This is a genomic window from Mesorhizobium delmotii, from assembly GCF_900149755.1.
Classification (GTDB): Bacteria; Pseudomonadota; Alphaproteobacteria; order Rhizobiales; family Rhizobiaceae; genus Mesorhizobium; species Mesorhizobium delmotii.
Genome location: NZ_FUIG01000029.1, coordinates 166609 through 211787, shown reverse-complemented (window position 1 = coordinate 211787; position 45179 = coordinate 166609). Strand labels below are relative to the sequence as shown.

Here is a 45179-nt window from a genome sequence, read left to right as displayed (position 1 = left end):
CTCTCCAGGACGCGGCCTCGGTCGCCGGCCTGCTGGTCACCACCGAAGCCATGATCGCAGAGGCTCCGAAGAAGGAGTCGGCTGGCGGCGGCATGCCTGCCGGCATGCCCGGCGGCGGCATGGGTGGCATGGGCGGTATGGGCGGTATGGATTTCTAAGGTCCACGCACCTCAACAATCTCGATGGGCGGCAGCGATGCCGCCCTTTTCTCTGACGCGGAGCCAAGCCGGATGCCACATCCACAAGGCTACATACGGCGGCACTTTCACGGCGGACACCAATGACTGACTTCATTCTGTTCGCCGTTGTCGGCTTCCTCGCCCAGGCGGTTGACGGCGCGTTAGGCATGGCCTATGGCGCGATCTCCTCCACCGTGCTGCTCTCCTTCGGTGTTCCGCCGGCGCAGGCTTCCGCCGCGGTACATGCGGCGGAAGTGTTCACCACGGCCGCTTCCGGCACGGCGCACCACTACCACCGCAATATCGACTGGAAGCTGTTCTGGCGGCTTGCTCCTTTCGGCATTCTCGGCGGCTGCCTCGGGGCCTTCGTGCTGACCTCGTTCGACGGCGACATGGTGAAGCCCTACGTCACGACCTATCTCGCTGTGATCGGGCTCTGGCTGTTCCTCCGGTCGTTCCGCAAGATCCCCAGCAATCCGGTTCCTACCCGTCTTGTGGCGCCGCTGGGCACTGTCGGCGGCTTCCTCGACGCTGCAGGTGGCGGCGGATGGGGTCCGATGGTCGTGACCGGACTGCTCGGCGCCGGCGCGCCGCCCCGCTACGTGATCGGCACTGTCAATGCGGCCGAGTTCCTGATCACGCTAGCGGTGTCCGTCACCTTCATCGTCGCGCTCGTCACTGGGCACTGGCAGGAAGCGGGGGCGCTGTCGACACATGCAAGCTCGGTGCTGGGGCTGATCGTGGGCGGCATAGTCGCCGCTCCGCTTGCCGGATGGGTGCTCAAGGCGATTGCCGAGCGGACGCTTTTGCGGCTCGTCGGCTGCCTGATCATGCTGCTCGCTTTGTTCCAGACCGCCCAACAACTGGGATTCGTCTGACCTGAGCAAGCGGACTACCCTTCTAAGCCTTCGCTTTGCTTCCGGACATCATGATCGGCGTAACCGAAGTGAATCGCGGACTGGAGGCGACTTGCCACCCTGGAAAACCTAACCTGCGCCACGAACAGCGTATGGCACGCCAGTGATCAACGCGTTTCCCATTCCCGCCTCGCCCCAGCCCATCGGTCATTTGACGCTCTGCTCGATGCAGTGACTGCTCTGCTCGATGTAGTGACTGATGACGGCGGCGATCAACATTGCTTCGCGTGCTCTTTTAGTGCCAATTCAAGCGCTTGGCTCAAAGGCACCGCCTTGGAGAATAGGAAGCCCTGAGCGGTTCTGCAGCCAAGCTTGTGCAGAATTTGCCGATCCGCCTCTGTTTCGACGCCCTCGGCCATGACATCGATCCCGAGCGCCCGACCAAGATCGATCACCGTTTTGACAAGCAGCCGGTCCTCCCGAGACTTGGCTAAGCCGCGAATGAAGCCTTGGTCTATTTTCACCTTGCGTATCCGACTGTCTTTGAGCGATGCCAACGTGGAAAAGCCGGTGCCGAAGTCATCGAGCGCGATGGAAATGCCGGCATGTGAAAGCCGTCCGACCTTTTCATCTACTCTGTCCGGGTCCACTGGAGATTCTTCGGTAATCTCGATTTCGAACATCGTTGTCGGGAGGTCTCTTGCCGCCAGACCATTCAGAACCATGTCGTCGATATCGCCGGCTTCCAATTCGCGCGGTGAAACATTCATTGCCACACGAACATCTCGACGGTCAGCTTTCACCAAGCCGTCGATAAGAGCACAACAGTCGGAGAATACCGTTTGAGTTAGCAGTTGAAGCATTCCGGTTTCGCGTGCGGCTGTCATGATTTCGGGTGGAGAGATGGAACCATGGATCGGATGGGACCACCTTAGCAAGGCCTCAAAACCGATCACGGCCTCGGTGTCGAGCCTTACGATGGACTGGAACCAAGGTGCCAGCCTTCTCGCCTCTATCGCCGAATGAAGGTCGCGTTCGATGGACTGGCGACGTTGCAATTCCGTGTCGAGTTCGGCATCGAACAGGCGAAATTCGTTCCTGCCACGACGCTTGGCCGTGTAGAGGGCGACATCCGCCCGCAGCAACATTTCCGTCAGCCCCGGCCTTTCAGCCAAGTATATTCCGATCGATGCACCGATCCGGACGGACGCGACCTCACGATAGGGGCTGGCGACTTTGGCTATGATATTGGATGCGAGGGTACTGGGAGAAAGCGAACTCCTGAGCGAGGGAAAAAACAGCACGAACTCATCGCCGCCGATACGGGCGAGCGTTGAGCCTGCCGGCGCTGCCTGCTCTATGCGGCGGGCGATCATGATGAGCAGTTCATCACCGGTCCTGTGACCGTAGGTATCGTTGACAGATTTGAAGCCGTCCAGATCAATCAGCATTGCAACGAACGGGCCGTCCGTATTTTCGAACTGATTGATCGCGTGTTCGAGGCCCCGTCTGTTGAGAAGGGCCGTCAGGTGGTCCTCCCTGGAATTGCGCTCCATTTCCGCCGCAAGCCGCTCCGCCTCATGTCTCAGGCGGCTTGCTTCGCGGAAGCGGGCTTGCCCGACAAACGAGCCTCGAACCAAGCCGGCCATGAAGAGCAGAACGGCAAAAGACAGAATGTAATCTTCAAAGTTGCCTTTCGCCAACAAGCAACCCACCGCGATCAGAAGCGGCGGTGTGATGAAGTTGGTCGCTGCCGCGGCATATGAACTGCCGTATGTAGCCGCACCAGCTGAAATGCCCGCCAGAATAATCAGATGCAGCGGCGCTTGGGGCGTTGTGTAGCCAACAGTAAGGACGGCAAGAAAGGACCAGGCAAACCCTGACAGAAGAGCAAGGATGCCAAACCAGCGAAGCCGCTGCGAAATCCCTGTTAAATCGTCCTGATGCCCCATCTCCTTTAGCTGATAACGGACGAGTCCGAGGCGGGCGGCATTTATCGCATTGACAACCAGGAACCAGATTGCGGCGGCAAAGCCCCCGCCTGAAAAGGCCTGCACGGTCAAAATCAGGCCCGATAGGATAATGCTTATCGGCATTGATACGAAGAGACCTGCCCTTAGGTCAGCAAGCTGATCCTGAAGGATTCTGGCCTCCAGCTCGTCTTCTTTCTTCATGTTCGGACGGGTCAGGTTGCATCTCCTGCTTGTACGCAGCACATGTCTATGCAAGCCTACTAAAGGAGGGGTTAACTATTCAGCGCGACATCAGCCTCTGGGCTGATCAGCCAAATAAAGCGCTGAGACAATACCTCTTCGGGGCGACATTTATGGCCTGCCGCGGGAAGCTGCCGCCTCTGCGTGCAGGGGCAGCGATTACTCCGGCGAATGAGGCCCTCTTTCATCGCGCAAGGTCCAAAGCTGCTGGTACGGTTTCATCGCCTAAGCATGGCCGAAATGCCATGCCGCATAAAGGGAACATGTTGGGCGAACCGAAGCCCCACATGTCTTGCAAGCCGTGCCGCCGGGTGCTCGCTTGAGTAGAGTCCGACGACAATGTTCGTGCCATGGAAGAGCGGCGCCGCTGACAGGCGAAGCCACCTTTCGTATCCGTGCAGCATGTCGGGATCGGCAATCTCGCGACCGTCGCGACATGCTGTTAGGATTCCATAGGCGAGTTGCTTCTGGCTGCTGATACCGATGTTGAAACCATGCGCAGTTACCGGGTGCATGCCGATGGCAGCGTCGCCGATGAGTGCGGCGCTGGGAGCTTGGAATTTGTGCGCCCAAGTCGTGACCAGCGGATAGGCATGGCGCTTGCTTGCCAAGGTCATTTTTCCAAGGCGCCCTCGACACCGGTTCGTCAATTCCATCAGAAACAAATGGTCGCTGAAGGCAAGCAGTCTATCGGCCTCGTTTGAGCACAGGGTGAGCAGCAGCGACGACACGCCCTCCGCCAGGGGCAACATCGCTATCGTCTGATGGTGATCGAACCATTCGATTGCCACCTGGTGGTGGGCGCGCTCATGCCGTACCCGGCATATTAGCATGGAGTAGCCAAGCCGATTGATATCGGCGCCTATGCCGAGCAGATCACGAGTGGCCGACAGACGTGAATCGGCGGCAACCACAAGGCTAGCGTTCAACTGCACGCCATCAGACAGCGTTACGACTGCTCCTGTCTGGCTGGTTGTTGCATCTACGACCGAGTGGCCGCACAGCAGCCGCGCGTGATTCTGCAAGTGGATGGTCTTGAACAGCGCGTCGCGAATTCGGCAATTTGGGACCAAAACTCCGAGGGGTTCTCCAGACCCGCTGGGAGGATCGAAACGCAGAGCGAAAGGGCTCGAACCGTTGAGCACGCGGGCGCCGTGAAGCGGTGATTTGTCCGAAGCGGGGATGGCATCCCAGGCGCCGATCTCGCGAAGGATTCTGATCGAGGCGTGGGTCAGCGCGATTTCCCGACCGTCAAAAGGCGGATTGGCGAGAGTATCGATTGAGTTCTGTTCGACAACTGCGACCTTGAGTTGGCTTTGAGCGAGTGATGCGGCGAAGGAAAGGCCGACCGGCCCGGCTCCGACAACAACGATATCGAATCTGTCCTCAGCGCCGCCCATCAGCGTGCCGCCATCGCGGCGGCTATCCTCGTGAGACGCTGGTTGAGTTCAGCCTCCTGTCGTGCGCTGCGTTCCAATGCCCGCCGTATCGCCTCAAGGCGCAGGGCGGGAAAATCCGCATGTATCAGCAACGAAGCAGGAAATCGCCTCAAACTCGTACGCGGGTGATCGGACCAGCGCTCGCGTCCGCGCAGCCAAGCACATACCCAGCCAGCAAGCGAGATTGTCACGTCGGCAGTTTTTGACCGACGCGGCGCCCTTATCCCCCTGTATGCAGGGTCGGTTCCAATCAGGTCGTGGAACTCGTCAACCAGAGCACGGACCGGTGGACCGCCCGCCGGACGAATGAGAATATTATCTGAGGCTTCTGATGACTGCATCTTGTCGGCATTCATTGGTTGAGAAGTGGCCTCCCATACGGCGACAGCGCTGAATTCAGCTTTCCAGCAGCCACACTTGCATCGAGCCTTTCGCCCGATTGTTCCAGAGATAATATGGCAGAGCGGTTAGCCGGCAGCCCGAAACGATCGGGGGCGCATTCCTGTATAGGCTGTCTCCCCACTCTTGGTCTTCGATACGCTCTGCGGAGGCGGTCAGCGTGACCACGCCATCGAAGAGATCGCCCCGTTCCACCGTTTCGATCCTGGCGTCTCGCGGTAGTTTGAGCTGCTGCACCGCCCCCCCGGGATTGTCGACCTCTTCAACGCAATAAACCAACGGCCCGCGCTTGAGCGCCACCCGGCCGATGTCCTGCTTGACCGAGGGATGAGCATAGATGCGCTCGGGAGAAATCGGTAGCTCGAGGGCGATGGTGTCTCCGGCATTCCATAGCCGCGAGATCGCAAGATAGCCATTTCTGGTGCATGCCGTCACGTCGACTGCACATCCCCCGACCGAAGCTTCGGCTTCATGAGCCCAACCGGGAATGCGGAGATTGATAGTGAACTCGGCCGGCGCGTCAGGGCTGACCTCGATCCTGATCGAGCCGAAAAATGGATAGGCGCTGGTTTCCCGCAGGAACACATTGCCCGTAGCGAGTTGGATGTTCGTCGAAACGCCGCCGTAGAGATGGAAGGCGATTGCGTTTTCACTGGCCGAGACGAAATAGCCTCCGATCGAAGCAATCAGACGAGACGAATTCATCGTGCAGCATGGGCATGAGTGCCAGGCCCATCTGCTGCGTCGCCCATCGCTCTCGAGCGGATTGGAGTAGAAATAGCGCTCGCCATCGCGCGAAAGGCCGGTCAGCGCGCCGTTGAACAACGCCTGTTCCAGAACGTCGGCGTATCGGCCGTCGAGTTCGAGATGCAGCATGCGATGTGCCCAGAAGATCAGGCCTACCGAGGCGCAGGTCTCCGCATACGCCGTATCGTTCGGCAGGTCGTGATCCTCAGTAAAGCCTTCATTCGCGGCAGCCGGACCCAAGCCGGACGTGATGTAGATTTTCGAGGAGATGACGTCGGCCCAGAGCACCTCGCATGCTTTCTTGAGGCTGTCGTCATTCAGTTCCGCCGCGAGGTCGGCCATGGCAGAAAGCATGTACATCGCTCGGACCGCATGTCCGACCACCTTAGTTTGCTCGCGCACCGGCCTGTGCGACTGGTTGTACTCATATCTTTTCGCCCTGAAATCCCTGGGGTGCTCCCCGCGCGCGACCGCTTCCTGATCGAAGTAGTGCGGCTGACGCCCGCGCTCATTCATGAAATAGGCCGCGAGGTCGAGATGCATTCTGTCTCCAGTCAAGCGATAGAGCTTAACGAGGGCCAGCTCGATTTCCTGATGGCCGCAATAGCCGCGCTTCTGGCCGGGGTTCGGGCCGAATGTCTTGCACACATGGTCAACATACCGCTCAAGGATGTCCAGGAGCCGGCGCCGGCCCGTCGCGAGGAAGTAGGCGATACCGCCCTCGAGCAGATGTCCAAGATTGTAGAGTTCGTGATTGTCGCGCAGGTTGGTCCAGCGCTTGTCGGGCTCGCGCTGCAGGTACCAGCAGTTCAGATAACCGTCGGGAGCCTGCGCCTTTTCGAGATCGTCGACAATGTTTTCGATCCATGCCTCGATGTCGGGATCACGCCTGTGTGACAGCGCGTAGGATGCTGCTTCTATCCACTTGCCGGCGTCGGAATCCCAGAGCACCTGCCCGGAATCGTGCTCGTTGCCTGGGACGCTCAGTGGCAGCGACTGGTTCGGCAGTGTGAGGGACAGCAATACACCTTGCTTGCCAAGCTGGACGTGCTGGCTGGGGATGGTCCGTGTCAGCACCGTCTCCAGCCGCTCGCGCCAGAATTGCCCCTCCAGCGCGACATCAACGAACCGAACTGGCTTGAACTCGCTCATTCGAACGCATCGGCTCCTGCAATGACGTGCGCCGGCCTGCTCACGGCTTCGACAATGCCGGCGCCCCCGGCGAACACGGCCAGCACCTGATGCCGCTCAGCTTCCGTCCGGCTAGACATGCGTTCTCCCCTTGAAAAGACTCGTCCATTGAAATCAGGGCGATGAGGAGACAGCACTGATCTGGGTCAGCCAGACATGACAAACCCGCGCCGCCGGTCTATCCGCTCCGTTGCACTTGGAACACGTACATCGCCAGCGCTCGTCCGGCCGAGGGAGGTACTTCGTGGCATCAGCCGCTTGCATGGCGGAATGGGCGACGCAGGCCCTCGAGTGACGGAATCAGCGTTCCGGCCTCTCGTCCCGGTCAATGAGGATACGCTCGGCGGCTCCGTCGAGATCCTCGTATTGACCACTCCTCAAGGCCCACAGGAAGCCAGACAGTCCAAGCCCGCCCAACAACAGAGCCACCGGTATGAGATAGACCAGGATTGTCATGAGGGTTGCGTCAATGTGCCGGTGTGGGAGCGGCTATCAGGCGGAGCAGTTCTCCTTGGCACGTCTGGCACAAAACCTTGCAGCCTCGACGCATTGCCAATGACAAGCAGTGATGAGGCCGACATCGCGATTGCCGCAATCAATGGTGTTACCTGCCCCAAAATGGCGATCGGGACGGCAATGGCGTTGTAGACAATCGCGATGGCGATGTTTTGCCGGATCAGTTGTCCGGCCTTTCGCGAAACGTCGAGGGCAAGGGAGACGGCCGAAAGGCTTTCGTGCAGGAAAACGAAATCCGCAGCTTTGCGGCCGACATCGGCCGCCGTGGCTGGAGCGATCGAGACATGTGCCGCGCCCAGCGCAGGGATGTCGTTGAGGCCGTCGCCAACCATGAGCACCTTGTGGCCGTCCTTCGCCAGGCTTTCAATATACTTGACCTTGCCCGAAGGAAGCAGCGCCGGAACAAAGTGATGTATCCCCAACGTCGTCGCGACCTCGCCGCAGGCAGCCCCGGTATCGCCCGACAGCATTTCCACGGAAACTCGGGCGTTGTTCAATTGCTCGATGGCCGCCCTGGCGTCTGGACGCAGCGCGTCCTTGAAGACAAAGGACGCCACGATGATCCCGTCTTTGGTCAGAACCGTTCCGCCGTATCTGCTTTCGCCACCGGTTCGGGCCTTCCATCCAGCCCAACCGCGCCGCCCCAGTCGCCAGGTGCTTCCCCTCGCGGTGGCTTCGATGCCGAATCCGGGGTGTTCGCTGACAGCTTCGACCTTTGGCTGACCGGCGAAACCGGCAAAGGTCGCAATGGCGTTTGAATGCGGGTGACGGGAGTGCGCGGCCATCTCGGCAGCGATTGCCAGCATGGCCGGATCGACTGACGACGCATTGACGAGCCGGGGCTGTCCGAGCGTAAGCGTTCCTGTCTTGTCGAACACGGCCGTGTCGATCGCCGCCAGGCGCTCCATGGCCGAACCATCCTTGACCATGACACCGCTTTCGAACAGACGCCTCGCAGCGACCACCTGCACGATCGGCACGGCGAGACCGAGCGCACATGGGCAGGTGATGATGAGAACGGCGATTGCGTTTGTTACTGCTCGGTGCCAATCGCCGGTCGCCGCCATCCAGCCAAGGAACGTCAGGAAGGCGGTCAGATGAACCACTGGAGCATAGAGCGCTGAAACGCGTTCGGCGATCCTGCGATAATGCGCGCGACCGCCCTCGGCGGCTTCCATCAGCCGGACCATTTCGGCCAGGAAGGAGTCTTTTGCGGCGGCTGTCGCCTCGACCGTCAGTGGGCCGGTGAGATTGTGCGTGCCGGCCTGCACGGTTTCCCCTGTCGCCACGGTTCTGGGTGTGCTCTCACCGGAAACCAGTGAACAGTCGAGATCCGAAGAGCCTCGAATGACCTTGCCGTCGACGGGAATCCGTTCGCCGGCAGCGATCAGCAACTGCATGCCTGGTTCGATCTCGCCAACCGGCCGGTAGTCGCGCGTGCCATCGTCGCGCAATACTATGGCGCCGCGCGCCGCCAGCCGTGACAGACCGTTCACCGCGGTCCGGGCACGCTCGCGCATCACGTGATCAAGCGTGCGGCCGATCAGCAGGAAGAACAGCAGCGATACCGATGCATCGAAGTAAGCGTGGTCGCCATGGTTGATGGTTTCGTAAAGGCTCATCGCGTAGGCGAGCGAGACACCAACCGCAATCGGCACATCCATGTTCATGCGGCCGTGACGCAATGCGTTCCATGCCGAGCGGAAGTAGATGCCACCAGCGAAGGCGAGCGCGGGGATGGCGATCAGTGCCGAGACCCAGTGGAACAGGTCGCGGGTCGCACCTTCAGCGCCGGACCAGACCGACATTGAAAGCAGCATGATGTTGCCCGCTGCAAAGCCGGCAACCCCCACGGCCCGGATCAGCTCCGATAGCGTCTTGTCCTTCTCCCCTGTCTCGGGCTCGAACAAATGCGCGTCGTATCCCAGCCGTCCAAGCGCGGCGACAAACGGTGGAACCTCATTTCCGCGCCACCGGATCGCAACCCGTTTCGTCGACAGGTTGACACGTACACCCTCGACGCGATCGAGTTTTCCAAGCGCCCTCTCGATACTCTGGATGCAGGCTGCGCAATGCACCGTCGGGACCGAGAGATCGGTTTGGTGCAGATCGCCGCCAAGCGAGCGGCTCGCCAGCCTGACCTCCTGGCTTGATGGCAGGACGGATATGCTGCTTTCCAGATTCAGCGCCGTTTCGGCGCCCGGTGCACAACAGCTCATTGTAACGCTCCATGGGAAATTATAATTCGACGGACGTCGCGATAGGGTTCTGCGAGACCAACATCGGCGTCGACTTGGACGATCCAGACGCCGTCCCTTGGCGTATGCTGGGCGGCAAATTCCTGGCTCGCGGCAGGCGCAAGCATGACGGCTTTGTCCTCGGCCTCGTAGGCGGGATGACGGAACAGGAGCCTGACGCCGTGCAACTGGACCGCTTTGCCGGCGGCCTCGCTGAGGCCGTAGCGGACCTCGCCCCGTGCGATGGTCAGTTTGCCGGTCCAGCCGAGTGCGGCCTGCGCGCGCCCTTCCTCGGCCATCCGGTTGAACTGCTGGCTCGCGACATAAGTATTTTCGACGACAAGACCCGTCCAGCTTGTGCTGGCGAGTGTTGCCATGGTCAGGTTCACACCAACGATCACGCCGAAAAAGCTAAGGATGATACGCAACATATGCCTGCCGGTGAATTCGGGGGGCCTTCGTGCATTGACGCTCATCTAACGATCTCCGGTGCGTTGAACGTGGCCGTGTATTCGTCCGACTCGAAGCTCGCCTTGTCCTCGACCCGGAACTTGAACGTCTGCGCTTGGGCATTGATCTGTTCCGCCGGCTGGCTGACGAAAATCTTCAGCATTTTCAGCCGGTCCGGTTCGACCGGAACGGAGAGGGAGCGATCCGCAGGCATGTCGATCCCGACGACGCTCATCTCGGCATCCGCCAGGCCCTGCATGGTGACGACAATCGTTCTTGGCTCTGGGATCATGTTGAGCAGCTTGACGGTGTAACCATTGCGGATCGAACCATCGGACAGCGTGACGAACTGCGGATTGCGGTCGTGCAGAACGTTGACCTCGAGCCGATCGCGCGTCAGCAGCGAGTAGAGTAAGGCGAGACCGACCGCCGACCACGCACTCATGTAGACGAAGGTGCGCGGTCGAAAGATCTTGCGGACATGGAAATGGGCTAACCTGTTGGAGAAAGCGCTGCCGTCTGTCCGCACCAGCGACGGATTCACCGAGCAAGCGCCGCCTGCGGTCGCCGCCGCCATGTTGGCGTTGTAATCGGACAGCGTCGCATACGAGATCAGCCCGCGCTCCTTGCCGAGTTTGTTCATTACGCCGTCACAGGCGTCGATGCAGAGCGCGCAGGTGATGCATTCGAGCTGCTGGCCGTCGCGGATGTCGATCCCCATCGGACAGACCGCGACACAGGCATTGCAATCAACGCAGTCTCCAACCGGCTGCCCTGCGGCAAGAGCCTTCTTGGCATGGCGCGAACGGGGTTCCCCGCGCCAGTCATTGTAGGTCACAGTGAGCGAATTCTCGTCGAGCATGGCCGCCTGGATGCGCGGCCACGGGCACATGTAGGTGCAGACCTGCTCGCGCATCAGTCCACCGAATGTGTAGGTGGTTGCCGTCAGCACGCCGATGGTGATGTAGGCGACCGGCGCAGCGGTGCCAGCGAAGACCTCGTCAATCAGAGATGGCGCATCGGCGAAATAGAAGATCCAGGCGCCGCCGGTCGCTGCCGCTATGGCCAGCCAGATGGCGTGTCTCGATACACGCAGCACAAGCTTGCGCGCAGTCCAGGATCCCGCGTCGAGCTTTATGCGAGCATTGCGATCTCCCTCGATCGCACGCTCTACAACTAGAAACAGATCGACCCATACCGTCTGCGGGCAGGTATAGCCGCACCAGGCTCTGCCAACGGTGGATGTGATCAGGAAAAGGCCGATGCCGGCCATAACGAGAAGGCCGGCCACATAGTAGAATTCCTGCGGCCAAATCTCGATGAAGAAGAAATAGAAGCGGCGGTTGGCAAGATCGATCAGCACGGCCTGGTCCGGTGCAAACGGACCTCGGTCCCAGCGCAGCCAGGGCGTCAGATAGTAGATCGCCAGCGAGATCGCCATCACCAGCCATTTGAAGCTACGGAAATTACCCGAGATTCGCTTGGGGAAAACCTTCTTGCGTGGAGCATAAAGCGGCTCACGGGTGTTGGGGGAGTCGATCGCTTCTGCTTCGGGCGGTTCTGTCTGCGTTTTATCACGCACGTAGCATCTCCAGTCCCGCTGCCGATGTCAGGGCCGCCCGTGGAACAGCCTCGCCGTAGGCGGTCCGCCCGTGTTGATTCAGGTCGCAGTCGGAATGGTGTCGAGGCCCGGCTCGCGCCGGGCCTCGTCGCTTGGCAGGGGGAGGGCCGAGAATAGGCTTCCGTTCCTATTCTCCGCCGCCAAGCGAATGGACATAGACCGCAAGTTCCTTGACCGTGACCTCGCCGAGACGCCCACCCCAGGCCGGCATGACGCCTTGCTTTGGCGCGCGAACCTGCGCGGCGATAGCCGTCTCGCCCGCCCCGTAGAGCCAGATCGCGTCGGTCAGGTCGGGTGCGCCAAGCTCCGTGTTCCCCTTTGCCTTATCACCATGACAGGCGGCACAATTCTCGGCGAAAACATTGGCGCCGGGTATGACCAATGCTTGATCGCCAACAGCGCCGGAGAGACTCGAGACATAAGCGCTGACCTGTCTAATCTGCTCGGGCGTAATGATGTCACCAAAGGCGGGCATTTCCGACAGGCGCGTGTCGGAGTCGGAGGCAAAGCGGATGCCGTGCGTGATTGTCTGCTGGATCTGCTCGGCCTTGCCGCCCCACAGCCAGTCGTCATCATTCAGGTTGGGAAAGCCCTTCGAACCCTGGGCGCCGGAGCCATGGCACTGAACGCAATTGACCTTGAAGGCGGCGCCACCGGCCGCGATAGCGAATCCGCGCAAAACATCGTCGGCGGCAATCTCGGAGACAGTCTTCGCCTGAAGGGCGGCAACGTACTTGCCCTTGGCGACCTCGGCCGCTGCCAGCTCATTCTTGACATCGTTGCGGCTGGAATAGACGAGCACGCCTCGGGTGGCGGAGCTTAGCATAGGCCATGCGGGATAAGCGATGGTGTAGCCGATCGCCCAGACTATGGTGACGTAGAAGGTGATCACCCACCAGCGCGGGAGCGGATTGTTGAGCTCCTTGATCCCGTCCCATTCATGGCCGGTGGTCGAGACGTCGGAGACTTCGTCAATGTGCTCACCGCTCATGATCAGTCGTCCTTGAGAGGGATTTGAGCAGCTTCGTCGGCTCGCGTCCTGCTGCCGGGACGGAGCGCAAAGGTGATGCATCCGACGAAGAACAGCGCCATAGCGAGCAGGCCCCAAGTGTCGGCAAACGCCCGCATGAAGTTGTAGGTCATCACCATTCTCCTCAGCGGTAACCGGCGGCTTCGTCGTAGTTTTTGAAATCGACCAGAGTGCCAAGCATCTGGAGGTAAGCGACCAGCGCGTCCATCTCGCTGACCTGTTGCGGATTGCCATCGAAGTCACCGAGCTTGGCCTTTGGATACCGCGCTTCAAGACCGGATGGGTCGATGTTGGGATCTGCCTGCGCCATGAGATCGGCATTCGCGCTCGCGATCATGTCGTCGGAGTAGGGCACGCCCACACGGCTGTTCGCGATCAGGTGCGTCGAGAAGTCCTTCACCTCAATCGGCATTTCCTTCAGGAACGCGTAGCTCGGCATTATCGATTCCGGCACCACCGAGCGCGGATCCACAAGGTGCTGAACGTGCCATTCATTCGAATAACGGTCGCCCACCCGCGCGAGATCCGGTCCTGTGCGTTTCGATCCCCACTGGAACGGGTGGTCGTACATCGACTCGGCCGCCAGACTGTAGTGCCCATAGCGCTCGACCTCATCGCGGAACGGCCTGATCATCTGGCTGTGGCAGAGGTAGCAGCCCTCGCGCACATAGATGTTGCGGCCGGCGAGTTCGAGCGGCGAATAGGGCCGCATGCCTTCGACCTTCTCGATCGTATTGTCGAGATAGAAGAGCGGCGCGATCTCGACGATGCCGCCGATCGTCACCACCAGAAGGGAGCCGACGAGAAGAAGCGTGGCGTTCTTCTCGATGACGGCGTGTTTGTCCATCAAGCCCATTTTCTGGCTCCTGATCGCGCAGGTCGGACGGCGGCGATGGGACGCGGCATCGGTTTCTCCTCGCGCTGGTAGCCGAGGATTGTCATGGTGACGTTCCATGCCATGATCAGGGCGCCGGACAGGTACATCGCGCCGCCGATGGCACGCATGATATAGTAGAGATGCATGGCGGCGACAGTTTCGGCGAAGGAGAAGACCAGAAAGCCCTGCTCGTCGTATTCGCGCCACATCAGGCCCTGCATAACGCCGGAGACCCACATCACCGCGGCGTAGACGACGATCCCGAGCGTTGCCAGCCAGAAGTGCCAGTTGACGAGCCGCAGCGAATAGAGCCGCTCGCGGTTCCACAACTTCGGCACCATGAAATAGATCGCGCCAAACGAAATCATGCCGACCCAACCGAGCGCGCCGGAATGCACGTGGCCGATGGTCCAGTCGGTGTAGTGCGACAGCGAATTGACAGCCTTGATTGACATCATCGGGCCTTCGAAAGTGGACATGCCATAGAAGGCTATGGCCATGACCATCATGCGGATGATCGGGTCCGTCCGCAGCTTGTCCCAAGCGCCGGACAGCGTCATCAGGCCGTTGATCATGCCGCCCCAGGAGGGCATCCAAAGCATGATCGAGAACGCCATGCCGAGCGTCTGCGCCCAGTCGGGCAAGGCGGTATAGTGGAGGTGGTGCGGGCCGGCCCAGATGTAGAGAAAGATCAGCGCCCAGAAGTGGATGATCGACAGCCGGTAGGAATAGACTGGCCGGTTCGCCTGCTTGGGCACGAAATAGTACATCATGCCAAGGAAGCCGGCGGTGAGAAAGAAGCCTACGGCATTGTGGCCGTACCACCACTGCGTCAAGGCGTCCTGGACGCCGGAGAAGGCTGAATAGCTTTTTGAACCCACGAACGAGACTGGCATCGACAGGTTGTTGATCACATGCAGCATCGCGATGGTCACGATGAAGGACAAGTAGAACCAGTTGGCGACGTAGATGTGCGGTTCCCTGCGCTTCAGGATGGTACCGAGGAACAGGACGAGGTAGGCGACCCAGACCATTGTCAGCCAAAGATCCACATACCATTCGGGCTCGGCGTATTCGCGGCTTTCGGTGATGCCGAGCAGGTAGCCCGTCGCAGCCATGACGATGAACAGCTGATAGCCCCAGAACACGAACCAGGCGAGATTGCCGCCGAACAGCCGGGCGCGGCAGGTGCGCTGTACGACATAAAGGGACGTGCAAAGCAGCGCATTGCCGCCGAAGGCAAAAACCACGCCGGATGTATGCAACGGCCGCAAGCGGCCAAAGTTGAACCAGGGCTCGACGCTGAGATCGGGATAGGCAAGCTGCAGCGCGATGACCACACCAACCAGCATGCCTACGACGCCCCAAAACACCGTCGCCACGGCCCCGTAACGGGTTGGACCGTCCATAAAAGCGGCGGGGTCTATCGGAACTGCAGGCTTGAACTCCGTATTGCGCAACAGGATCGCGGTGCAACCAGCTACGGCGAAGAACAACACCCACATATGCTGGCGGAAAGGTTCATCTACGCCGAAACCGGCAGCCACCAGGGCCGCAAAAGCGAACAGGCTTAGAAGCACGATCTCTGTGCCGAATTTCATCGCAAATCCCGATCTCGAATCCGGCGGACGCCAAATCCGCTGTGCATCAATTGCGCAGCCGCCGCCTGCTCGCCCTGATCCATGTCAGGGGCCGCACGATTTTTCGGCAGCTAGGTTGACCTTCGCGGCGGCCGCTGCGCTACGCCAACCAGCTGCCCGACCAGATCGAGCTGACGATCGTCGCAACCAAGAAGGACAAGCCGCACTGGGCGCCAGGAAGATTAGGGAGCTCCTGATCAGGAGGCTCGCCGGCGATGTCCGCATACCCTCGAAGAGCCCGGTGCATGCCGTGCTCGATCGTCACGGCCTGTAAAGCGCTCCCGTCAGCGGCAGCGCTTCGGCACGCAACTATCACCAACGCGTTGTGGTGCACGGACTTCTAAGGGGAGTTCCGGCGGGCGATGGTCGTTATTGTGACGGTCACCGACCCGGCCTCGCGCTACCTGCTCCCCTGCGAAGCGCTCGAATCGAAGAAGGAAGGACCGATCATCGAGGCCGCCATCCGCCTGTTCAGGGAACGCGGCCTGCCTTCCGCCATCAGGAGCGACAACGGCCTGCCCCTTCTCTTCGCCGAACGGCCTCTACAACCTGTCCAGGCTGTCGGTCTTCTGGCTCAGGCTCGGCATCGCCATCGAGCGCAGCCGGCTCATGCTGTCCACCATCACATGGCGTGTGTTCTCGATCCGGATCACGCCGTCAGCCCGCAATTGCGTCAGCTGCCGGCTCACAGTCTCGTTCGTGATTCCAAGAAAATCAGAGATCTCGGCACGCGTCAGCGGCAGATCGAAGGACGCTGACCTGGCTACCGGGTCAACACTGGAATCGATATTCCGAGCGATCATGAGGAGAAAACTCGCCACCTTTTCCGATGCGGTCTTGCGCCCCAACGTCACCAGCCACTCGCGTGCTTCATCGAGTTCATTCAGCGTCTGCTTGAGCAGGCGATGCTCGAATTCCGGCGACCCCTTCATCATCCGTTCGACGGCTGCCCTTGGAAACGAGCACAGCGTGACAACTGTCACCGCTTCCGCATTGATCGAGCTTTCCACCTTAAAAGGACGTCCCAGAAAATGCGGTGCAAACTGGAGACCGACGATCTGCTGGCGACCATCGGAAAGGCTCTTTGTCAGCTTTACCACGCCTGAAAGCAGGTTCGAATAGCTGTCGACCGCCTGTGCGTCGCCGATCAGTTCCACTCCTGACTCGATCTGGCGCCGCGAGCAAGTCTTGGCGAGCCCAACCAAATTGTCTGGATCAAGCGCACCGCAGACGCCGCGATGCCGTGCTTCGCAATGGACGCAAAGAACGGGAATACCGGAAGTGTGAATGTGTCGCCGTACTGACATGCGCTCGCTCAACCCGATCCCAAGTGCCGGCAGGATACCAATCTAGGGTAGAAAAATCCTTGCGGCAGTTTGTCCGAGTTGCTGATTGACCGAAATCAGGGCTTTGGCTCGCCAATAAGCCCAGAGTTCCAGCGATGCAAACATGGTTGGACCACGACATGCAGTCCGAATTAGCTGCCCGGGTTGGCGAGAACGTCCCGCGCTATACCAGTTATCCGACTGCACCGCATTTCCACGCGGGCGTCAATCCTGCGGTTTATCGTGGCTGGCTGGAGGCGCTCAAAAGTGGCGGCGAGATCTCGCTCTATCTGCACATCCCCTATTGCGACAGACTCTGCTGGTTCTGTGCGTGTCATACCAAGCAGACGCGCCACTATGAGCCGGTGACGGCCTATCTGCGCTCGCTACACGCGGAGATCGCGACGGTTGCGGGTCTCGTCAGCGGCAAGGGCCATGTCCGCGCAGTCCACTTCGGCGGCGGTTCGCCCACCATGCTGAAGCCCGAGGACATGGTGGCGCTTGGCGCGTTTTTGCGGGACAGCTTCGATTTTGTCCCGGATACAAACATCAGCGTCGAGATCGATCCAAACGACATGGACGAGGCGCGCCTTGATGCGCTGGCCGAAATCGGCATGACCAGGGCGAGTCTCGGCGTCCAAGATTTCGAGCCAAATGTGCAAAAGGCAATCAACCGCGAGCAAAGCTTTTTGCAAACGAAGGCTATCGTCGACGGAGTTCGCTCCCGCCGCGTCGGTTCCATCAATCTGGACCTGCTCTACGGATTGCCGCACCAGAGCAGGGAGAGCGTCTGTTCCACCGTAGCGCAGGCGCTGACCCTGGAACCGGACAGGATGGCGCTGTTCGGCTACGCGCATGTGCCCTGGTTCAAGAAGCATCAGACGATGATCAAAGAGGCGTGGCTGCCTGGCCCCACGGAGCGGTTGGCGCAATCGCAACTCGCTGCGCGAGCGATTGTGGACAAGGGATATGAAGCAATAGGGCTCGATCATTTCGCCAAGCCAGGCGATGCCTTGGCGATAGCGGCCCGCACAGGGGCTTTGCATCGCAATTTTCAGGGCTACACGGAGGATCGCTGCGAGACACTGATCGGGCTTGGCCCTTCGTCCATCGGCCGTTTTCGCCAGGGCTACGTGCAGAACAATATTTCAACCGCCGAGTACGGAAGTATGGTTGCGCATGGCGGCCTGGCGGTTGTCCGCGGTATCGCGCTTTCCGACGACGACCGCGTTCGCGGCTGGATCATCGAGAGGCTAATGTGTGATTTCGCCTTCTCGGCAGTCGATCTGGTGGAACGCTTCGGCAAAGCCGGCCAGAAGCTCCTTCTTGAGTCGAGTACCATGGCCCTCCACGATCCCGTTCGATTGCTTGAACTGGATGGCGACCGTTTCGTCGTGCCGGCTGAAAGTCGCCCATTCGTCCGAAGCATCGCGGCCAGGTTCGACAAATATTTCCAAAGCGGAAGGGCCAGGCACTCGGTTGCAGTTTGAGCCAAAGAGTGCGGTCGCGGTGACGTGCTCCCCTGTTTGCCTCCATTTGTGAGTGAGCCTGTTCACGTGTGATCCTTGACGGATCGGGTTACATATTCAAGCGGAGTTAGCCCATCGAGGCTCGTGTGCGGGCGGTTCACTCATTGCCTCGGTTACTCGGAATCTGAGCCTGCCAGACGCCGCGACTTCTCCGGCATGCTGGACGTCGGCAAACCTTCTTTTCTGGCCTTGGCAAACGCTCGGTCGCCTTCCAGAAACCCCGCCAGCATGAAAGGGATGAGTTCCGCCACCGTTTCAGACTCGCCATAGGTCTGACGATAAAGGGCAGCATACTCCTTGAGTGCTTGGCCCAACTCCGCGCTGACGGTGATGGTAATCTTCGAAGGTGTTCGGTCTGGAAGCTTTCCAAGTTTCAAGTTGGCCATATTCACTCCCGCTCAACTCGCGTATGGCCGTAGCACCAGATCATATGCCGCCCTGTGGACTATCCCGAGTTGCGTGCGCATGTGCTTCCTTTCTGTGGTAATATTAAGAGAATCAGTCGGCATAGTTTGGTTCGTCCAGAACCCGCCGACACTGTGTTTCCGATGAACAGAGCAAGTCGAAAGAGGCGCTCTCGGCTTTTGGTCGAGGGTCCGCTGGCTCCCTATTTTGAGCCCTATGCCGAGTATCTTGCCGATCAGGGGTACTCGCAGGTTTCTTATTGGAAGAAAACGTTCCTCATCAATGAGTTCAGCCGATGGCTGGACCGGGAGGGCATCGCGGTCGAGGAGATAACGACCGCACATGAAGAAGCATTCCTGCGTGATCGGGCTCAACACCGCTGTCTCAAGGGCGGCGACCGCATCACGCTGTCCGGCGTGACGGCCTGGCTTCGTGAAAAAGGCGTCATCGACGGCAGGGCCACGGCTTCGGTCGAGATATCTCCTGTTGACTTGGTCTTGCAGGAATACAGGTCCTACCTGCACGATGAGCGCGGCCTGGCAGCGGCGACCATCGAGAATTACCCCGGATATGTCAGGCGCTTTCTGACGGACATATCCGGCGAGGGCGAACTGCATCTCGCATCCGTGCATGCCAGCCAGATTGCGGACTACATCCGGCGAAATGCGCCGCAGGACCGCACATTCGCTTCGGCAAAGCACATCGTCACCGCACTGCGGTCGTTCTTCCGCTTCGCGCGGTACCGCGACTACATCCATACCGATCTTGCCGCGGCAGTCCCATCCGTTGCCGGATGGTCGATGGCGTCGATTCCGAGAGCGATGCCAGCCGACTGTGTTCGGGTTCTTCTGAACGCGAGCAAGGAATGGCGGGCGCCAGCCGGGTTGCGCAATCGAGCCATCCTGTTGTTGCTCGCGCGGCTCGGGCTGCGCGCAGGAGAGGTTGTCCGGCTTGAACTGGGTGATGTCGATTGGGGTGAAGGCTCGCTGAGCGTGCATGGCAAGGGCCGTACGGAACGGCCGCTGCCCTTGCCTCATGACGCGGGACAGGCGATTGCAGCTTATTTGGAGCACGGGCGGCCGGAATCGGCCAGCCGCAGAGTGTTCTTGCGCTCCCGCGCCCCCTTTGACGGTTTGAGGTCGTCCAGCGACGTAGGCCAGATCGTCGCGCGTGCGATCAGGCGTGCCGGGATTAAGCCCGGTCTCACTGGGTCGCATCAGCTTCGTCATGCGCTTGCCGTCGACATGCTGCGCCAAGGGCTGTCGCTGACGGATATTGGCCAGATGCTGCGGCATCGCAGCCCGGATGCAACGCGGCGATACGCGAAGGTCGATCTGGATGCTTTGCGCAAAGTCGCCCTGCCATGGCCGGGGACTATGCCATGAACAGTTTGCGCGACGGCATTGTCGATTACCTGGAGTTGCGCCGGTCCCTCGGCTTCAAGCTGAAAAAGGACGAGCGGCTGCTCTTGGATTTTGCGCAGTTCATGGAGCGGCGGCGCGCTGCCTGGATCACGTCGAAGCTGGCTCTGGCCTGGGCGCAACAGCCTGAATCGACCGATCCGAACTACCTCGCCGGACGACTGCGCGCCGTGCGCAGTTTTGCGCGCTACCGTATCGTGACGGACCCGCGCACCGAGATTCCCCCGACGGATTTGCTGCCGCGGCAACGAAGCACCTTCCAGGCTCATATCTTCCGCCAGGAAGAGATAGCCCGCGTTCTCGCCGCCAGCCTGCAACGACGGCGGGGCGCCAAGCCGATCTCGCGCTGGTCGCGCTATACGATCTTCGGCCTGCTGAGTGTCACCGGGATGCGTCTCGGCGAAGTACTGAACCTTGATCTGGAGGACGTCGATCTCGACCACGGCGTCCTGACCATTCGCAACACGAAGTTCGGAAAATCCCGCCTGGTTCCAGTCCATGCGACGACCTGCGCTGTCCTCAAGCAGTACCTGGAACAGCGCAATGCGTTCCTGGCGGGACACAGCGCCCGGCCATTCTTCATCTCGCCGCTTGGCCGTCGCATTACGCATTCGGTTTTGGAACTGTCGTTCCGCCGACTGTCCCGGAAACTCGGATTGCGCGGCATCTCGGATGCGACGGGGCCACGTTTGCACGATCTGCGCCACACCATGGCCGTCGAGGTCTTGCGGCAATGCTATTGCGCAGGCGCGGATCCCGAGCGCCGCCTGCCGGCGCTGTCCACCTACCTCGGGCACACCCATCTCAACTATACCTACTGGTATCTGCACCAGAACCCATCTCTCATGCAGCAGGCTGTGACGCGGCTCGAGCATTATTGGGAGGCCTCCACATGACCCTCGCGCTCCCGACCTTCCCGGCGCTCTTGCAACGGTTCTTCACCCAGCGGCTGATGCAGCAGAAGCGGGTCAGCGCGCATACGATCAGATCTTATCGGGACACGTTCAGGCTTCTGCTGCGCTTCGCGCAGAAGCGGTTGCGCACGTCGCCGGATCGCCTGGCATTCGAAATGATCGACGCCCCGTTCATCTCCGCGTTCCTGAACGAGCTCGAGAAGACGCGGAGCGTTGGCGCGCGCACCCGCAATCTTCGCCTCACCGCCATTCGGTCGTTCTTCCGCTTCGCCGCCTATGAAATGCCGACCCACAGCGCTCAAATCCAGCGCGTCCTCGCCATGCCGGCCAAGCGTTTTGATCGCAAGCTGATCGACTTCATGACGCGCCCGGAGGTCGACGCGCTTCTGAACGCGCCGGACAGGAGCACCTGGAAGGGCCGACGGGATCACGCGCTGTTGCTGACGACCTTGCAGACGGGCCTGCGCCTGTCCGAAGTGACCGGCCTGAGACGCCAGGATGTTACGCTGGGCACCGGCGCTCATGTCGAAGTCCTCGGCAAGGGGCGAAAGCAGCGCGCCATCCCACTTTGCAAACCTGTCGCCAAAGTCCTCGAAGCATGGCTCGATGAAACAAGCGCCGCCGAAGACGGCATTGTCTTTCCAAGCATGCGCGGCGGGCGATTGAGTGCGGACGCCGTGGAGCGCCTGCTGACAAAGCATCTGGCCACCGCCAGCGGAGTCTGTGCCTCGCTGAGGAAGAAGCACATCACATTCCACTGCTTGCGCCACACGACGGCGATGGACCTGTTGCATGCCGGGGTGGAGCAAACCGTTATTGCGTTGTGGCTGGGGCATGAATCCATTGAAACCACCCAAATCTATCTCGATGCGGATCTGGCCCTGAAGGAAAAGATCCTCGCAAAAACCATCCCCTTTGACAGCAAGCCGGGCAAGTTCCGTCCCGATGACCGGCTGCTGACGTTCCTCAACCAGCTATAGAAGGACCAGAACTATGCCGATATTTGGCGCCCCGATCCTCTCGCTTTATTGCCCCTTCGACCACCACCCGCCCACGCAACTCGGGATAGTCCACAGGGCGGCATATGACCTTGTATTCCGCTAGCGGAATACAAGGTCCTTGTGCACGATGACGCGCAGTGGCCAACCTGGGCGGATGGTGATGGTGGGCTGAACATTGAGGTTCTTCTCGGTGATGCGCTGGCCGGCTTGACTGACGTTCTGCTGAGTGGATTCCCGGATCGCTTTGACCAGATCGCTTTCGTTTTCTCCAAAACTTAACTCGGTGCCGACGCCCAGCAATGTGGCCAGCGCGACTCCCTTGATCAGCTGCCAGGTGTGGAAATCGATCTTGTCCTCGAGCCCGGCATAGCCGGCAGTGTCTGTCGCCGGCAGATTGTCGATTTCGATCGAAGAACCGTCTGGCAGTATTATTCGCTGCCAAACCAGAAGCGCCCGTTTTTGCCCAAAAGCGACGACGCTGTCATAGGTCCCGATCAGCCGCGAGCCTTGCGGGATAAGCAGGATGCTGCCGGTGAGCGTGTCGTGCACGTTCTCGGTGACCTGCGCGACGACAAACCCGGGCAAGTCGGAATTTATGCCGGTGATGAGACTTGCGGCGATCACGCTGCCGGCCATGAGCTGATTTGGCGAAGCTGGCGTCTGCAATGCATGCGGGTTGTAGATCCCGCTGGTGTTGCGCTGGCTGACAAAATCGAGCTTGCGTTGTTGATTGTTCTGATCGCCCTCAGCCGGGGCAACGGAATCTGACGGCCGAGCGGCATCAGATTGCGGAGGCGCCCCGAACGGCTGCTGAGCACTTTTCGCATTACCGCCGATGCCCGCCTCCTTGGGTTGATTTTCAATGCGGAAGAAGACTTGTGATTCGCGCGCCTCAATCGCCTGCTGGGCAACGCGCTGCTCCTCGGCGGAGTTGTCCTGCCCTGGCGCGATGCCGAGCTGGCGCCGCCGCTCAAGGATGGGGCGACCGAGGTCGCCCGGCAGTGGTGGTCCAAGCACAGGAGGGTTCGGCTTCACTCCGGAATAGTCCTTGGGAAGTGTTTCAAGTCCTTCAGGGGTTGGCTTGCGGTCAGTGTTGTAGAGATCTTCCGCCTGTTCTTTGAAGCGAAGCGCCGGTCCCTGCAGCGCCATCATCGTGACGCCCAGGATGGCACCGGACCCCACGGCAGCGATGGCGATGATCACGCCGCGCCTGAACCGCACGGCGCGGCGGGGCGAGGCCCGTAACTGCAGCTGCTCGGGATCGAGTTTTGGCGGAGCATTGGATGGGGAAGTGTCGGTCATAAGGCCCCTCTCCTCACCTGCTGGAGCGCGCAAAGAGAGATACGCGACGCGGCGGTTGCCGGCCGTCCGTCCTTGTAATGCGCACCACTTGCTGCTGCTTGGTGCCGAGGCGTAGTTCGGCCGCGGCGAAGAGCCGATCGACAATGTAGTAGTTGCCGCGCATGCGGTAGTTGACGAGCTGGTTGCCCCCGTCAGAGCCGACGATGAAGAGTGGCGGGGCCTCTCCCTGATCTATGCGGCGCGGGAACTCGATATAGACCTTGCTGCCATCATCGAAGGCTCGCGTCGGTCTCCAGGGCGGTGTGTCGCCCCTAATCGAGTAGCGAAAGCGAATGTTTTCGAGCGCCACGTTCGACGCCACCGGCATGGTAGCCTCGGCCTGAGCGTTGCGCTGGCGGAGCGCGACGATCTGGTCCTCGCTGTACGTCCAGGAGATCGCCGCCATAGCGGTCTTATCGGTGCTTTGAAGCTGCAAGTGGTAGGTGCGTCGTTCCGTGGTGATCACCAGATTGGTGCTAAGCCCCGGCGCGAAGGGTTTTACCAGCACATGGGTGCGCTGGTCGTCACCGGTGCCGCTGACGGTATCGCCGATGACCCAGCGCACCGTGTCGCCGGCCGACACGGCTGTCAGTTTCTCGCCCGGCTGTAGGGCGATATCAGTGACGCGCTCCGGCGCGGCATAAAGCTGATAAAGCGCGCCATCGGTGAAGGGATAGACCTGCACCGCATTGACGTAGCCGTACCGGGTGGGTTGCTGCGTCGCCGCCTTGTTGGCGTCGGCGACGCGTTCTTCAGGAGAGCGCTTGTCGTCGGCGATTTTGCCCGGTTCTGGCTGCAACTGGCCGGGGAGCGGCAACGGCTTTGGCACCTCGACTATCTTGACCGGTGTCTCTGGCGCCTTCTCGATTGCCGCTGCTTTGAAGTCGGCAGCATCATACGAAATCTCAGGCGGCACCGGCTTCGATGCGCAGGCCGAGAGAACTGCTGCCGATGCGGATAGGATCAGCGCGGCACGGAACGATTGGGCTCTATTTGTCATCGGCGGGCTCCTTCGGGGAAACGGATGTCAGTGCGGCACTGTCGAGCTCGCGCGACCAGTCGATGGCGTTGATGAATACACCGAGCGGATTGTTGCGCAGCTGATCCGTATTGCTTGGCGGGCGGATCACGATGGTGAGGATCGCGGTCCAGCGCGTGGTGCTGGCAAGGCTGCCGCGCTCAAAGACCTGCTCAGTCCATTTGACCTGGAACGAGCTGTCGGAAGCCCTGACCACACTGGTCACCTGGACGGACACGCTGCGCGTTCCGATCTGACCGAAGGGATCGTTCGCCTTGGCGTACTCATTGAGGAAGAGTGCCGCACGGTCGGTGGCAAGGTCGTAAGCCGCCAGCCAGTTCTGCCGCACCAGCACCGGATCAGTGGAGACGGAACGGACATTCTGGATGAAGCGGCCGAGGTGCCAGGCTATCTCGGCGTCGGAGGGCTCGTAGTCTTGGATCGCCGGCGCGACGGCGCGTGCCTCGCCGAAGCGGTCGACCTCGACGACGTAAGGCACGACACGGCTCTGCATCGACTGCCATACGAGTCCGCCAGAGAGCCCGGTCGCCAAGGCCAGACAGCCGAGGGCCATGAGCCGCCAGTTCCTAGCCTGTACTCGAGATGAGCCGATGCGCTCGTCCCATAGCTGGGCGGCCTTTTGATACGGCGTGACCGGTTCGGGTGTCTTGCCGTAACGTTGAACGGGTCGCTTGAACAGCATCTAGTCGTCCTTGTCGTTGAGAGAGGGATTGGCGCTGCCTCCTGGGCTGTCGCCTTCACGGACAGCCTGCATGGCGGCGTGGCGGTGGGCACGGGCGGTCTGTTCGGAACGCAAGCGCCTTGCCCACGTCGGAGCGGTATTATGGTCTGCAGCGGTTGGGTTTCCAGTCATGGACGCGGTGGGCGCACCACCGGTCGCGGTCCATGCGGCTTCCCGGCCGGCATCGGCGCTGCGCCCGAACGTTCCCGCGGCAGCTCTTGCTGCTCGCATCGCGGCGCCGCCGGCGGCACTGGTCACGCCCCGCAATCCAGCAGCCACACCGGACAGGCCGGTGTGGGGCGAGGTTGCTCGCCCGATCTGCCAGGCCGTTAAAGCACCCGATCCCATCGTTGTGCCGGCCCGAATTGCGGCGAGACTGCCGACGGTTGCCATGCGCGCGCCAGCAAATGCCGTGCCTCCCGCAACGAGCGATGCACCAGCTGCCGCCGCAGTCGTGCCAAGGGCGGCGCCCGCGCCAAGCTGCGGCGCGCCGGACACTAGACCCGACGCGATGCCGGGCCCAAAGATGCCGAGCCCAAGCAGCGCCAGCGCGCCCAGCACCTGTGACATGGCGGCGGCCAGGTCCGGCTCCTTGCCTTGCAGCGCGGAAGCAAACTCGCCGAAGAGTGTGGAGCCGATGCCGACGATGACGGCAAGTACCATCACCTTGATGCCTGAAGAGATGACATTGCCGAGCACGCGCTCGGCCAGAAACGCCGATCGATTCCAGAGTGCGAAGGGAACCAGAACAAAGCCGGCGAGCGTGGTGAGCTTGAACTCAAGGATTGTGATGAACAGCTGAATGGAAAGGATGAAGAAGGCGATGATGACCAGGAACCAGGCCATGAGCAGCACGAAGATGGTGAGCGCGTTGCCGAAGATTTCTGGAAAGCCGAGCAGCTGACTTGCTTGATCAAGCAGCGGCCAAGCGCCTTCGAAACCGGTCGCGGCGATGCGGCCCGGGCGCAGGAGATTGTCTGGGGAGAGATTGCCGGAGGACGCGTTGATGCCGAGCCCGGCAAAGGAGCGATAGATGATGTCGGCGAGGTTCTTAAAATTATTCAAGATGAAGGCGAAGACGCCGACATAGAGCACCTTGCGGGTAAGCCGGCCGAGAATGTTGGGCTCGTCGCCGAGCGCCCAGGCCAGCCCGGCCAGCGTGATGTCGATGCCGATCAGGATGGTAGTGAGGAAGGCGACGTCGCCCGAAAGCAGACCGAACCCGCTGTCAATGTAGCGGATGAAGGTCTCCATGAAGCGATCGATGACGCCAAGGTCGTTCATGCCGCCGCCTTCCTCGTCAGAGTTGGTGATCAATTGCCGGGATAGGCCGAGCCGGTACCCAGGAAGCGCTTGGTCGTCTCGCGGGCGGCTTCCTCGGACTGCGCCTTGCGCGCGGCATCCTCGGCCTCAGCTCGAAACTGAGTCGCGAGCAGTGTTTGGATCTGCATCTGCTGCTTGGTCGAAAGCGCGATCAGCTGGTTGGTGGCCTGGCTTGCCTGAAGCGCACCGGCTGCCCCTTGGCTGCGGTTGACGAGATCGGCAAGCAGGTCGCCGTCGGCGCGGACGTTCTCGACGATCTGCGATTGGACCCGCATGGTCTGGCGGAACGCCTGCATGGCGCTCTGCCAGCGCTCGCGCGCTGCGGTTGCCACATCGCTGACCTTGATCGTGGCCTCGTAGCTTTCCGGATATTGGCTGCGCCACTGGTCTTGAAGCTTGCCCAGATCAAAGCTGAGGCCACTCGCCTGGTCCATCAAACCGTCAATGCGATGGAGCGAACCGGAGAGTTGGCCCACGGAAGAGAAATCCAGACGCTGAAGATTGCGCGCCATGTTCTGCAGCATGGTTGCCTGGTTCTGCAGCGACTGGATCTGGTTGTTGATCTGCTCCAGCGCGCGCGCCGCCGTCAGCACGTTCTGCGCATAATTGGATGGATCGAACACGATAAGGGCGTAGGCCGGCTGCACATAGTCGGCCATTGGCTTGGCGATCAGGGAAACGGTGATCAGGCTGGTGAAAAGACGGCGTCCAATCATGAGGATTGCTCCATGTCTGGTTGAGGGAATTGCTGGAGAAGCTCGGCAGCCCAATCGAGGCCGCGCGCGCTCAGAAAGCGGGAGGCAAAGCTGTCTTGCCCGTCTTCGGACTGGATTTTGTCGATCAGGGTCTGCGTCGCCGGATCGGAAGCGCCGCAAAGCGCAAGAGTGATGGGGCCAAGCCCGAGCTCGAAGAGACGGTTTCCGCTACGTGACTGAAGATAGTAGTGGCGCTTCGGCGTGGCGCGGGCGATCAATTCGATCTGCCGCTCGTTCAAGCCGAAGCGCTCGTAGGCTGCCCGCGCTTGCGGTTCCACAGCACGATCATTGGGAAGGAAAATGCGCTGGGGGCAGCTCTCGATGATCGCCGGCGCGATTGAAGAGCCCGCGATATCAGCCAGCGATTGCGTAGCGAAGATCACCGAGACATTCCGCTTTCGGAGCACCTTCAGCCATTCGCGGATACGGGCGGCAAAGAGCGGATTGTCGAGATAGACCCAAGCCTCGTCGAGCATCAGCAGCGTCGGCCGTCCATCGAACCGCTCTTCAAGACGATGGAACACGTAAGTGAGCACAGGCAGCACAGCGCCTTGGCTCTGCATCAGCTCTTCCGTCTCGAAACACTGCACATTCGATAAGGCCAGCCGATCATCATCGGCGTCGAGCAGGCGGCCGAAAGGACCGTCGAGTGTGTAGGGCATCAACGCGGACTTCAGCCCGTTGGACTGAAGCAGGACCGAAAGGCCGGTCAGCGTGCGTTCCTGCGCCGGCGCGGTGGCAAGGCTGGTGAGTGCCGACCAGATTGCCTCCTTCACCTCCGGCGTGACGGTGACATTCTCATGGGCAATGAGGCCGGCAATCCACTCGGCTGCCCAACTGCGGGCAGCCTGGTCGCCGATATTGCGCAGGGGCTGGAAGGCGAGCGCACCGTCAGCACCCAGTGCGTGGTGTTCTCCACCCGTGGCAAGGACTGCCGCGCGCGCCGAATTGCCTTTGTCGAAGACATAGACCTGCGCGCCGGCATAGCGCCGGAACTGCAGTGCAATCAGGGCAAGCAGCACCGATTTGCCGGCGCCGGTCGGGCCAACGATCAGCATGTGGCCGACATCGTCGACATGGGTGGATAGCCGGAATGGTGTCGACCCGTTGGTCTCTGCGAACAGAAGTGGCGAGGCCTCTCGCTGGGTGACCTTGGTGAGATGCTCGTTCGCCGTAGGACCTGCCCAGACCGACGACAACGGCATGAGATGCGCAAGGTTCAATGTGTGAACGAGCGGCTGGCGAACATTGGCATAGATATGACCAGGCAGCGAGCCGAGCCACGCCTCGACCGCATTGACGCTTTCGCGGATGGTGGTGAAGCCGAGCCCATTGATGATGCGCTCGACCACGCGAAGTTTCTCCGCGGCGGCTTGATGGTCCTCATCCCACACTGTCACCGTTGTGGTGAGATAACCGAAGCCGACATGGTCGCCGCCCAACGCCTGAAGGGCTGCGTCGGCATCGAGCGCCTTGTTGTCGGCATCGCTGTCGACCAGCGGGACAGGTTCGTTGGTCACGACCTCGCGCAGGATGGCCGCGATCGATTTGCGCTTGGCAAACCACTGGCGGCGCAACCGTGTCAGCGTCTTCGTGGCTTCCGTCTTGTCGAGCGGGATGAAGCGCGTCACCCAGCGATAGGCGAAATCCTGATGATTCAACGCGTCGAGAATTCCGGGCCGGGTGAGATTCGGGAATCCGAGGACGGTAAGGGTGCGAAGATGGTGTTCGCCGAGCATCGGCTCCAAGCCGCCGGTAAGCGGCGCGTCGACCAGGATGCCGTCGAGATACATCGGCGTTTCCGGGACAGCGAGTGGATGGCGGCGGGTCGAGATTGTGCCGTGCAGGTAAGTCAGGGTCTCGGCATCGTCGAGCACGCGCACCTCGGGCATGAAACCGGACAAAAGATCGAGGACCCGGTCGGTCTCGTCGCGAAACCGCGCCAGCTCCTGGGGCCAGTCTCTCCCGCCGCCAGATTGGTGTGCGTCAACGAGCGCGCTTTCAGCCCTCGCCCGTGCGTCGGGGGGCGGCATGAACAGCAAAGTCAGGTGATAGCGGCTCTCGTAATGCGCGACCTTGCCCTCGAAGGCTGCGCGTCGTTCTTCATCGACCAGCCAAGACGCGGCGTCGGGAAAGGTTGAGTTAGGATAGCCGAGCGCCTCTATGCGCTCGGCTTCGAAGAACAATGCCCAGCCGGAGCCGAGCCTTCTCAACGCGTTGTTTGCCCGGGCGCAGATGCCGACAAGTTCTGCTTCCGTCGCGCTTTCGAGATCGGGCCCGCGGAACCGTAAGGTCCGCTGAAAGCTGCCGTCCTTATTGAGCACGATGCTGGGCGCGACGAGCGCTGCCCAGGGCAGATGGTCGGCAAGTTTGTCGGCTTTGCTGCGGTATTCTGACAGGTTCAGCATGCCAACCATCCGTTCAGACGAAGGTGACGAACGAGCACGCTGGCGAAGTCTGGATCGCGTCTTGTGGCAAAGACCGCCAGCGTGTGGCTGGCAATCCACAGCACCAGCCCAGCGATCCACTGCTGCAAACCGAGGCCGATAGCTGCGGCCACCGTGCCGTTGAGGATCGCCACCGCTCGCGGTGCACCGCCCAGCAGGATGGCTTCGGTCAATGCCCGGTGAACGGGAACCGCGAAGCCCTCAATATGCTGCTCTCCAGCGACCATCAGACGAGTGCCCCGCCGCCAAAGGAGAAGAAGGAGAGAAAGAAGCTCGATGCCGCGAAGGCGATCGACAGCCCGAAGACGATCTGGATCAGCCGGCGGAAACCGCCTGCGGTGTCACCGAAGGCAAGGGTTAAGCCCGTGGTGATGATGATGATCACGGCGATAATCTTGGCGACCGGTCCCTGTACAGACTCCAGGATCTGCTGCAGCGGCTGTTCCCAAGGCATGCCGGAGCCTGCTGCGCGGGCTGAGACCGTGAGAACAAGCACGAGCGCGGTGGACGAAAGAAAGCGAAGCTTCTTGCACATGAATTGGCCTTTCAAAACTGCTGAAGTTGCGGGAGCGTCAGTTGGGTGACGGTGTAATCGCCGCTGCCGTCGAGACCGGTGACCTCGGCGATGGCGTCAATGCGGCGCGAGGATCCGCGCCCGGCGATGAAGACAATCAGATCGATGGCATCGGCGATCAGACGGCGTGGTACAGTGACGACGGCTTCCTGCGCGAGTTGCTCGATCCGGTAGAGGGCGGAGCGCGCCGAATTGGCGTGAACCGTGGCGATGCCGCCGGGGTGGCCAGTGTTCCATGCCTTCAGCATATCGAGGGCTTCCGCACCCCGGACTTCGCCGACGACGATGCGGTCGGGCCTGAGCCGCAGCGTCGAGCGTACGAGATCGGCAAGCGTCACCGAGCCCCGTCTTGTCCTGAGTGCAACGCAGTCCTTGGCAGCGCACTGCAGCTCGCGTGTGTCTTCGATCAAGATCACCCGCTCGTCGCATTCCGCGACTTCGACCAGAAGCGCATTGGCGAGCGTGGTTTTGCCCGACGACGTGCCGCCTGCGACCAATATGTTGCGCCGCTCGCGCACGGCCTTCCTCAGCGCATCGGCCTGCAGCGGCAGCATGATTTGGTCGGCGACATAGTTGGCCAACGTGTAGAGTTTTGCGGCCGGTTTACGGATGGCGAAGCATGGCGCCAGAACGACTGGCGGCAACAGCCCCTCGAAGCGCTCGCCCGAGGGCAGTTCGGCGCTGACGATCGGACTACCCGCATGCGCCTCGGCACGCACATGGGAAGCGACCAGGCGGACGATGCGTTCCGCCTCGGATGGGTGCATATGCACGCCGGTACCGACCCGACCTTCTCCCAGCCGGTCGAGCCGCAGCGCACCGTCGGGATTGACCATCACCTCGACAACAGATGAATCGGCAAGGGCCTCAGCGATTGCCGGGCCCATGGCGGTGCGCAACATGGTACGATGGCGATGGTCGACCTCCGGATGAGAACTCATCCTTCCCCTCCCCCGCCATTATCCGTCCCAAGCGACCGTTTGCCGGAGGCGATCTGGCGGCCCACTTGCTCGACGAATTTGTCGAAGCGCTCCTGGGCAATCGCCTGCGTCGCCCTGTCCGGGACTGGTGTGTGAGCATGAAGCGTGACGGAAAAGCGAATGAAGAGCGCCAGGCTCTCTAGGATCATCTCGACGTCGCGTCTGAGATGACCGAGGTCACGGGAAAGACGGTCGAGCCTTACGCCGTAGCGCCGGTCGAGCTCGTTCTCGCCACGCCGCTCGATAAAGGCCTCGACTGCCTTCGCCACGATCGCTGATTTGGTCGTCGATGGATCGCGGCTGAGGTCGTCCAGTTTCTTGCTCAGGTCGGGTTCGAGCAGAAACTGATGACGAATGCGGTGAGGGCTCATGTGGTTCGTTCCAACTGTCCCAGCGCTGTTGCGCGGGCGGGAACGAGCATCGGCGACTTCTTCGAAATTGCTTATGGCCGTTATCTACGCTGATTTGCGCTCTGCCTTCGGCAGCTTCTTTCAGAAGCCGGGCACGATGTCCTTGTTGTCGCCCGTTCCCTCGTTGATGCCATAGGCGCGTGCGGCAGTGGAAATTCGGTCCATCACGCGCCTGTCGGCAACTGCCTCGCTATCATCGTCCGCGGGCTTGAGCAGGTCGTCCCGGTCGGGCTCCAGAGTGACGGCTGTATGCTCTTCAGGCAGACCCGGATGTCGCTGTTGCTGGACACCTCCTTCATCTTCAATTGCCTCGCCCGCGCTTTCGCCGCCGCCAGCAAGACGGCGGTCAACGCCCCGCACCTGCCCGATCCAACAGTCCGGACGCGGTACTGGCCGATCCGCGTAAGCGCCGTCGCGCAATACCGGCGCAGAAAGCACGCGCTCGGTGAAATTTCGATCCTGGTAGTAGCGCAGCTTCTTCGCCCGGATCGGCGGCAGCCCTGAAACCAACACCAGTTCATCGGCTTGCGGCAACTGCATCACCTCGCCCGGTGTCAATAGTGGGCGGGCGGTCTCCTGGCGGCTAACCATCACGTGCGACAGCCAGGGCGCCAAGCGATGGCCGGCGTAGTTGCGCATGGACCTCAGCTCCGTCGCCGTGCCGAGCGCGTCCGAAATGCGTTTGGCCGTGCGCTCGTCATTGGAGGAAAAGGCAATCCGCACATGGCAGTTGTCGAGAATGGCATTGTTGTCCCCATACGCCTTGGAGATCTGGTTCAAGGATTGCGCGATCAGATATGCACGGATGCCATAGCCGGCCATGAAGGCGAGCGCGGTTTCGAAGAAATCAAGGCGACCGAGCGCCGGGAATTCGTCCAGCATCATGAGCAGTTGATGGTTCCTGCTCTTCTTAGGATCCCCCTCCAGCCGCTCCGTCAGACGCCTGCCGATCTGATTGAGCACAAGTCGCACCAGCGGCTTCGTGCGCGAGATGTCCGATGGCGGCACGACCAGATAGAGTGACATCGGTCGCTCAGCATCCAGGAGGTCGGCAATGCGCCAGTCGCAGGCTGATGTCGCTGCCGCCACCGTAGGATCGCGATAGAGGCCGAGAAACGACATGGCGGTCGAAAGAACGCCTGAACGCTCGTTCTCCGACTTGTTCAACACCTCGCGAGCTGCCGAGGCCACGACAGGATGGACCTGGGGCTTATCCGCCGCGCCGAGATGGTTGGTCGTCATCATCCGCCGTAGTGTCGCGGCAAACGAGCGTTGCGGGTCCGACAGGAAGGTGGCGACGCGAGCGAGCGTCTTTTCCTCTTCGGCGTAAAGCACGTGCAAAATGGCGCCGACCAAGAGTGAGTGACTGGTTTTCTCCCAGTGGTTCCGCCGGTCCAGCGCGCCTTCCGGATCTACCAGGATGTCGGCGATGTTCTGGACGTCACGGACCTCGTCTGGACCTTTTCGTACCTCCAGCAGCGGGTTATAGCGCGCCGACCTCGGATCGGTCGGATTGAACAGGAGACAGTAGGAGAACTTCGAGCGCCAGCCGGAGGTCAACTGCCAGTTCTCGCCTTTGATATCGTGAATGACGGCCGAGCCGGTCCAGGACAGAAGAGTTGGAACAACCAGTCCGATGCCCTTGCCTGATCGTGTTGGGGCAAAGGCCATGACGTGCTCGGGCCCGTCATGGCGCAGATAGCGATCCTTCAGCTTGCCTAGGAAAACGCCGGCCGGCCGAAACAGCCCTGCCGTCTCGATCTCGTGAGTCGCGGCCCACCTTGACGACCCATATGTGGTGACCGACCCGAGCTGTCGCGCGCGCCAGAGCGAGCCGGCGATCGCGGCGGCACAGCCCACGAACCCACTGGCGCCGGCAAGCGCACCGGCCTTATCGAAGACCTCGGGCGCATAAGCGTCGAAGTGGAACCACCATTCGAACAGTTTCCACGGCTTGTAGATCTGCCAGCCAGCCGCGACTAACCATGGCGCGCCGAGTGGCGGTTGATGGCCGAGCATGTGGGCGCACCACTGCGTGGCCGCCCATACGCCGAGTATCACGATTGCGAACACGACGGCGATCTGCCCAATCAGCAACTTCGTAGGCGTCATTGGCTTGCTCCGCAGTTCTGGACATGCGGGGCCAAGCATCGCGCGGCGCGATGTGAACTGAAATGCACACTACGCACGACCAGGTGCGATGAGGGAATGGGCAGGATCGCTCAGACTGGAAACTTTCGGTGGAGCAATAGAGATATGTCCACTTGGCCGCGGACCTGATCTGCGTCTCGTCGACATCCAAGTGCTGGTGATGCTTGGAAGTGTATTTTCGATGGACGCATGCCACCTATGAGCGCGTCACAATCATTCCACGGTGACCGATTTTGCGAGATTGCGCGGCTGGTCGACATCTTTGCCCATGGAGACCGCCGTATGATAGGCAAGAAGCTGTATCGGCAGCGAGAAGATCATCGGCGCGATAATCTCGTCGACGGCCGGCAGCACGATCGTATGCATCGTGTCGAGTTTCGACGCAGCGGCCCCATTTTCATCGGTGATGAGGATAATCCGCCCTCCACGGGCGGCCGCTTCCTCCATATTGGAGACGGTCTTGTTGAAAAAACGGTCATGTGGCGCGATGACGATCACTGGCATGTTCTCGTCTATCAATGCGATCGGACCATGCTTCAATTCGCCAGCCGCATAGCCCTCAGCATGGATGTAGGAAATCTCCTTGAGCTTCAGCGCACCTTCCATCGCCAGTGGGAAACTGGTGCCGCGGCCAAGATACAGGACACCATGACACTTTGACAGTTCGCGCGACAGGAGCTCGATATTTGGCTGGATGCTGTTCAGTACCCGGCCCATGACGCCCGGCATTTCGGCAAGGCTCCGGACGAGCGCCTTCACCTCATATTCAGTTAGCGTTCCACGGTCCTTGGCAGCGCCGATGGCGAGTGTGGCCAGAACCGCAAGCTGGCACGTGAAAGCCTTCGTGGAGGCGACGCCGATCTCCGGGCCGGCAAGGATCGGGAAGACCGCGTCGGCCTCCCGAGCGATGGTCGATTCGCGGGCATTGACGACAGCGCCGGTTTTCAGCCCACGCCCCTTGCAGTACCTCAGGGAGGCGAGCGTATCGGCGGTTTCGCCGGATTGCGAAATGAAAAGAGCCGCCGATTCCGGCGGCAACGGGATCTCCCGGTAGCGGAATTCGGACGCAACGTCGATTTCGACCGGCAGGCGCGCATAGCGCTCGAACCAGTATTTTGCGATCAGTCCGGCCAGATAGGCGGTGCCGCAAGCCGAGATCGCCAAGCTCGGGATGCTGGCGAAATCTATGCTAGAAACCGTATCGACGCGATTCCCTTCGAAGTTGATGTAATGATCGAGCGCACGGGCGATGACCTCGGGCTGCTCGTAAATTTCCTTCTCCATGAAGTGGCGACGGTTGCCCTTATTGGCCAGGTATGCCCCGGCCGTGGAAGTCTGGCGCGGACGCTCGACGGGATAGCCATCGAAATCGAAGATATCGGCGCCTGCCTTGCCGATAACGGCCCAGTCGCCGTCGACGAGATATGTGATTGCATTTGTGAAGGGAGCTAGCGCCATGGCGTCAGAGCCCAGGAACATCTCGCCGTCGCCGTGACCGATCGCCAGCGGTGGTCCATTGCGCGCCGCCATGATGGTCGACGGATCATCCTCGAAGAGAATGGCAAGCGCGTAGGCGCCCCTGACGCGCTTCAGCATGGCGTGCATTGCCTCACCCCGCCCCATGCCCTCCCGGCGGTGTCTTGCCAAGAGATGCACGACGACCTCGGTGTCGGTGTCGGTCTGGAACTCGGCGCCCGCCGCCGCCAGTTCGTCCTTCAACTCGGCGAAATTCTCGATAATGCCGTTGTGAACGACGGCCACACCGTCCGTAAAGTGCGGGTGCGCGTTGCGCTCAGTCGGTGCCCCATGCGTTGCCCAGCGCGTGTGTGCGATGCCGATGGTGCCACTCAGCGGCTCTTCCTTCAACCTCGTCTCGAGATTGATGAGCTTGCCCTTGGCGCGCCGGCAGTGCAACGAGCCCTCGGTGATGGTGGCAACGCCGGCTGAGTCATATCCTCGATATTCGAGACGCTTCAAAGCGTCGACCAACCGATCCGACACCGGCTGATGCCCAACGATGCCAACAATCCCGCACATGATCCTCTCCGAATTCTTCCCGGTAGCCTCAGCCGACCCGAAGGGCACCGCCCGGCGCTGAGCCTCCTAGTAGAATTCGGTAAAACAGGTAAAATCGATTGTTGGGATGGCTGCCATCCAGCCAGTGGATAGAAGAGGACGTGTTTGACCAGTGAGAAACGGTATGCGCGGTGCCGGCTTGCGTCCACCAACCGCCAGTTGGGACGAGTTTCCGTAGTCGGTTGAGGCGTAACGATCATCGCAATGTCCGCTTTTTACATGCTGTTGACTCGCCCAGTTAACGGCCCTTAGATCCATTGACTGCTACAATGCTTATGGGTTTTCAAAATGCCGTTCAAACGGGCCGGTCTATACCCTGCCGATCTCGATCTATGCCAACGGGTATTCGACCAGATATGCAGTGACGAGCATATCGCCCGCTCATCGTTGGAGGCCGACCACCTCGCCCTGGATATTTTGGTCGCGTTGGAAGAAGAGGCTGACGCGGATGAGGCTGAGCTGCTTGAACTCATCAGATCGAAGCGGCGGGCTAATCGTCATCTCAGAAACCCTGCAGAGAGGCATGGCGGACGTCTTCGTCGCCGCTGAGGGATGCAGTCACCCGGACCTTCCCTTTGCCTGTTCGACTGCCTTGCTGGCCGCCTTGGCAACTCCTGCATGTTTGCTCACGCGCACTGTCGGCCGTCTGGAACTTGCGCCAAACTCATCAGTTCTGGACAATGCCAAACAGCGCGTGGCTACGATCCTGACTTCCATCGGCATACTGACATCCCGGCCGGCGGCTCGACGCCCCTCAAGGCGTGGCCTGGAAGCGTCGCAGCCGGCGCCCCCGGCAGCGCGGCGGCCAACCTTGACTGCGTCTCGACACGAGGTCGGCGCTTCACCGGAAACGACGCAAGGGCAGCGACAAGCACATGCGCAGGAGCCTGCCGCGGCAGTGACCTGAACCAGCAAGCGGCCCCGGGTGTCCTTCCGCTTTCATCCGGGCTTCGCCGTCAACCCAAAGCGGACAACTGATGTGCTACAAAAACCGGGATGTCTGCCTGAGATCCGCCTGGACTTTCGCAGTTGCGCTAAATGCGGGCTTCTCTTCTATTGTCAGCGAGATCTGGCGAGGGTTCAACGCCGTTGCGCTGCAGATCGCAGACGATCGTTCCGTGGCGCTGTCCATTGCGCTAGGCACGGTCAGGGATGCCGATCACATGCGGCGCTTTCGGCGCTCGAACCCGCCGCAGGAACAGTCCGCAACGGTGTGTCCCCGCTCACCGGCATAGCGAGCCTGTCCGGCAGGCGCGAGCCCGGGTTGCCATCCATGGCCGAGTCTATGTGGCCCCAGCGATGACATCTGATTCGGCCCTCTGCACATCCATCCAGATGAAATCGATCTTGCTCAGGTTGGCTTCGCTGCAGCAGTCGTCAAGCCTTCGAGTTTCAACCGATATGGGGTGATCGAACCTAACCCAATCATGTTCGAAAAGATGATTCTTGGGTCGGCGTATCGAGCCAGATCGGTCCCATTCCTTCGCACTTCAGTCTCCGTTGCTTGGATGGAAATCAATACTGCCATTCCGGCTACTGATCGCGATCTCGAAAAGCCTCACCTTGTCTAGGTAGAGATCCATACTTATTAAAGCGGGCAGCCGCTCAAGGGTCGGGCTCAAAGCAGTAGAGCTGAGCCCTTGGGCAAAGCCTGAGAAAACGTCGCGTATCGGTTCCGTCATTGCAGATGTCCAGGATGACGGGATTGGGCTTTTGAAGGAGTGAAACAATCTGCCGACGTAACTTCAACGAAGACACCGGTTCGCGCACACACTCCAGAAGCTCTTGCCAGAGCCGCTGCATGGAGATTGGTAGGGTCTCCCTGGAAGGCCCAAATATTTCCATTGAACTCGTCCTCAGCGCCTTGAATGCAGCCGTGCCGCCTTATGGGAGTGTAGGTCACCCCGAACTTAGGGCTGGCACCGGGCAACTTGGATTGCTTTCGATTGGTCCTGCGGCGTCGGCCGGGTTCACAAGTCTTCCTGAAGAAGGGGAGGGCGCACTCCTTAGTAGACCCGTTTCCGCCGACCGACGTTTTCACATCCGCTATTATCCATAATTGGTAAAATCGATTGTGTTGATGGAACGCATGCGCGCGATGCATACATACCTGCCAGGCGCCTGTGACAGGCTGAGCGAGGACGATGCTTCGGCGGGTCACCGTCCCTCCGAGACTTTTCACCATCATATGGGGGTTGACGCTTCCCGCGGTTCACCAGGAAACGAAGGTCCGCAGCGCCCATCGGCTCTCGGCGGCGTGCCACAGACCTACGCGGCGACTTCGTCACGATCCGCCCGACCCAAAGCGTCACCCATCCGAGGGCTACATCTCGCGGCACGCCGAACTGCTGGGCAGCAGGGCATCCGCACTCAGCATGCCGCCGGACGACTATTTCGACGACGCGCTTGCGACCGCGTTCGCGCGGATGGCAGCGCCGCTCCAAGTTCAACAACAACAACGTGCCCGTATGCTCGACGCAAACATGTCATCTGAAGCGCTCGGCTGTTCCTCAAAGCCCGTGATCGTCTGCGCGCCGGCAGCCGATCGACCTGTCCCGATGCGCAATGGCCAATCTTGCGGGTGCGGCGATGGTTGAGGCCCGCATAGCCTGAACGCGAGCCTACGATTGCGCTGCCGCATTGGCGACCACAAAGACGGCATAGAGCGACTGTCGCGCCGTTATGAACAGGCGATTGCGCTTGGGGCCGCCGAAGGTGAGGTTGGCGACCGTCTCGGGGATGCGGATCTTGCCGATCAGCGTGCCGTCGGGATCGAAGCAATGGACGCCGTCGCCGGCCCCTGCCCAGACGCGGCCGGCCGTGTCAACCCTGAACCCGTCGAAAAGGCCGGCCGTGCATGTCGCAAAAACGCCGAGCTCGCGCAGACTGCTGCCCTCGACGGCGAACTTGCGGATGTGCCGTGGCCCATCCTTCTCATGCGTAACGCCGGTGTCGCCCACATAGAGCATCGTCTCGTCCGCCGAGAAGGCAAGCCCGTTGGGTTTCGCCATGATCGAGACGACGCACACCACCTCACCCGTTGCGGGATCAGTGCGGTAGACATGGCAGCCCTCGATCTCCTGCTCGGCACGGTCGCCCTCATAGTCCGTGGCGATGCCGTACGATGGATCGGAAAACCAGATGGTGCCGTCCGAGCGAACCACAACGTCGTTCGGTGAGTTCAACCGCTTGCCTTCGAAACGATCGGCGATCACCGTGATCGAGCCGTCGTGCTCGGTGCGCGTGACGCGCCGCGCCCGATGCTCGCAGGTAACCAGCCGCCCCTGCGTGTCGACTGTGTTCCCGTTGGCGTTGTTGGACGGCGCGCGGAAGATCGAGACCACGCCATTGGTGTCGTCATAGCGCATAATCCGATCGTTCGGGATGTCCGAGAACACCAAGTAGCGGCCGGCGGCAAACCAGGCCGGACCCTCGAGCCAGCGGCCACCCGTCCACAGCCGCTCGACCGCCGCATGGCCGACGAACCGGCGCTCGAAACGCTCGTCCAGAACTTCGAATCCGGCGCCTTCAATATCTCCGAACATGGCTGCTTCTCCATGACATCAGCTTATCGATAGCCGTCGTTTGAAGACGACTCGCGCTGCTATGCGTCCATCCGCAATTAGTATGCCGGTTGCGGGCAGAGCTTAGCAGCGGTACGGTCGTGGTCGGCGTTGACTCTTACTTATTTTCTCCACTGACCCGCGCTCATGCTGATTTTGTTGCGCGTCGTCTGGCGCGAAAGATTTTCGGCTTTCGGAGAGACTCATCGGCTCGATTGTGGCGATCGTTACGACTGCGGCAGCGTCAGGCGAGGTCCGGAACAGGGCGGATCCCGGTCTCGAAGCGCCGCCGCGTGCGGGTGCGTGAGTACCTGCTCTGAGTCACGTAGTGACTGCCCAGGGTTTCCCATTGAGATCCACCAGCGATCCCGGGATGTCGTTCTGATTCGATGGCCCACGGCCGCGGCGACCGAATGTAATTGCCCCGCGTCGACCATCGGCTATCGCAGGGTGTCGCGACCTCTCACAGCAGGCGGATGTTGCGACGGAAGCGTTGTCGGTGATGACGATGGACGGCTCCGGTCATGACTTCGCTCTTGGACATTTGAGGACGGTCGGCCGACCGTCTTTCATCTCCTCTTCGTTTACCCTTCGCGCTCGGCACGCCTCGACCATGTCCTCTCGACAGAGCATCGTTCGGTCACTTCCGGGACAAGATTCCGTGCAGCCATGTCACGAAACGCTCGGCCCGCTCCTCTGTCGGCCAATAGTCCATGAAATCCCCTCCCCGCGCATGATCCCGGACACCTCCTTGCCGATGTGCCGATCGAGCACTGGCCGCCATGGCACGAGCGTGAACTCGCGCGACTTCTCGATGACGGCGTATTGGCCGCTGGCAAGCTCGACCGATCGGCGCAGCGTGCCTTCTACCCGAACCCCGGGCTTCGCTTCGGAATACGACAGTCCAAGTTCGTCCGACAGCTGACCGGCAACACGGTTCAGCTCGCGGTGGCGCAGGATGGAAAGCATATTCGAGCGGAAAACCATCCTACCCTGGTCTTCATGGGCCAAGCCTTGCATTATGAGCCATTGCCGCCGGCGGACCTGCACCTCACGCACCTCACGGCCGAAGCCCGAGTTGCGCAACCCCTCTGGTTCATCGGAAACCAACTCCCGGTCGATCCATGTGGCGCCGTCGAAGCCGACTTGGCGTTCCAGCGACAAAAAGGAGAGCTTCTCGACTGTCACAGGCTCCGCCCTGGCCCGCAGCCGCTCGTATTCCGATGCGCGATCGAGATGATCCGGCGCGATGATCCACGTGCCGTCCGGCTCGCGCTCGACAGCCCGGGTGGCGCGCCGGATCGCCTCCAGCCGGCGCACATGCGTTTCGGCAAAGCTTTCGGTGGCCGACGGATCATGCCTCAGGTGGATATCGACGTTGTAACGGCCGCCATGTGCGGCGGCGATCTCGGCGGTCGTCCGATCAACCTGCCTGGGCTCGGTGTTCCGCGGTGTGACCCGGACGATGCAGCTATCAGGCGTCGGTTCGGTGCCTTCGCCTTTGCCGATGTCGATGTAGTGGGTTCTTCCATCCACCCCGTCGATGATGAGGTAATGACGGTCGTTGATCTCGTCGGCCAGCCCGCGCCCGACAACGCAGCCGACGATACGCTGGGCCCGCTCACCGGATCGATCGTGGATCACCCAATCGGCGGCACTGCGGGCGAGCCCTTTGCCTGTGAGCTCGCGGTGCATTGTCTTGATGATGTCACCGCGCTCGCCGATGCCGCGCAATGTGGCTTCGAGCTGGCCATCGAGGCGCCAGCGACCCGACCCGACCTCTTCTGCCAAGCCCGTCCGCTCGAGCTTGCGCAGCCGGCCCTGGTGCAGCGTCTGACGAAAGGCCTCGGGCCCGTCCGTCGAAACAAGTCCGTCATCGTCGCGCATGCGCAGCAGCTGCCGGTCGATGCTGGTGAAGCGTTCCTGCTCCATTTCCTGGCGCAGGCGGTGCTCGATCTCGTGGTCGGTGCGCGGACCGAGATCGAGGCTGACCAGCTCGGCCGCGCGCTCGCGGATGCCCCTCGAGATGTATTCCCGCGCTATGACGAGGTTCTCGCCGCGATCGTCGTTGCCACGCACGATGATGTGGGTGTGCGGATAGCCGGTATTGAAATGATCCACGGCAACCCAATCAAGCCTCGTGCCGAGGTCCTCCTCCATCTGCGCCATGAGCCGACGGGTCAGCGGCTTGAGGTCGTCATACTCGATGCCGTCTTCTGGCGCGACGATGAAGCGGAGCTGATGCCGGTCGCCATCTGCGCGATCGACAAACGCCTTACCGTCGACGCGGTCGCTATCGGCACCGTACAGCTCGCCAGGCGCACCTTCCCTGGTGACACCGTCGCGCTGGATGTAGCGCAGATGCGCACGCGCTCCGTCCGCGCCCTTGCCGGCCAGTTTTACGATCCGGGCCTTGACGACGACGCGACGCTGACGGAAGGCAGCATAACGATCGCGCGATTTCAGCAGCGCGGCGGCCGCTCCGCCGCGCCCTGTCCGGCTGCCGTTAAAGCGGCCGCCGCGCTGGGGCCGGCCGCCGGCTCTGTTGATCGCCGCCTGGACTTGGCTGGCGAAGCGTTTGCCTGCCTTCGAGCCGCGCGAGCCTATTCTGCCGAGCTTCGGCCTGAATTCGTCATCCTGCATCGTGGCCTCCCAGAAATTTCAAGCAGAGTCAGATACTTGCGTGTCCCACACTCCCGGCGCTGCCAGCAGCCTCCGGGAAAAATGATGTGCAGACAAAGACTTCGCCGCCTCCTGGAGGCATTGCCTTTATCTTGCCTTACGCCGCCCTTCCGCTTTCCGGCTTCCGCACCCGCTCTTTCCCGCCCCGCAAAACCGCGCCCCCGCTCGCCGAGTCACCCGCCATTCGGCTCGTTCGTCCGAGCGCGATTGACGCGCAGCGGCACAAAGAGATCGCCTTTCGCTTCGCCGGCGCGAACGCCGTTACGAAGGAAGAAGAGCGAGCGGCCAGAGGGAGCGTTTTGGCTGTTTGGCGCCTTGGAGTCCCCTTCGAATTCATCAATGTCGTCCGCCGAAATCCCCTTCCCCCTGAGCTGTTTGAGATAGGCAACTGTCTCCTTCGGCAGCGGCTTCCCACGCTTCAAATGCGATTCGTAGCGCTCGGGTCCTGCGTTGTAGGCGGCAAACAGGCCGGGGAATCCGAAGCGGTCAAACATGGCGCTGAGATAGGCGGTTCCGGCGAGAATATTGTCACGCGGATCGTGCGGATCGGCTCCCAGACCGTATTCGGCACGCATGTCCTGATACGTTTCCGGCATCACCTGCATGAGGCCCATTGCGCCCGCGCGTGAGGTAATTGGGCGGCCGTCGAGCATGGTCTTGCCGCCGCTTTCGGCATCCATGACGGCGTAGATCCAGGCCTGAGGAATACGGAAACGTCTGCTTGCTTCGCCTGTGAACTCGTGCCACCTTTGAAGGTGCGGAATTTGGGAGATGGCGACCGGCTCAGCGCCGGTCGAGGCGGAACAGGCGCATGGCGCAAAGGCGATCATGCCGAACATCAGCAGGGTCACTCGGTCCATAGCGGCACGAGCCTCCCGATGACATTTGCGCGCGGCACCGGCCCGAAATAGCGGCTGTCGAATGACCGAATATCGTCGCTGCCGAGCAGGAAGATTTCGTTGTCGGCGAGTGTCCGGCACCCGTTCCACCATGGCAGCGGGCGGCCTCTGGTATCCTTCGCCAGCCGCCGCGCGACGATCTCGCCGTCGATGATGACCGCGTCATTGAAGGCGCAGACTTCGTCGCCCGGCAGCGCGGCAAGACGTTTTACCAGCGGCACGTTGCGGGGCAGATAGCCGCGTTCGGCGGCGAGTTCGGCGAGCGATTCTTGCGGGCGGACGAGCACCAGATCGCCCCGAGCCGGTGCTGCAAACCCGAGGCCATAGAGGCCGACGGGCGCGCTGGCCGAGGCGTTCCAGACCAGCCAGGGCGTTGGTTTGACGGTGCCGGCGAAGCCGATCAGGGTCAGTCCAATCACGGCAGCGGCGATGGTTTTGCGTGCCTGGAGGCGCCGCAGGCGGCTGCCGATCAGACGGATGGAAGGGCGCCGGCTCATGAGCGGCCTCCCTGGCCGGCTTGGCCGGAACCGGCCTCACCATCCTCGTTGCCGGCGTGCTGCGGGTGCCCTTTCGACCATCCGTCGAGTTCGTCGATGTGGTAGCGGACATAGCGGCCGTGCTTGCGGAATTTCGGGCCGCCGCCCTTGAGCCGCATCTTTTCCAGCGTGCGCTGGGAGAGCCCGATATAGAAGGCAGCTTGGGCCGTGCTGAGAAAGGGACTGCCCTTTTTGGCGCGGGCCGCGCGTTCGTTTTCGTCGTCCATGGTGATCCTCGTTTCGCTTCGGACAAGCGAGGGCGAGGATGGGCGAGCGAGATCGCCTCCGGGACGGGCGAAGAGTCCGGGGAGAGTTTTCGCCGCCTTTTCGGGCGGGCGCCTGGGAATGAGCCCCGCGCCGGATGGGGCGCGAGGCTCGGGTCGGCCGATCAGTCGGCCGGGTTCCAGATGATGGCGTAGGTGTCGTCATCGTCCTGGCCGGCGGCGCGGCCGAGATTGGCGTAAAGCTTGCGCGGTCCGAACTCCGGCGCTGCAATCGACAGGCTCACATAATCCTTGCCGGAAGTCTCGCCGGTGCGGATCCAGCCGGCGCCAACTTCGACCCCCTGCGTCAGCACCCGGAAGTCGGGATGGTTGTCGGCGCTCTTGGCCTGGTTGGGGACGATGTCGATGTCGGCGCGGACGCTGAGCGTCTTGAGCTGGCCCTTGTAGGCGCCGTTTTCCTGCTTGTTGACGTAACCGATCGCGGTCATTTGAAGTCTCCTTTTGCTGTCGCCGGGGACCATCCCCTGCGATGGCGGACCGTAATGGGCGCGTCCGGACCGCCTGAACCCGACAGGGCCGAAGCGATAGCGGAGGACCCGAGCGGGCAGCTTTTTTGAAGCGAAGCGGCGCGAGGAAGCCGCCGCAGGCGGCGGGGAAAAAAGCTGATCGGCGAGGGTTTCGGGCGGCCGGATCCGCCCATAGGTCGACAAGCCAGCCGCAGGGGAATGGTCCTTGAAGAGCAGGAGATCGTGGGAAACGCGGTCGCTACAGCCAGGCAGGAGGGGCGGGAATTGACAAGACCTGCGGCTGATAAGGCCCACGCCGATCGAGATCGTGACCGCAGGTTGGGCGCGGAGCAGGCATCGGGCGGACGGACCGATCCATGGTGATCAGGAGTTTGCCGGCCTGGATTTTGCTGCGCGATGCGGGGCAAAGGAAGCTCGAACATGCAGCCACTGCGACCAGGGTACAGTGCCGAACGGCGGCTGCCGAGAAGCCGCCGCCGGCCGTGACAGGCTATTCGCAGACGAACAGCGACCTGACCCGTGCCCATTGATCGGCGGTGCGGAAGCCGCCTCGATCAGTGTAGCTTTCGACCGGGAATTTCATCCAGCGCGGCAGCCAGGTCTCGACCTGTCTGCGGCCGTTATCGCCCGAAAGAAAGTCGCGGATGATCTTCTTTTGCGTCTTCACCTTTTCGGCGACATTGCCGTCCGCGACATGTTTGCCGCCGACGGCAAGCATGGAATTGGCAATTTCCTTGTCGCGCAACAGGTCGAAGAATGCGTCGTACGGTTGCCAGCAAGCGCCGATGTCGACATTCAGATGATTGCCGAGCGCCTCGATGACGGCGCTGCCGGCTTCAAGTGTCTCGGCCATGACGATGCTGAGAACGCGCATGACATGATCGTCGCAGAGCGCCAGGAGCCGCGCGAAGCTTGCCGTGCCGGAGTCGTCGCCATTGCC

Annotated in this window: 41 protein-coding genes and 1 pseudogene (1 of these 42 running past the window's edge); 7 read left to right on the top strand and 35 right to left on the bottom strand. The window is 61.2% G+C overall.

The window, feature by feature from the left end:
* Nucleotides 1-280: 280 nt before the first annotated feature.
* On the top strand, nucleotides 281-1057 hold the full coding sequence (locus tag BQ8482_RS19730; RefSeq protein ID WP_123149138.1) for a sulfite exporter TauE/SafE family protein: 777 nt from the start codon (nucleotides 281-283) through the stop codon (nucleotides 1055-1057).
* A gap of 251 nt (nucleotides 1058-1308) precedes the next feature.
* Here the strand turns inward: BQ8482_RS19730 and BQ8482_RS19725 are convergent, their stop codons facing one another.
* The 13 genes from BQ8482_RS19725 to ccoN all read right to left on the bottom strand — a co-directional run bounded on the left by BQ8482_RS19725 (nucleotide 1309) and on the right by ccoN (nucleotide 15357).
* Complete coding sequence (locus tag BQ8482_RS19725) at nucleotides 1309-3210, bottom strand: putative bifunctional diguanylate cyclase/phosphodiesterase (protein WP_123149137.1); 1902 nt, start codon at nucleotides 3208-3210, stop codon at nucleotides 1309-1311.
* A 257-nt stretch (nucleotides 3211-3467) separates the two neighbouring features.
* Nucleotides 3468-4649 carry a 5-demethoxyubiquinol-8 5-hydroxylase UbiM gene (gene ubiM / locus BQ8482_RS19720; RefSeq protein ID WP_123149136.1) on the bottom strand — a complete coding sequence of 394 codons (1182 nt, stop codon included), beginning with the start codon at nucleotides 4647-4649 and terminating at the stop codon, nucleotides 3468-3470.
* Complete coding sequence (locus BQ8482_RS19715) at nucleotides 4649-5044, bottom strand: globin domain-containing protein (protein WP_008871943.1); 396 nt, start codon at nucleotides 5042-5044, stop codon at nucleotides 4649-4651. The genes ubiM and BQ8482_RS19715 overlap by 1 nt, the downstream gene beginning before the upstream one ends.
* 40 nt (nucleotides 5045-5084) lie before the next feature.
* Nucleotides 5085-6986: a glycoside hydrolase family 127 protein gene (locus BQ8482_RS19710; RefSeq protein WP_123149135.1), complete on the bottom strand. Its 1902-nt coding sequence runs from the start codon at nucleotides 6984-6986 to the stop codon at nucleotides 5085-5087.
* A complete protein-coding gene (locus BQ8482_RS40105) occupies nucleotides 6983-7105 on the bottom strand; it encodes a hypothetical protein (RefSeq protein ID WP_280174574.1) in 123 nt (40 codons plus the stop codon). The genes BQ8482_RS19710 and BQ8482_RS40105 overlap by 4 nt, the downstream gene beginning before the upstream one ends.
* Before the next feature lie 220 nt (nucleotides 7106-7325).
* Entirely contained in the window at nucleotides 7326-7481 is a 156-nt protein-coding gene (ccoS, locus tag BQ8482_RS19705; RefSeq protein WP_008871940.1) for a cbb3-type cytochrome oxidase assembly protein CcoS, read from the bottom strand.
* Nucleotides 7478-9760, bottom strand: a complete 2283-nt coding sequence (locus tag BQ8482_RS19700; RefSeq protein ID WP_123149134.1) for a cation-translocating P-type ATPase — start codon at nucleotides 9758-9760, stop codon at nucleotides 7478-7480. Before BQ8482_RS19700 ends, ccoS begins: the two co-directional genes overlap by 4 nt.
* A complete protein-coding gene (locus BQ8482_RS19695; RefSeq protein ID WP_008871938.1) occupies nucleotides 9757-10254 on the bottom strand; it encodes a FixH family protein in 498 nt (165 codons plus the stop codon). The genes BQ8482_RS19700 and BQ8482_RS19695 overlap by 4 nt, the downstream gene beginning before the upstream one ends.
* On the bottom strand, nucleotides 10251-11810 hold the full coding sequence (ccoG, locus tag BQ8482_RS19690; RefSeq protein WP_008871937.1) for a cytochrome c oxidase accessory protein CcoG: 1560 nt from the start codon (nucleotides 11808-11810) through the stop codon (nucleotides 10251-10253). Before ccoG ends, BQ8482_RS19695 begins: the two co-directional genes overlap by 4 nt.
* A gap of 166 nt (nucleotides 11811-11976) precedes the next feature.
* Nucleotides 11977-12840, bottom strand: a complete 864-nt coding sequence (gene ccoP, locus BQ8482_RS19685) for a cytochrome-c oxidase, cbb3-type subunit III (protein WP_008871936.1) — start codon at nucleotides 12838-12840, stop codon at nucleotides 11977-11979.
* A 2-nt stretch (nucleotides 12841-12842) separates the two neighbouring features.
* Complete coding sequence (locus BQ8482_RS19680) at nucleotides 12843-12992, bottom strand: CcoQ/FixQ family Cbb3-type cytochrome c oxidase assembly chaperone (protein ID WP_040591650.1); 150 nt, start codon at nucleotides 12990-12992, stop codon at nucleotides 12843-12845.
* 11 nt (nucleotides 12993-13003) lie between these two features.
* Complete coding sequence (gene ccoO, locus BQ8482_RS19675) at nucleotides 13004-13735, bottom strand: cytochrome-c oxidase, cbb3-type subunit II (protein WP_123149133.1); 732 nt, start codon at nucleotides 13733-13735, stop codon at nucleotides 13004-13006.
* On the bottom strand, nucleotides 13726-15357 hold the full coding sequence (gene ccoN / locus BQ8482_RS19670; protein ID WP_123149132.1) for a cytochrome-c oxidase, cbb3-type subunit I: 1632 nt from the start codon (nucleotides 15355-15357) through the stop codon (nucleotides 13726-13728). The genes ccoO and ccoN overlap by 10 nt, the downstream gene beginning before the upstream one ends.
* Before the next feature lie 122 nt (nucleotides 15358-15479).
* Here ccoN and BQ8482_RS40610 point away from each other — a divergent pair.
* A pseudogene (locus BQ8482_RS40610) lies at nucleotides 15480-16002 on the top strand (IS481 family transposase); the annotation flags it as partial.
* On the opposite strand, the gene BQ8482_RS19660 reads toward BQ8482_RS40610, so the two are convergent.
* A complete protein-coding gene (locus tag BQ8482_RS19660; RefSeq protein ID WP_123149152.1) occupies nucleotides 15939-16703 on the bottom strand; it encodes a Crp/Fnr family transcriptional regulator in 765 nt (254 codons plus the stop codon). The pseudogene BQ8482_RS40610 and the gene BQ8482_RS19660 sit on opposite strands and share 64 nt — an antisense overlap.
* A gap of 158 nt (nucleotides 16704-16861) precedes the next feature.
* Between BQ8482_RS19660 and hemN the strand changes: the two genes are divergently transcribed.
* Nucleotides 16862-18211, top strand: coding sequence for an oxygen-independent coproporphyrinogen III oxidase (hemN, locus tag BQ8482_RS19655; RefSeq protein WP_123149151.1), 1350 nt, complete (start codon nucleotides 16862-16864; stop codon nucleotides 18209-18211).
* Nucleotides 18212-18363: 152 nt separating this feature from the next.
* Here the strand turns inward: hemN and BQ8482_RS19650 are convergent, their stop codons facing one another.
* A complete protein-coding gene (locus BQ8482_RS19650) occupies nucleotides 18364-18636 on the bottom strand; it encodes a DUF2274 domain-containing protein (protein WP_077376452.1) in 273 nt (90 codons plus the stop codon).
* A gap of 54 nt (nucleotides 18637-18690) precedes the next feature.
* Here BQ8482_RS19650 and BQ8482_RS19645 point away from each other — a divergent pair, with 54 nt between their 5' ends.
* From BQ8482_RS19645 to BQ8482_RS19635, 3 genes are read left to right on the top strand one after another with little or no spacing between them, the layout of a single operon-like run.
* Complete coding sequence (locus BQ8482_RS19645) at nucleotides 18691-20040, top strand: tyrosine-type recombinase/integrase (protein ID WP_133254798.1); 1350 nt, start codon at nucleotides 18691-18693, stop codon at nucleotides 20038-20040.
* Nucleotides 20037-20972, top strand: coding sequence for a tyrosine-type recombinase/integrase (locus BQ8482_RS19640; protein ID WP_123149150.1), 936 nt, complete (start codon nucleotides 20037-20039; stop codon nucleotides 20970-20972). Before BQ8482_RS19645 ends, BQ8482_RS19640 begins: the two co-directional genes overlap by 4 nt.
* On the top strand, nucleotides 20969-21970 hold the full coding sequence (locus BQ8482_RS19635) for a tyrosine-type recombinase/integrase (protein ID WP_027056295.1): 1002 nt from the start codon (nucleotides 20969-20971) through the stop codon (nucleotides 21968-21970). The genes BQ8482_RS19640 and BQ8482_RS19635 overlap by 4 nt, the downstream gene beginning before the upstream one ends.
* A 120-nt stretch (nucleotides 21971-22090) precedes the next feature.
* Here BQ8482_RS19635 and BQ8482_RS19630 read toward each other — a convergent pair whose 3' ends face one another.
* From BQ8482_RS19630 to glmS, 12 genes are all read right to left on the bottom strand, one after another.
* Nucleotides 22091-23293 (bottom strand): TraB/TrbI/VirB10 family type IV secretion system protein, encoded by a 1203-nt coding sequence (locus tag BQ8482_RS19630; protein WP_123149130.1) that lies wholly within the window; start codon nucleotides 23291-23293, stop codon nucleotides 22091-22093.
* Between the two features lie 13 nt (nucleotides 23294-23306).
* On the bottom strand, nucleotides 23307-24332 hold the full coding sequence (gene trbG / locus BQ8482_RS19625) for a P-type conjugative transfer protein TrbG (protein ID WP_077376373.1): 1026 nt from the start codon (nucleotides 24330-24332) through the stop codon (nucleotides 23307-23309).
* Entirely contained in the window at nucleotides 24322-25053 is a 732-nt protein-coding gene (gene trbF / locus BQ8482_RS19620; RefSeq protein WP_123149129.1) for a conjugal transfer protein TrbF, read from the bottom strand. The genes trbG and trbF overlap by 11 nt, the downstream gene beginning before the upstream one ends.
* Nucleotides 25054-26376, bottom strand: a complete 1323-nt coding sequence (trbL, locus tag BQ8482_RS19615; protein WP_123149149.1) for a P-type conjugative transfer protein TrbL — start codon at nucleotides 26374-26376, stop codon at nucleotides 25054-25056.
* Nucleotides 26377-26405: 29 nt separating this feature from the next.
* Complete coding sequence (gene trbJ, locus BQ8482_RS19610) at nucleotides 26406-27131, bottom strand: P-type conjugative transfer protein TrbJ (RefSeq protein ID WP_077376367.1); 726 nt, start codon at nucleotides 27129-27131, stop codon at nucleotides 26406-26408.
* Nucleotides 27128-29578 carry a conjugal transfer protein TrbE gene (trbE, locus tag BQ8482_RS19605; protein WP_123149128.1) on the bottom strand — a complete coding sequence of 817 codons (2451 nt, stop codon included), beginning with the start codon at nucleotides 29576-29578 and terminating at the stop codon, nucleotides 27128-27130. The genes trbJ and trbE overlap by 4 nt, the downstream gene beginning before the upstream one ends.
* Entirely contained in the window at nucleotides 29572-29844 is a 273-nt protein-coding gene (locus BQ8482_RS19600) for a VirB3 family type IV secretion system protein (RefSeq protein ID WP_123149127.1), read from the bottom strand. Before BQ8482_RS19600 ends, trbE begins: the two co-directional genes overlap by 7 nt.
* On the bottom strand, nucleotides 29844-30152 hold the full coding sequence (locus BQ8482_RS19595; RefSeq protein ID WP_008871922.1) for a TrbC/VirB2 family type IV secretion system protein: 309 nt from the start codon (nucleotides 30150-30152) through the stop codon (nucleotides 29844-29846). The genes BQ8482_RS19600 and BQ8482_RS19595 overlap by 1 nt, the downstream gene beginning before the upstream one ends.
* Before the next feature lie 11 nt (nucleotides 30153-30163).
* Nucleotides 30164-31132, bottom strand: coding sequence for a P-type conjugative transfer ATPase TrbB (trbB, locus tag BQ8482_RS19590; RefSeq protein WP_008871921.1), 969 nt, complete (start codon nucleotides 31130-31132; stop codon nucleotides 30164-30166).
* Complete coding sequence (locus BQ8482_RS19585; RefSeq protein WP_008871920.1) at nucleotides 31129-31542, bottom strand: hypothetical protein; 414 nt, start codon at nucleotides 31540-31542, stop codon at nucleotides 31129-31131. The genes trbB and BQ8482_RS19585 overlap by 4 nt, the downstream gene beginning before the upstream one ends.
* Nucleotides 31543-31662: 120 nt before the next feature.
* A complete protein-coding gene (locus BQ8482_RS19580) occupies nucleotides 31663-33693 on the bottom strand; it encodes a conjugal transfer protein TraG (RefSeq protein ID WP_123149126.1) in 2031 nt (676 codons plus the stop codon).
* Nucleotides 33694-33945: 252 nt separating this feature from the next.
* Nucleotides 33946-35769, bottom strand: a complete 1824-nt coding sequence (glmS, locus tag BQ8482_RS19575) for a glutamine--fructose-6-phosphate transaminase (isomerizing) (RefSeq protein WP_123149125.1) — start codon at nucleotides 35767-35769, stop codon at nucleotides 33946-33948.
* A 327-nt stretch (nucleotides 35770-36096) separates the two neighbouring features.
* Here glmS and BQ8482_RS19570 point away from each other — a divergent pair, with 327 nt between their 5' ends.
* A complete protein-coding gene (locus BQ8482_RS19570) occupies nucleotides 36097-36357 on the top strand; it encodes a hypothetical protein (protein WP_123149124.1) in 261 nt (86 codons plus the stop codon).
* A gap of 734 nt (nucleotides 36358-37091) precedes the next feature.
* Here BQ8482_RS19570 and BQ8482_RS40100 read toward each other — a convergent pair.
* The 8 genes from BQ8482_RS40100 to BQ8482_RS19525 form a co-directional block, all read right to left on the bottom strand.
* Entirely contained in the window at nucleotides 37092-37211 is a 120-nt protein-coding gene (locus tag BQ8482_RS40100) for an FkbM family methyltransferase (RefSeq protein ID WP_280178853.1), read from the bottom strand.
* Between the two features lie 1218 nt (nucleotides 37212-38429).
* Nucleotides 38430-39353 (bottom strand): SMP-30/gluconolactonase/LRE family protein, encoded by a 924-nt coding sequence (locus BQ8482_RS19555; protein WP_008871912.1) that lies wholly within the window; start codon nucleotides 39351-39353, stop codon nucleotides 38430-38432.
* Nucleotides 39354-40043: 690 nt separating this feature from the next.
* Nucleotides 40044-42014, bottom strand: a complete 1971-nt coding sequence (gene rlxS, locus BQ8482_RS19550) for a relaxase/mobilization nuclease RlxS (protein ID WP_123149122.1) — start codon at nucleotides 42012-42014, stop codon at nucleotides 40044-40046.
* 212 nt (nucleotides 42015-42226) lie between these two features.
* On the bottom strand, nucleotides 42227-42883 hold the full coding sequence (locus BQ8482_RS19545) for a lytic transglycosylase domain-containing protein (protein ID WP_425294117.1): 657 nt from the start codon (nucleotides 42881-42883) through the stop codon (nucleotides 42227-42229).
* Nucleotides 42884-42900: 17 nt separating this feature from the next.
* A complete protein-coding gene (lepB, locus tag BQ8482_RS19540; protein ID WP_123149121.1) occupies nucleotides 42901-43449 on the bottom strand; it encodes a signal peptidase I in 549 nt (182 codons plus the stop codon).
* Entirely contained in the window at nucleotides 43446-43715 is a 270-nt protein-coding gene (locus BQ8482_RS19535; RefSeq protein ID WP_008871906.1) for a helix-turn-helix transcriptional regulator, read from the bottom strand. The genes lepB and BQ8482_RS19535 overlap by 4 nt, the downstream gene beginning before the upstream one ends.
* A gap of 161 nt (nucleotides 43716-43876) precedes the next feature.
* A complete protein-coding gene (locus BQ8482_RS19530) occupies nucleotides 43877-44200 on the bottom strand; it encodes a DUF736 domain-containing protein (RefSeq protein ID WP_008871905.1) in 324 nt (107 codons plus the stop codon).
* 529 nt (nucleotides 44201-44729) lie between these two features.
* Nucleotides 44730-45179: the 3' end of a chromosome partitioning protein ParB gene (locus BQ8482_RS19525; protein WP_244602884.1), read on the bottom strand. 945 nt of this gene lie beyond the right edge of the window; 450 of the gene's 1395 nt are visible here — the last part of the coding sequence; its start codon lies off the right edge, out of view; the stop codon is at nucleotides 44730-44732.

Bases quoted from the DNA above. Each gene is read 5' to 3' on its own strand.
- BQ8482_RS19695 (WP_008871938.1), bottom strand. From the start codon at position 10,254: ATGAGCGTCAATGCACGAAGGCCCCCCGAATTCACCGGCAGGCATATG.
- glmS (WP_123149125.1), bottom strand. From the start codon at position 35,769: ATGTGCGGGATTGTTGGCATCGTTGGGCATCAGCCGGTGTCGGATCGG.
- trbG (WP_077376373.1), bottom strand. From the start codon at position 24,332: ATGACAAATAGAGCCCAATCGTTCCGTGCCGCGCTGATCCTATCCGCA.
- trbE (WP_123149128.1), bottom strand. From the start codon at position 29,578: ATGCTGAACCTGTCAGAATACCGCAGCAAAGCCGACAAACTTGCCGAC.
- BQ8482_RS19640 (WP_123149150.1), top strand. From the start codon at position 20,037: ATGAACAGTTTGCGCGACGGCATTGTCGATTACCTGGAGTTGCGCCGG.
- BQ8482_RS19660 (WP_123149152.1), bottom strand. From the start codon at position 16,703: ATGTCAGTACGGCGACACATTCACACTTCCGGTATTCCCGTTCTTTGC.
- BQ8482_RS19555 (WP_008871912.1), bottom strand. From the start codon at position 39,353: ATGTTCGGAGATATTGAAGGCGCCGGATTCGAAGTTCTGGACGAGCGT.
- BQ8482_RS19580 (WP_123149126.1), bottom strand. From the start codon at position 33,693: ATGACGCCTACGAAGTTGCTGATTGGGCAGATCGCCGTCGTGTTCGCA.
- BQ8482_RS19715 (WP_008871943.1), bottom strand. From the start codon at position 5,044: ATGAATGCCGACAAGATGCAGTCATCAGAAGCCTCAGATAATATTCTC.
- BQ8482_RS19725 (WP_123149137.1), bottom strand. From the start codon at position 3,210: ATGAAGAAAGAAGACGAGCTGGAGGCCAGAATCCTTCAGGATCAGCTT.
- BQ8482_RS19730 (WP_123149138.1), top strand. From the start codon at position 281: ATGACTGACTTCATTCTGTTCGCCGTTGTCGGCTTCCTCGCCCAGGCG.
- BQ8482_RS19545 (WP_425294117.1), bottom strand. From the start codon at position 42,883: ATGATCGCCTTTGCGCCATGCGCCTGTTCCGCCTCGACCGGCGCTGAG.
- BQ8482_RS19710 (WP_123149135.1), bottom strand. From the start codon at position 6,986: ATGAGCGAGTTCAAGCCAGTTCGGTTCGTTGATGTCGCGCTGGAGGGG.
- BQ8482_RS19570 (WP_123149124.1), top strand. From the start codon at position 36,097: ATGCCGTTCAAACGGGCCGGTCTATACCCTGCCGATCTCGATCTATGC.
- BQ8482_RS19600 (WP_123149127.1), bottom strand. From the start codon at position 29,844: ATGGTCGCTGGAGAGCAGCATATTGAGGGCTTCGCGGTTCCCGTTCAC.
- ccoP (WP_008871936.1), bottom strand. From the start codon at position 12,840: ATGAGCGGTGAGCACATTGACGAAGTCTCCGACGTCTCGACCACCGGC.
- ubiM (WP_123149136.1), bottom strand. From the start codon at position 4,649: ATGGGCGGCGCTGAGGACAGATTCGATATCGTTGTTGTCGGAGCCGGG.
- trbB (WP_008871921.1), bottom strand. From the start codon at position 31,132: ATGAGTTCTCATCCGGAGGTCGACCATCGCCATCGTACCATGTTGCGC.
- BQ8482_RS19635 (WP_027056295.1), top strand. From the start codon at position 20,969: ATGACCCTCGCGCTCCCGACCTTCCCGGCGCTCTTGCAACGGTTCTTC.
- ccoO (WP_123149133.1), bottom strand. From the start codon at position 13,735: ATGGGCTTGATGGACAAACACGCCGTCATCGAGAAGAACGCCACGCTT.
- BQ8482_RS19700 (WP_123149134.1), bottom strand. From the start codon at position 9,760: ATGAGCTGTTGTGCACCGGGCGCCGAAACGGCGCTGAATCTGGAAAGC.
- trbF (WP_123149129.1), bottom strand. From the start codon at position 25,053: ATGCTGTTCAAGCGACCCGTTCAACGTTACGGCAAGACACCCGAACCG.
- BQ8482_RS19650 (WP_077376452.1), bottom strand. From the start codon at position 18,636: ATGGCCAACTTGAAACTTGGAAAGCTTCCAGACCGAACACCTTCGAAG.
- BQ8482_RS19530 (WP_008871905.1), bottom strand. From the start codon at position 44,200: ATGACCGCGATCGGTTACGTCAACAAGCAGGAAAACGGCGCCTACAAG.
- BQ8482_RS19535 (WP_008871906.1), bottom strand. From the start codon at position 43,715: ATGGACGACGAAAACGAACGCGCGGCCCGCGCCAAAAAGGGCAGTCCC.
- trbL (WP_123149149.1), bottom strand. From the start codon at position 26,376: ATGAACGACCTTGGCGTCATCGATCGCTTCATGGAGACCTTCATCCGC.
- rlxS (WP_123149122.1), bottom strand. From the start codon at position 42,014: ATGCAGGATGACGAATTCAGGCCGAAGCTCGGCAGAATAGGCTCGCGC.
- trbJ (WP_077376367.1), bottom strand. From the start codon at position 27,131: ATGATTGGACGCCGTCTTTTCACCAGCCTGATCACCGTTTCCCTGATC.
- ccoS (WP_008871940.1), bottom strand. From the start codon at position 7,481: ATGACAATCCTGGTCTATCTCATACCGGTGGCTCTGTTGTTGGGCGGG.
- BQ8482_RS19630 (WP_123149130.1), bottom strand. From the start codon at position 23,293: ATGACCGACACTTCCCCATCCAATGCTCCGCCAAAACTCGATCCCGAG.
- ccoN (WP_123149132.1), bottom strand. From the start codon at position 15,357: ATGAAATTCGGCACAGAGATCGTGCTTCTAAGCCTGTTCGCTTTTGCG.
- BQ8482_RS19595 (WP_008871922.1), bottom strand. From the start codon at position 30,152: ATGTGCAAGAAGCTTCGCTTTCTTTCGTCCACCGCGCTCGTGCTTGTT.
- BQ8482_RS40105 (WP_280174574.1), bottom strand. From the start codon at position 7,105: ATGTCTAGCCGGACGGAAGCTGAGCGGCATCAGGTGCTGGCCGTGTTC.
- BQ8482_RS19680 (WP_040591650.1), bottom strand. From the start codon at position 12,992: ATGACCTACAACTTCATGCGGGCGTTTGCCGACACTTGGGGCCTGCTC.
- BQ8482_RS19585 (WP_008871920.1), bottom strand. From the start codon at position 31,542: ATGAGCCCTCACCGCATTCGTCATCAGTTTCTGCTCGAACCCGACCTG.
- hemN (WP_123149151.1), top strand. From the start codon at position 16,862: ATGCAGTCCGAATTAGCTGCCCGGGTTGGCGAGAACGTCCCGCGCTAT.
- lepB (WP_123149121.1), bottom strand. From the start codon at position 43,449: ATGAGCCGGCGCCCTTCCATCCGTCTGATCGGCAGCCGCCTGCGGCGC.